Annotated in this window: 43 protein-coding genes (2 of these 43 only partly in view); 17 read left to right on the top strand and 26 right to left on the bottom strand. The window is 72.4% G+C overall.

The features are described from left to right. Window positions 1-2,280, bottom strand: the 5' portion of a protein-coding gene (locus tag BM290_RS06300; protein ID WP_093610905.1) for an ATP-binding protein. 819 nt of this gene lie to the left of the window's left edge; the window shows 2,280 of its 3,099 coding nt (coding positions 1-2,280); the start codon lies at window positions 2,278-2,280; the stop codon falls past the left edge of the window. A gap of 103 nt (window positions 2,281-2,383) precedes the next feature. Here BM290_RS06300 and BM290_RS48130 point away from each other — a divergent pair, with 103 nt between their 5' ends. Both BM290_RS48130 and BM290_RS06290 read left to right on the top strand, forming a co-directional pair. Then, window positions 2,384-3,025: an ElyC/SanA/YdcF family protein gene (locus BM290_RS48130; protein WP_177319596.1), complete on the top strand. Its 642-nt coding sequence runs from the start codon at window positions 2,384-2,386 to the stop codon at window positions 3,023-3,025. A gap of 187 nt (window positions 3,026-3,212) precedes the next feature. After that, on the top strand, window positions 3,213-3,665 hold the full coding sequence (locus BM290_RS06290) for a hypothetical protein (RefSeq protein WP_093610903.1): 453 nt from the start codon (window positions 3,213-3,215) through the stop codon (window positions 3,663-3,665). A gap of 109 nt (window positions 3,666-3,774) precedes the next feature. Here the strand turns inward: BM290_RS06290 and BM290_RS06285 are convergent, their stop codons facing one another. The 3 genes from BM290_RS06285 to BM290_RS06275 all read right to left on the bottom strand — a co-directional run bounded on the left by BM290_RS06285 (window position 3,775) and on the right by BM290_RS06275 (window position 5,841). Next, on the bottom strand, window positions 3,775-5,049 hold the full coding sequence (locus BM290_RS06285; RefSeq protein ID WP_093610901.1) for a S8 family serine peptidase: 1,275 nt from the start codon (window positions 5,047-5,049) through the stop codon (window positions 3,775-3,777). Window positions 5,050-5,191: 142 nt separating this feature from the next. After that, window positions 5,192-5,476, bottom strand: coding sequence for a WXG100 family type VII secretion target (locus tag BM290_RS06280; protein WP_093610899.1), 285 nt, complete (start codon window positions 5,474-5,476; stop codon window positions 5,192-5,194). 23 nt (window positions 5,477-5,499) lie between these two features. Continuing rightward, the gene (locus tag BM290_RS06275) at window positions 5,500-5,841 is read right to left on the bottom strand and encodes a WXG100 family type VII secretion target (RefSeq protein WP_093610897.1); all 342 of its coding nucleotides are present in this window, start codon (window positions 5,839-5,841) and stop codon (window positions 5,500-5,502) included. Window positions 5,842-6,060: 219 nt separating this feature from the next. Here BM290_RS06275 and BM290_RS06270 point away from each other — a divergent pair, with 219 nt between their 5' ends. Then, window positions 6,061-7,041 (top strand): hypothetical protein, encoded by a 981-nt coding sequence (locus BM290_RS06270; RefSeq protein WP_093610895.1) that lies wholly within the window; start codon window positions 6,061-6,063, stop codon window positions 7,039-7,041. A 4-nt stretch (window positions 7,042-7,045) separates the two neighbouring features. Continuing rightward, window positions 7,046-9,247 (top strand): WXG100 family type VII secretion target, encoded by a 2,202-nt coding sequence (locus BM290_RS06265; RefSeq protein WP_093610893.1) that lies wholly within the window; start codon window positions 7,046-7,048, stop codon window positions 9,245-9,247. Here BM290_RS06265 and BM290_RS06260 read toward each other — a convergent pair. Then, window positions 9,233-9,607, bottom strand: a complete 375-nt coding sequence (locus BM290_RS06260) for an RDD family protein (protein ID WP_093610891.1) — start codon at window positions 9,605-9,607, stop codon at window positions 9,233-9,235. The genes BM290_RS06265 and BM290_RS06260 overlap by 15 nt on opposite strands. A 190-nt stretch (window positions 9,608-9,797) precedes the next feature. Between BM290_RS06260 and glnA the strand changes: the two genes are divergently transcribed. Next, window positions 9,798-11,222, top strand: coding sequence for a type I glutamate--ammonia ligase (glnA, locus tag BM290_RS06255; protein WP_093610889.1), 1,425 nt, complete (start codon window positions 9,798-9,800; stop codon window positions 11,220-11,222). A 1,419-nt stretch (window positions 11,223-12,641) separates the two neighbouring features. Here glnA and eccB read toward each other — a convergent pair. Both eccB and eccD read right to left on the bottom strand, forming a co-directional pair. Beyond that, complete coding sequence (eccB, locus tag BM290_RS06250) at window positions 12,642-14,003, bottom strand: type VII secretion protein EccB (protein ID WP_093610887.1); 1,362 nt, start codon at window positions 14,001-14,003, stop codon at window positions 12,642-12,644. 7 nt (window positions 14,004-14,010) lie between these two features. Then, window positions 14,011-15,420: a type VII secretion integral membrane protein EccD gene (eccD, locus tag BM290_RS06245; protein ID WP_093610885.1), complete on the bottom strand. Its 1,410-nt coding sequence runs from the start codon at window positions 15,418-15,420 to the stop codon at window positions 14,011-14,013. 75 nt (window positions 15,421-15,495) lie between these two features. Here eccD and eccCa point away from each other — a divergent pair, with 75 nt between their 5' ends. From eccCa to BM290_RS06230, 3 genes are read left to right on the top strand one after another with little or no spacing between them, the layout of a single operon-like run. Next, window positions 15,496-19,446: a type VII secretion protein EccCa gene (gene eccCa, locus BM290_RS06240; RefSeq protein WP_093610883.1), complete on the top strand. Its 3,951-nt coding sequence runs from the start codon at window positions 15,496-15,498 to the stop codon at window positions 19,444-19,446. Window positions 19,447-19,506: 60 nt separating this feature from the next. Next, the gene (locus BM290_RS06235; RefSeq protein WP_093611250.1) at window positions 19,507-20,007 is read left to right on the top strand and encodes a SigE family RNA polymerase sigma factor; all 501 of its coding nucleotides are present in this window, start codon (window positions 19,507-19,509) and stop codon (window positions 20,005-20,007) included. After that, entirely contained in the window at window positions 20,007-20,648 is a 642-nt protein-coding gene (locus BM290_RS06230) for a hypothetical protein (protein ID WP_093610881.1), read from the top strand. The genes BM290_RS06235 and BM290_RS06230 overlap by 1 nt, the downstream gene beginning before the upstream one ends. Here the strand turns inward: BM290_RS06230 and BM290_RS06225 are convergent. From BM290_RS06225 to BM290_RS06200, 6 genes are all read right to left on the bottom strand, one after another. Next, the gene (locus tag BM290_RS06225; RefSeq protein WP_093610879.1) at window positions 20,638-21,459 is read right to left on the bottom strand and encodes a hypothetical protein; all 822 of its coding nucleotides are present in this window, start codon (window positions 21,457-21,459) and stop codon (window positions 20,638-20,640) included. The genes BM290_RS06230 and BM290_RS06225 overlap by 11 nt on opposite strands. A 29-nt stretch (window positions 21,460-21,488) precedes the next feature. Then, complete coding sequence (locus BM290_RS06220; protein ID WP_177319595.1) at window positions 21,489-22,082, bottom strand: L,D-transpeptidase family protein; 594 nt, start codon at window positions 22,080-22,082, stop codon at window positions 21,489-21,491. A gap of 190 nt (window positions 22,083-22,272) precedes the next feature. Then, entirely contained in the window at window positions 22,273-23,202 is a 930-nt protein-coding gene (locus BM290_RS06215; RefSeq protein ID WP_177319594.1) for a hypothetical protein, read from the bottom strand. Beyond that, window positions 23,199-24,407 (bottom strand): type VII secretion protein EccE, encoded by a 1,209-nt coding sequence (locus tag BM290_RS06210; protein WP_093610875.1) that lies wholly within the window; start codon window positions 24,405-24,407, stop codon window positions 23,199-23,201. The genes BM290_RS06215 and BM290_RS06210 overlap by 4 nt, the downstream gene beginning before the upstream one ends. Before the next feature lie 3 nt (window positions 24,408-24,410). Beyond that, the gene (locus BM290_RS06205; RefSeq protein WP_093610873.1) at window positions 24,411-26,084 is read right to left on the bottom strand and encodes a right-handed parallel beta-helix repeat-containing protein; all 1,674 of its coding nucleotides are present in this window, start codon (window positions 26,082-26,084) and stop codon (window positions 24,411-24,413) included. A gap of 256 nt (window positions 26,085-26,340) precedes the next feature. Next, entirely contained in the window at window positions 26,341-27,033 is a 693-nt protein-coding gene (locus BM290_RS06200; protein WP_093610871.1) for a DUF4191 domain-containing protein, read from the bottom strand. A 927-nt stretch (window positions 27,034-27,960) separates the two neighbouring features. Between BM290_RS06200 and BM290_RS49530 the strand changes: the two genes are divergently transcribed. Then, window positions 27,961-28,260, top strand: a complete 300-nt coding sequence (locus tag BM290_RS49530; protein ID WP_275413175.1) for a response regulator transcription factor — start codon at window positions 27,961-27,963, stop codon at window positions 28,258-28,260. A 385-nt stretch (window positions 28,261-28,645) separates the two neighbouring features. Beyond that, window positions 28,646-28,852, top strand: coding sequence for a hypothetical protein (locus tag BM290_RS06190; protein WP_143133629.1), 207 nt, complete (start codon window positions 28,646-28,648; stop codon window positions 28,850-28,852). A 297-nt stretch (window positions 28,853-29,149) separates the two neighbouring features. On the opposite strand, the gene lipA is transcribed toward BM290_RS06190, so the two are convergent. Beyond that, window positions 29,150-30,112 carry a lipoyl synthase gene (gene lipA, locus BM290_RS06185; RefSeq protein WP_373871037.1) on the bottom strand — a complete coding sequence of 321 codons (963 nt, stop codon included), beginning with the start codon at window positions 30,110-30,112 and terminating at the stop codon, window positions 29,150-29,152. Between the two features lie 312 nt (window positions 30,113-30,424). Here lipA and aspS point away from each other — a divergent pair, with 312 nt between their 5' ends. Both aspS and BM290_RS06175 read left to right on the top strand, forming a co-directional pair. Further along, window positions 30,425-31,678 (top strand): aspartate--tRNA(Asn) ligase, encoded by a 1,254-nt coding sequence (aspS, locus tag BM290_RS06180; protein ID WP_093610865.1) that lies wholly within the window; start codon window positions 30,425-30,427, stop codon window positions 31,676-31,678. A 29-nt stretch (window positions 31,679-31,707) separates the two neighbouring features. Next, entirely contained in the window at window positions 31,708-32,850 is a 1,143-nt protein-coding gene (locus BM290_RS06175; RefSeq protein ID WP_239143407.1) for an outer membrane protein assembly factor BamB family protein, read from the top strand. 258 nt (window positions 32,851-33,108) lie between these two features. On the opposite strand, the gene BM290_RS06170 is transcribed toward BM290_RS06175, so the two are convergent. From BM290_RS06170 to lpdA, 7 genes are all read right to left on the bottom strand, one after another. Continuing rightward, entirely contained in the window at window positions 33,109-33,273 is a 165-nt protein-coding gene (locus tag BM290_RS06170; RefSeq protein ID WP_093610861.1) for a peptide ABC transporter substrate-binding protein, read from the bottom strand. Continuing rightward, entirely contained in the window at window positions 33,273-33,902 is a 630-nt protein-coding gene (lipB, locus tag BM290_RS06165) for a lipoyl(octanoyl) transferase LipB (RefSeq protein ID WP_093610859.1), read from the bottom strand. Before lipB ends, BM290_RS06170 begins: the two co-directional genes overlap by 1 nt. 10 nt (window positions 33,903-33,912) lie before the next feature. Beyond that, window positions 33,913-35,829 (bottom strand): DUF6311 domain-containing protein, encoded by a 1,917-nt coding sequence (locus tag BM290_RS06160; protein WP_239143405.1) that lies wholly within the window; start codon window positions 35,827-35,829, stop codon window positions 33,913-33,915. A 26-nt stretch (window positions 35,830-35,855) separates the two neighbouring features. Further along, window positions 35,856-37,727: a DUF6311 domain-containing protein gene (locus BM290_RS06155; RefSeq protein ID WP_093610857.1), complete on the bottom strand. Its 1,872-nt coding sequence runs from the start codon at window positions 37,725-37,727 to the stop codon at window positions 35,856-35,858. Window positions 37,728-37,760: 33 nt separating this feature from the next. Then, window positions 37,761-38,678, bottom strand: coding sequence for a TIGR01777 family oxidoreductase (locus BM290_RS06150; protein ID WP_093610855.1), 918 nt, complete (start codon window positions 38,676-38,678; stop codon window positions 37,761-37,763). Between the two features lie 85 nt (window positions 38,679-38,763). Beyond that, a complete protein-coding gene (sucB, locus tag BM290_RS06145) occupies window positions 38,764-40,584 on the bottom strand; it encodes a 2-oxoglutarate dehydrogenase, E2 component, dihydrolipoamide succinyltransferase (protein WP_093610853.1) in 1,821 nt (606 codons plus the stop codon). Between the two features lie 36 nt (window positions 40,585-40,620). Continuing rightward, complete coding sequence (lpdA, locus tag BM290_RS06140) at window positions 40,621-42,012, bottom strand: dihydrolipoyl dehydrogenase (protein ID WP_093610851.1); 1,392 nt, start codon at window positions 42,010-42,012, stop codon at window positions 40,621-40,623. Window positions 42,013-42,176: 164 nt separating this feature from the next. Between lpdA and BM290_RS06135 the strand changes: the two genes are divergently transcribed. Beyond that, window positions 42,177-42,497: a hypothetical protein gene (locus BM290_RS06135; protein WP_093610849.1), complete on the top strand. Its 321-nt coding sequence runs from the start codon at window positions 42,177-42,179 to the stop codon at window positions 42,495-42,497. Between the two features lie 20 nt (window positions 42,498-42,517). Here BM290_RS06135 and BM290_RS06130 read toward each other — a convergent pair whose 3' ends face one another. After that, entirely contained in the window at window positions 42,518-44,053 is a 1,536-nt protein-coding gene (locus BM290_RS06130; RefSeq protein WP_093610847.1) for a leucyl aminopeptidase, read from the bottom strand. 119 nt (window positions 44,054-44,172) lie between these two features. Between BM290_RS06130 and gcvT the strand changes: the two genes are divergently transcribed. After that, window positions 44,173-45,264: a glycine cleavage system aminomethyltransferase GcvT gene (gene gcvT, locus BM290_RS06125; RefSeq protein ID WP_093610845.1), complete on the top strand. Its 1,092-nt coding sequence runs from the start codon at window positions 44,173-44,175 to the stop codon at window positions 45,262-45,264. Window positions 45,265-45,381: 117 nt separating this feature from the next. Here the strand turns inward: gcvT and BM290_RS06120 are convergent, their stop codons facing one another. Continuing rightward, complete coding sequence (locus BM290_RS06120) at window positions 45,382-46,128, bottom strand: adenosylcobinamide-GDP ribazoletransferase (RefSeq protein WP_093610843.1); 747 nt, start codon at window positions 46,126-46,128, stop codon at window positions 45,382-45,384. Next, window positions 46,121-47,998, bottom strand: a complete 1,878-nt coding sequence (locus tag BM290_RS06115) for a bifunctional adenosylcobinamide kinase/adenosylcobinamide-phosphate guanylyltransferase (RefSeq protein ID WP_093610841.1) — start codon at window positions 47,996-47,998, stop codon at window positions 46,121-46,123. Before BM290_RS06115 ends, BM290_RS06120 begins: the two co-directional genes overlap by 8 nt. 86 nt (window positions 47,999-48,084) lie before the next feature. On the opposite strand from BM290_RS06115, the gene BM290_RS06110 reads away from it, so the two are divergent. Both BM290_RS06110 and BM290_RS06105 read left to right on the top strand, forming a co-directional pair. Then, window positions 48,085-48,282, top strand: a complete 198-nt coding sequence (locus tag BM290_RS06110; RefSeq protein ID WP_093610839.1) for a hypothetical protein — start codon at window positions 48,085-48,087, stop codon at window positions 48,280-48,282. A 10-nt stretch (window positions 48,283-48,292) separates the two neighbouring features. Continuing rightward, complete coding sequence (locus tag BM290_RS06105; protein WP_093610837.1) at window positions 48,293-49,111, top strand: site-2 protease family protein; 819 nt, start codon at window positions 48,293-48,295, stop codon at window positions 49,109-49,111. A gap of 52 nt (window positions 49,112-49,163) precedes the next feature. On the opposite strand, the gene BM290_RS06100 is transcribed toward BM290_RS06105, so the two are convergent. Together BM290_RS06100 and BM290_RS06095 are read right to left on the bottom strand one after the other, a co-directional pair. Continuing rightward, window positions 49,164-50,162, bottom strand: coding sequence for an aldo/keto reductase family protein (locus BM290_RS06100; protein ID WP_093610835.1), 999 nt, complete (start codon window positions 50,160-50,162; stop codon window positions 49,164-49,166). A 9-nt stretch (window positions 50,163-50,171) separates the two neighbouring features. Beyond that, window positions 50,172-53,060 carry a WG repeat-containing protein gene (locus tag BM290_RS06095; protein WP_093610833.1) on the bottom strand — a complete coding sequence of 963 codons (2,889 nt, stop codon included), beginning with the start codon at window positions 53,058-53,060 and terminating at the stop codon, window positions 50,172-50,174. A 4,231-nt stretch (window positions 53,061-57,291) separates the two neighbouring features. Here BM290_RS06095 and BM290_RS06085 point away from each other — a divergent pair. Continuing rightward, a protein-coding gene (locus BM290_RS06085) for an ABC transporter permease (RefSeq protein ID WP_093610829.1) crosses the window boundary here: on the top strand, window positions 57,292-57,671 show its 5' portion. 481 nt of this gene lie beyond the right edge of the window; 380 of the gene's 861 nt are visible here — the first part of the coding sequence; it begins with the start codon at window positions 57,292-57,294; its stop codon lies off the right edge, out of view.

The raw sequence follows: 57,671 nt of genomic DNA, 5'->3' as shown, positions 1-57,671 counted from the left end.
GCGGAACCCGCTGAGCGCCTCGCGAAGATCCGCCTCGGCCGGCGCCGCGGGCTCCCCGAGGTTGAGCCGTACCTGGCCGATGAGCATCCGCGACATGGCCCGCAGCCACGGATCCGGATCGTCGGCGAGCGCCTCCGCCCCGCCGTACTTCGCGTCCTCCGGATCCTGCGAGTAGATCGACGCGAGCGGGCTCAGCAGGCGCAACGCCGGATGCCGGTCCTGCACCCCGACGGCCAGCCGCTCGGCCTCCCGGAACGCGACCTTCACGTCGTCGAACTCCATCGGCCCCTCGACACCGTTGAGCGCCGCGAAGACGTGCACCAGCGCCAGCTCCGCCTGGTCGGCCGGCCCGGACAGGGCGATCACCTCACCGCACAGCCGCGAGCCCTCGGTGCGGTGCCCGTTCAGCCACCAGTACCAGCCCAGGTTCGCCACCAGGGTCGCCGCGTTCGCCCGGTCACCGGCGGCGATCGCGTCGCGGACCGCCGCGTGCAGGTTGTCGTGCTCGGCGCTGAGACGACCCAGCCACTCCAACTGGTCGGCACGGCGCAGATGCGGCTCGGCCGCCCGGGCGAGATCGATCAGATGCGCGATGAGGGTACGCCGTACCGCCTCCGTCTCGCCCGCCTCCGCCAGCCGCTCCAGCCCGTACTCACGGATCGTCTCCAGCATCCGGTACCGCCCGTCCGGGCCCAGCACCAGCAGCGACTTGTCGACCAGGGCGGCCGGCGGATCCAGATCGGGGCCACAGACCCGCTCCACCGCCGTCAGGTCCGCCCCGCCCGGCAGCATCGCCAGCCGCCGCCACACCCGGCGCTCCGCCTCGGAGAGCAGGTCCCAGCTCCAGTCGACGACCGCCCGCAACGTCCGATGCCGGGGCAGCGCGGTACGGCTCCCGCCGGTCAGCAGCCGGAACCGGTCGGCCAGCCGGTCCGCGAGCACCGCCACCGGCAGGGTGCGCAAGCGGGCCGCGGCCAGCTCGATGGCCAGCGGCATGCCGTCCAGGGCGCGGCAGATCCGTACCACCGCCTCGGTGTTGTCGCCCGTCAACGTGAAACCGGACGTCCGGTCGAGGAGCAGCTGGACCGCCGGGGACGCGGCCGCCGCCACCGGATCGGCGCCGATCGGCGGCAGGGCCAGCGGCTCCACCGGGAACAGGCGCTCACCCGCGATGCCCAGCGGCTCCCGGCTCGTCGCCAGCAGCCGCAGCCCGGGCGCGGCCCGCAGCAGCACGTCGGCCACCTCGGCGGCCGCCTCGATCAGATGCTCACAGTTGTCCAGGATCAGCAGCATGTCCCGGCCGGCCAGCGCGTCCCGCAGCCGGGCCAGCGGCGAGGCCGGCTCCACCCGGCGCAGAGCCGGACCACCCAGGCGCAGCACCGAGAGGATCGTCTGCGGCAGCTCGGCCGGGTCCCGTACCGGCGCCAGCTCCACCCGCCACACCGCACCCGCGACCGACCCGCCCACCTCGACCGACAGCCGCGTCTTGCCGCTGCCGCCCGGACCGGTCAGGGTGACCAGCCGGTGCTCACCGAGCAGGTCACGCACCGCGCGCACGTCGGCCGCCCGGCCGACGAAACTGCTGACCTCGGCCGGCAGATTGCCCTCCGGCGCCTCCGCCTCGCGCAACAGCTCCAGATGCAACCCGGCCAGCTCCGCCGACGGGTCCACCCCCAGCTGGTCGGCGAGCCGCCGCCGGATCTGGTCGAAGACCTCCAGCGCCCGTCCCGGGTTGCCGGCCGCCCGCAACGCCCGGATCAGCAGCGCCGCCAGCGGCTCGTCCAGCGGATGCGCCGCCACCAGCGCCTCCAGCTCCGGAACCACGTCCCGCCGGGACGACTCCCCGGCAAGCCGGGCCCGCTCAGCGGCCAGCCGCAGACCCTCCAGCCGCACCGCCTCCGGCCGCGCCACCTCCGGAAACTCCAGCTCACCACGCCACAGCGCCAGAGCCCCCGCCGGATCCCGCGCCACCAGCCGGGCGAACCGGTGCGCGTCCACCGTCTCCGGATCGGCGACCAGCCGATATCCGGTCGGCGTGGCCGCCACCGCGAGGCCCGGCACCGCCCGGCGCAACCGGGAGACAAGCGCCTGCAACGCGTTCGCCGCGGCCGCGGGTGGCGCGTCCCCCCAGACGCCGTCGACCAGCCGGTCCGCGGTCACCTCCCGGTTCACATCCAGGGCGAGCAACACCACGAGGGTACGCAGCCGCGCCCCCGCCACCGGCCGGAGCACCCCGTCCCCGTCCCGAACCCCCACCGGCCCGAGCACCCCGATCTCCACCCGCCCGATTCTGCCGTCCACAGGGGTCCCGGAGGTAGCCCGCCACCCCCGCCCCGCGCGTGCGGCCGCGCCCCGTCACGGGCCGCCCTGGCAGACTGATCTTGTGGAGTTCGAGGTGCTGCCCGGGACACCGGGGCTGACACTCGACCGGGTCGCCCACGTCCTGGTGCCGGGCCACGGCCGCAACGAGGACGGCTCCGGGCTCACCCCGGGCGGCGCCGGCCGATGCCGCACCGCTCTCGCGCTGCACGCGTCGCTGCCCGGAGTCATCGTCTGCGCCGGTTACAAATCGCCCGCCGACCGCAAGGGCGCCGTCGTCCACACGGCCGGGGAGACGTTTCAGGGCGTTCCGGAGGCCGACCTCATGCACGCCTGGCTGCTGTCCGCCGGCGCCGACCCGGCAGTCCTCCGCGTCGAACGGCACTCCGTCGACACCGTCACCAACCTGCTCCGCGCCGAACACGAGGGCCACTTCGGCGACGACCGCCCGGTCGCCGTCGTCTCCCATCGCGGCCACCTGCGCCGCATCCTCACGGTCATCGCCCCGCGCACACTGCGCCGCCCCTACCTGGGCGTCGTCGTCCCCGGCGGCCCACCCCGGGAGAACCCGCTGGCCGCCCCGATCAGCCGTCTCGTCGCCGCCGCCCTGCCCGCCGACCCGGCCGCCGCCATCCTGTCCGCCACCCGCCGATCCGAACGCCTCTGGCAGCTGGCCGCAGTTCTCGGCAAACGCTCGTACCACTGACGTCTCGTCACCGCCGGCGGGACGACCGCACCGGCCTTCGGCCGCACGACGCGCTTCGGCCGTCCTCGTGCCCGCTGCCACCGGGCGCCGAGGTGGCGCTGAGGCTCGTCGAGGTGACCTCGCGGCTATTTCCCGCCGGGCCTCGGTCTCTGGCCGGCCGTCGCGGTCGCCTGGAACAATCGCGCGGATGGGCGCCTTCGACGACATCAGCCGGGCCAGTGAGGATCTGATCTTCGCGGCCCTCGACTACGCGGTGGAGAACGCCGGCATCTCCCCGGGTGGCTTCACGCCGTTCGTGTTCTCCGACGGCGCCGCCGGCCGAGGGCTCACCCGATATGTCTCCGGCGACGGCTCCAACCTGCAGGAGTGCCAGGACGCGGCCCGAGCCGCCCTGCAGACCGTCGACGCCGGGGTGACCTGCGTGGCCCTGGCCTGGGACGGCTACTACACCCACCAGGGCGAACGCAGCGAGGCCGTCTTCGTCGAGGGCTACGAGCTCGGGCAGGAGCACGGCCTGCTGCTGGCCCAGCGCTACACCCGCGACGGCGGCGCGGTCCGGCCGGTCGGCAACCCGGCCCTGATCGGCCGTCCCACCCCGCTCGTCCACCAGGGCACCGGCCGGCACACGCCGGAGGCCTGAGCCGCCTCGGATCCGCCGCGCGGCCGGGCCGCCGGCGATCCGGTCACGTCCGCTGCGCCCGGCCGCGCCGGTCCCGCGGGGCACCCGGAAACCGGCGCCTCACCGGCCGCTACGGACGGGACGCCGCGCTGGGGCGGGTGGCCGGTGGGGTGTCGAGGAGCATGATCGGCGGGCCGGGCTCCACGGGTTCCGGCGGGGCGTGCAGGCGCGGCGGGAGGCCGGGGCGCCACGTGCGGCGGCGGATCGCGGCGGCGACCAGCAGCAAGGCGGTGACCAGCGCGGCGGTGATCACGGCGGCGGTGACGGCGATCGACCGGCGGCGTGTCTCGGCGGTGTCGTCGGGGATCGCGGCCGGTTCGAGGGCGGGCAGGTCGCGGGCGTCCGTGTCGACCAGGCGGGCGGTCAGGGCGGCGTACGGGCTGACCACCCCCGCGCCGAAGGCCGGACCGGTGGGGGCGGGACTCGCGGTCGCGATCAGGCGGCGGGTCACCTCGGCGGGGGACAGGCCGGGGTCACGGGCCCGGAGCAGGGCGGCCGCCGCGCCGGCGAATCCGGCGGCGATCGCGGTGCCGCCGGCCTCGACCACACCCCGGCCGGTCTGCAGCGTGGGCACCGCGACTCCGGGGGCGACCAGATCGACGTACTTCCCGAACTGGGATCCGGGCGCGATCCGGCCGTTCTGGTCGATGGCGCCGACGCCGAGGACGCCGGGATAGGAGGCGGGGTACGGGTCCGGGTTGCCGTCGTCACGGGAGCCCCGGTCACCGGCCGCCGCCACGATGACGACGTCCTGCGCCAGGGCGGTCTCGACGGCCGACTCCAGGGCGGGATCGTCCTGGTAGAGGGGCGCGGCCACGACCACCACGTCGGCGTCGGCCTGAACCGCGGTGAGGATGCCCCGGGCCAGGGTGCCGGGGGTGGGCTCGGAGCCGGCCGGGTCGTCGGGCATCACTCGCACCGGCAGGATCGTCGCGCCCGGGGAGAGCCCCGCGGCGTCACCGTCACCGCCGTCCGGGCGGCCGCTGACGACCCCGGCCACCTGGGTGCCGGTCCCGGTGCAGTCCTGGTCGGCGCCGCCCGCGTTGTCGACGGTGTCGGCGCCGGCGAGGACCCGGTCGTCGAGCTGCGGCTGCCCCCGGTCGACACCGGTGGAGAGCACCGCGACCCGGGTGCCGCCGCCGTCCTCCAGCGCCCGGACCGCGTCGGCCTGCAACATGACCCGCGCCCACGACCCGCTGACCCGATCCCGCCCGGGCTGAGCACAGTTCTGCCCCGGCGCGGCGAGGAGAGGCGCGGGGAGGGCGGGGGTGGCGGTGAGAAGCAGCGCGGCGACTGCGGAGAACGTGGCGATGATCGAAAGCCGAAGGGGCGCCGCGGATTTCATGTCACGAATCCTCCGTCATCGGCGTGGGCATTGAAGTGCCGTTCTCTCGCGCCTTCTGAAATCGGCCCGGAATGACTGTGGAGATCGACGAGGATCGGCCGCCGGGCGAATTCCGGCGGCCGATCGGAAGGGTGTGGAATGGTCACATGTTGGCGGCGATCTGCGCGTCCACCTGCTGCATCCGCTCGGCCGAGGCGCCGAGCTTGACGCCGACGCTGGCCAGGGCCTGCTTGATCTCGGTGGCGCCCTGGTTCCACTTCTGCCGGGCCTCGTCGCAGGCGGTGCCGGCCGCGCCGGTCCAGTCCTGGGCGAAGAGCTGCGTGAACGCCGTGTACAGGTCGTTGAGCTGCTGGTCCATCTGGCCCTGGAAGCTGTTGATGGAGGCCGAGGTGTCGGCGATCTGTCCGAAGTTGTAGGTGATGTTCATGGTCTGGGATCTCCGATTCCGGGTCAGCCGCGAAGGGCACTGAGAACGGCGCTGTCGGCACCGCCGGCGGCGGCTCCGCGGATGGCCTGCGCGGCCTCGTCGTCGTTGACGCCGTACGTCTGCGAGGCGGCCGACATCTTGCCGCCGAGTTCGTCCAGCGCCTGCATGATCTTGTTGAGGCCATCGTTGAGCTGCGCCGAGACGTCCTGAAGGGCGTTGTTCGCGGTACCGGCGAAGGCGCCGCCGCTGAGTCCCTGGATCTGGCCGAGCAGCTGGGTCATGCCCCGCGAGATGTTCTGGCCGGTGTCGGAGCACCGCATCGCCATCGTGTTGAGCTGTTCCTGAGTGGCATGGACCTGACCCATGCCCGGCGTTCCTGCCACGATCTCTCTCCCCGGTTCTCGTGTCCGGCGTTCCGGTTCGGTCCGCCAGTGGGTTATGCCTCTCCGTACGCCACCGGTCCGGACCCGGTTCGAGCTTTTTCAAAAGAATCTCGTCGAACCTGATCGGAGGTTCGGGCGTACTCTCCAGCGTCGCCGGAATCAATTGATCAATTGCGGTGACATATCGACGGGGAGGGCGTGATGGCGGCAGACAATCCCTACGCGGAGCAGACCGCGAAGAACGCGAGCACGCCGTGGCTGGCCGGTGGCCCGGCGGTCGACGTGGACCTGGACGGACTCCGGGCGTACGCGTCCTCCCTGGCGAGCCAGCAGGCCGACATCGCGTCCCGCGCGGCGTATCTGCGGCCGCTCGGCGAGATCCCCGAGCAGGCGTTCACCGGCGAGGTGCTGGGCGAGGCGGACGCGGTCCGGGCCCGGCTCGTCGCCAACGCCGGTGAGCTGACCGTCTACCTGCAGAAGCTGGCCGAGTCGGTGGGCAACATCGGCAGCGCCGCCCGCACGGTCGCGGACAGCTACGGCGCCGGCGACGCGGTCAGCGCGGCCTCCCTCAACGACGTTCTCTTCGCGTACGGCGACCCGAACGCCCCGCGCCCGGACGGGCTGCCCGCGGGTGTCGGCGCCACCTACCGTGACCAGCAGTCGGCGCTGGCCACGCTGCCCCCGGCCGCGGACAGCCGCGACTGGACGGTCACCGCGGACACGCCGCTCTCCGCCTACCAGACGATGCAGACCGCGACCGGACCGAACGGGGAGCGCCGGGAGGTCATGACGTTCACGCCGCCGGGCGGGGCGACCACGGTCACCACCACGATCTTCGGCAGCAACGGGGAGACGGTGTCGTCGGTGACCACCCGCACGTCGACCCGGGTCGACGGCGGCGCCGAGATCACCGTGCGGGAGAGCTTCGGGGCGGACGGCAAGCCGGCCGGGACGACCGAGACCCGTACCGAGTTCGACGGGGACCGGGTCGTCGGGCAGAGCACCGAGGTGCGCGACGGCAACGGCGAAACCGTGCACCGGACGGTCGAGAGCACCGACCCGGCGACCCGCGAGCAGGTTCAGGTCGTGTCCGAACGCAACGAGAAGGGCGAGCTCGTGGAGAAGAACCGGATCGTGACCGGCATCGCCACCAGCGGCGCCCGGCACCGGGCGATCGGCTGAGACGATGGCCGGCCACTACGGATTCACCGCCGACCCGAACTACGGGTACAGCCCCTACAGCGGGCAGACGCACTACGGCAGCTACCCGCCGTCGGCGCTGCCGTTCACGGCGCCGCCCGGACCGGGCAACCCGGACACCGTCGAGCAGATCTCGGTACGGATCCGGAACATGCACCCGGAGGAGATGGCGGCGCTCGCCGACCAGTGGCAGAACGCGTGGGCGTTCCTCGCCGACGTCCGCGACTTCCTGATCAAGCAGAGCGACGTGCTCCGGGACGAGTCGTGGCAGTCGCCGGCCGCCCGGGACGCGTTCCTCCGGATGGGGCCGGGCGAGACGCTCGCCTACCTGGACGTGTGGATGGACGCCGCCCAGCAGAACGTCACCGCGCTTCGGCACCTGGTCAACGTCACCACCGAGGCGCGGTACGCGATGGCCCGGCTGGAGACCGATTACCAGCGGGAGCTGCAGGGCGCGACCGACGTCAGCTTCCTGGAGAACCTCGAGGCCTGGGTGACCGAGGGCCAGGGCTGGGACGCCGCGGCGCAGGAGTTCGTCTCCGAGGAGCAGGCGAAGATCCGCGACCGGTACCGGATCGAGGCGCAGCGGCTGGCCCAGCACTACGGCGACCAGTTCTTCGACTACATCGCGGTGCTGTCCAACGGCTCCGGCCCGCCGGTGCAGCCCCTGAACGCGGTGCTCAGCCAGCCCGCCGGGCCGCCCGGGCTCGGTGGTCCGGGGCAGTTCGTCCCGGCGCCTCCCGTGCAGCCGGTGGGGAACACGCCGCCGGGGACCGGGCTGCCCGGCCCGAACCCGCCGCAGGGGCTGCTGCCTCCGGGTGTGTCACCTCCGGCGCCTGGTGTCGTACCCCCGGGATCTCTGCCGCCCGGTGTGACGCCGCCCGGATCCCTGCCGCCCGGCGTCGCGTTGCCGCAGCCCGGTGGTGTCCTGCCGCCCGGTGTCGTTCCGCCGCCGGTGACGCTGCCGCCCGGAGCGCAGCCGCTGCCGGTGCCGGGAACGCTGCCTCCGGCGACTCTTCCGCCGGGCAACGGCGGCCCGTCGGTGATCGTGCCGGGTGGGGTGCGGCCCGGTCTTCCCCCGCAGATCGGGCGGCCCGGTGGCCGGCCGACCGTCATCCCGCCCGGCGGACTGCCGCCCGGGCGCACGATCCGGCGGCCGTCGGGTCCGGCCGCGTCCGCGATGCCTCCCGGTGGCGGCCGGGAGATCCGGCGCACCGGCCCGGCGGCCGTCCCGGCGCCCACCGGACGGCCCGGCGGGCAGCGCCCCACCCGGACCACCCCGGGCGCCACCCCGCCCCCGGCGAGCGGACGGCCGGGACGCCTCACGCCCGCTGTCACGCCGCCGCCGGTGGCCGGGCGGCCCGGTCGCACCACGCCCGGTGTCGCGCCGCCGCCGGTGGCCGGGCGGCCCGGTCGCCTCACGCCCGGTGTCACGCCCCCGCCGGTCAACGGACGGCCCGGTCGCCTCACGCCCGGTGTCACGCCGCCGCCGGTCAACGGACGGCCCGGCGATCGGCGTGCCGGGCCCGGCGCGACCACTCCGATACCGCAGACGCCGAACGGCCGGCCGGCACGGCCCGCCACCGGCAGCGCCCCGCCGCCTCCGTCCACCGGCCGCTCCGCAGCGCCGTCCACAGCGCCGTCCACAGCGCCTTCCCCAGGGCGACCGGTTCGTGCGCCGGGGACGAACACATTCGGTCCGCCGTCCACTCCGGCGGCTCCGCCCGTACTGAAGAATCCGGTGGAAGGTCGTGGGATGCGACCCGGAAGCGCCGCGGAGACCCGGACCCCCGCCACCGCGCAGCGGCCCGGCGGCACCGCGCCGCCGGTCCTGAACCGGCCCACCTCACCGGCCGCGCCCCCGCCCTGGCGCCCGCAGCGTGCGAACCGCGGGACGACCGCCTGGTCGGACATGTTCGGCGCCGAGGAAGCGCGCAAGCGGGCCGCCGAGGGGGTCATCGACGCGCCGGAACGCGCCCGCCCGGACGGCGGCCCGTGGGGTCTGCGCAGCCGTGCCGCCACCGGGACCGGAGACGTCGTCCCCGAGCTGGGCAAACGGCGCGGTGGCGGTGATCCGGCGGACAACGATCAACCATTCGGGGTACGGACACCCGGCGGCGGTGTGATCACCCGGCGCGACGACGACCACCCGGAGGAGGACATCGGTCGCGCGTTACGGGGCCGGTGAGCGGGGAGCCGACACCACCATCGAGCCGGCCGCGCGGTCGTGCAGGCCCCGGCCCTCGCTGTTCAGGATGATCGCCGGAACCAGGAGGCCGAGCAGCGCCGCGCGCAGCAGCCCACGGGCGAGACCGATCACGCCGCCGTCCGCATAGGAGACACAACGGACCCGGAACAGTCGCATGCCGGGCGTCTGCCCGAACAGACCGAGGAAAAAGGTGTTGGCCAGAACCAGGAGAAGCGGCGCCGGCCACGCCTTCTCGGCCGGAGTGGCGTAGAGACCCGCGATCAGCAGACAGAGGACCCAGTCGATCACGAGCGCGCCGAGCCGCGGGCCGAGCCCGGCAGCCTCGTTCAAAGCAGCCACGGCTGGCCAGGGTACGCGATATGGTCCGGTGAGCCGCTCGCGCTCTCGCCGTGCCTGCTCTTCGCACTACGTAACACGGCGGAAACAATAGGGATACGCCGGGGCAACTCCGGACCCATAACGTCGCGACCAGCCCTGCCAGGTGGCGGCTCATGCCGCCCGGTATCGGAAAACTGTGCCAGGAGGACGTGTGTTCGCCAATCCCGAGGAACTCCTGCGATACCTCAAAGACGAGGACGTCAAGTTCGTCGACGTACGTTTCTGTGACCTCCCGGGTGTGATGCAGCACTTCAACATCCCGGTCGAGTCGTTCGACGACAGTGTCGCCACCGACGGCCTCGCCTTCGACGGGTCCTCGATCCGCGGCTTCCAGGCCATCCACGAGTCCGACATGCTGCTGCTGCCGGACGTCGCGACCGCCTTCATCGACCCGTTCCGGATCCAGAAGACGCTCGCCCTGAACTTCTTCATCCACGACCCGTTCACCCGCGAGGCGTACTCGCGTGACCCGCGGAACGTGGCCAAGAAGGCCGAGGCCTACCTGGCGTCCAGCGGCATCGCCGACACCGCCTACTTCGGCGCCGAGGCCGAGTTCTACATCTTCGACTCGATCCGCCACGAGACCTCCGCCCACCAGGCCTTCTACTACATCGACTCGATCGAGGGCGCCTGGAACACCGGCCGCGAGGAAGAGGGCGGCAACCGCGGTTACAAGACCGCCTACAAGGGTGGGTACTTCCCGGTCTCCCCGGTCGACCACTACAGCGACCTGCGTGACGCCATGGTCCGCCGCCTCGTCGACACCGGCTTCACCGTCGAGCGGTCGCACCACGAGGTCGGCACCGCCGGCCAGGCCGAGATCAACTACAAGTTCTCGACCCTGCTGCACGCCGGCGACCAGATGCAGCTGTTCAAGTACATCATCAAGAACACCGCGTGGGAGCACCGCAAGACCGCGACGTTCATGCCGAAGCCGCTCTTCGGTGACAACGGCTCCGGCATGCACACCCACCAGAGCCTCTGGCTGAACGGCGAGCCGCTGTTCTACGACGAGACCGGCTACGCCGGCCTGTCCGACACCGCCCGCTGGTACATCGGTGGCCTGCTGCACCACGCGCCGTCGCTGCTCGCGTTCACCAACCCGACCGTCAACTCGTACCGGCGTCTCGTGCCCGGCTACGAGGCCCCGGTCAACCTGGTCTACTCGCAGCGCAACCGCTCCGCCTGCACCCGTATCCCGGTCACCGGCAGCAACCCGAAGGCCAAGCGCGTCGAGTTCCGCGTGCCGGACCCGTCGTCCAACCCGTACCTGTCGTTCTCGGCCCAGCTGATGGCCGGCCTCGACGGCATCAAGAACAAGATCGAGCCGCCGGCCCCGATCGACAAGGACCTGTACGACCTGCCGCCGGAGGAGTGGGGCAGCGTCAAGCAGGTGCCGGGTTCGCTCGACGCCGTGCTCAACTCGCTCGAGTCCGACCACGAGTTCCTCACCGCCGGTGGCGTCTTCACCGACGACCTGATCTCCACGTGGATCGACTACAAGCGCACCAACGAGATCGACCCGGTCCGGCTGCGCCCGACCCCGCACGAGTTCGAGATGTACTACAACGTGTGACCCCCTCCAAGGTCGTGACCAGCGGGTTCACTCGCCGCTCTGATCTTGGGAACATCGCGGGCACAACTTGAGGAACGGCGGTCATGCTCGGCTCCCAGCCGACGTGGCCGCCGTTTCGCGTCCGCCCCGCGCATCCTCGCCCGGCAACCGCGTGCGGTTCGGAACGTGGGGTCGAGTACGGTCCGGGCCGCTCGTGCAGGTACTCGTCGAGCGTCACTGCCGTCGGCACCCCGAAACACCGGCTCGACAAACCGGTCGATGCCGCCTCCGGTCGGCGTCAACCCGGGTGGGATCATCTGGAGTCTCTCGCCCCCCGCGGCAAGTCCTTGCCCACAAGGCGGCGCTGCCGTTCGAAGTCCTACCCGAGACTCTCGGTCGTGCGGCCAGCGAGGTAGGACACCTCCAACTTGGTGTCCACCTGGCGTGTCCATCGGTAGTAGGCCTCAGGTCGCTGCACAGGTATTCCGGTGACCAGGCGCCTCTGCCGCTCTGGAGGCAACGAGTGCCCGACGGGGGTCCCGGCCGGTAAGGTCATCCTGCTCTGTCCGGTGCGAGCCAGACCGGAGCGCTCCGGTCCGTGGAGTGGTGGTTTCGGTGCCCCTCCTGATGTCCCGGTCGGATTCCCTGGCGGCCCAGGTGAGAGCGCCCCGCCTGAGCGGTCACATCTCCATGGTCTCCCGGGGCGCTCGGTGTCCGATGAACACCTCCTTTCCTCGGGTGACCCGCGGATCAGCTCAGCGGTTCCAAGCGCCGGCGGCACGGCAGGCACGCTGAAACCGCCCGGAGGCGTCCATGCCGTGCCGCTCGCGGGCTCTTTCCGTGCCGGAGGCGTGCATGTTGTGCCGCTGGCGGGCTCTTCCTGTGCCGGTGGCGTGCATGCTGTGTCGCTGGCGGGCTCTTCCTGTGCCGGTGGCGTGCATGCTGTGTCGCTGGCGGGCTCTTTCCGTGCCGGGGGCGTGCATGCTGTGTCGCTCGTGGGCTCTTTCCGTGCCGGAGGCGTCCATGCCGTGCCGCTCGCCGAGCGGTCGCGGCCGGTGGCGCCATGCCGTGCCGCTCGCTGGCTCTTTCCGTGCCGGAGGCGTCCATGCCGTGCCGCTCGCCGAGCGGTCGTGGCCGGTGGCGCCATGCGGTGTCGCTCGGCGGCCTGTGCCGTGCGGGAAACGCCCCTGCGGTGTCGCTCACCGAACCGTCAGCACGGGTTGCCAGCCGGACCCCACCGGAAGTGCGGGCAGCGCTGAGGACCGGGTGGACATCCGCGGTGTCTCGGGAGGTGTGGGACGCCGGTGGAGGCCGGACGGTGGGGCGGGATCGCCGCCGGCGGGCGCGGAGCCGGTCGGGCGGGGCGGCCTGCGTCGCGCGGGGACGGGCGGGACGGCGCAGGTGCGGTGGGGGAGGTGTGCGGCGTACCGGATGAAGGGTCTAATCCGGAAGGGCGGCCGGGAGGGCCGCTGCCGCCGGGTCGAGGGTGACGCCCGGGGGGATGGAGTTGATCAAGGCGGTGGGGATGTCGGCGGCCAGGGCCGGGGTGTAGCCGAGGCGGGCCAGGGCGTCCTCGTTGGGGATGGGGTGGCGTAGGCCCACGTCGGTGACCAGGGTGAAGCTTCCCGAGCCGGGTACGCGGACGAGCGTGAACCGGCCGCCGCCGACCTGGATGCGGTCGGCGAGGGGGCGGCCGGCGCCGGTGGTTCCGGTGGTGGGGATGGCGGTGTCGTAGGCCGTGGCGGGGCCTCCGACGGTCAGCTCCGGCGGCTTGGCGGCGTCCCGGGTGATGGCGCACGCGGACTCGTCGCCGGCGATCGTGGCGAGGCGGGGGACCTGGTCGGGGCCGCGGACGCCGGTGTCGCCGTCGTTGCGGGCGCGGCTCTCGGGGATGTCGGCGAGCTGGGCGACGGCGATCTTGCGGGGTTCGCCGAAGTCCGGGGAGGCGCTGAGGACCACCTGTTGCACGGCGGTGATCGGGGACCGGCCGTCGTCGAGGATCAGGTTGAACTGGCGGCCGCTGCCGGTGTCGGTGACCAGGATGTCGCCGATGTCGAAGCCGGGAGCGGCGCCGGACGGGTCGCCCAGGCCACGGACGGTCAGCGGGGCGATGTCGGCGCCGGACGGCAGCGCGTTGAGCCAGGCGGTGCCGATGCGGACGGGGGACTGGTTGCCGAACAGGGCGACCACTGTGGCGCGTTCCGGGATGAGGTGTTTGCGGCCCTGCCAGATCAGGTGGGTGGCGGTGGTGTCGGTGACCAGCAGAGCGCGGTCGCCGAGGGCGGTGGCGGCCGGGCCGGTGGCGCCGACCAGCAGGATCGACGCCGGACGGTCGCCGGGCACGGCGCACATCGCCCACGGCAGGCCGGCCTGGCGGGCGGCGTCGGGCAGCGAGGCGGGGGCGCCGGCGATCCCGATGGTCACCCCGCGTGGAGTGCCGGCCAGGGATTTCGCGGCGATCCGGAAGACCGGTGGGTCGGGGCGGCCGGCCGCGAGTTTCGCCGACGTGAAGTTGAGCGCCGGGTTGAGGCGGTTGCGCAGGTAGACGAAGCTGGCGCCGGTCTCGCGTTCGACGACGACCGCGCCCTCCTGCTGCCACTGGTCGGCCCCGGTGCGGGTGAGCAGGCCGTAGATGCCGAACCCGGCGGCGACCAGGACCGCCACCATCAGACCGCCGAACAGGGCGCCGATGCCGCGGCGCAGCGGCGACTGGGCCGGATCGGTCTCGCGCATCACGAACGCCGAGATCACCCGCTGGTTCATGAACTGGTACGACTGCAGCTGGTCGCGGCGGGAGATCATCGGCGGCTTACCCGCCGAACGAGGCGAACAGGCCCCGGACGCCGTCGAAGACACCGGCCACCGCGCAGGCCAGCGGGATCAGCGCCATGATCGCGACGATGTCCAGGATGTCGCCGGCCCGGCCCAGGTAGGGCGACGGCGGCCGGCGGCTGTAGATCAGCGCCGACGGCAGCGCCACCGCGGTGACCAGCGCGGCCAGCGCCACCAGGACCACCCCGGAGACGGCGCCGGTGACGACCGGGCCGACACCGAGGCCGGCCAGGCCGAGCAGGCCCGCGGTCAGCAGCGGCACCCGCTGCTGCGGGGTGGGCAGGAGACGGGCCCGCAGCAGCAGGGCGGCGATCGCCGCGACCATCAGCAGCACGGCGGCGGTGTCCGGGCCGGACAGGGCCAGCCAGGTCATCACCACGATGCTGCACAGCGCCGCGGACAGGATGAACCCGGTCAGCACCTCGGACGCCCGCACCACGGCCGCGAACACGTCCGCCCGGCGGGGCATCTGCTGGTCTTTCAGGATGTCCTCGGCCCGGCTCGGCAGGTCGGGGAAAGGTAGCCGGCCGATCCAGCCGGCCAGCACCGGATAGGCCGGGAGCAGCCCGATCGCCGCGGTCAGCGCCACCGCGGCGGCGCCCTCGGCGGGCACCCCGGCGAACGCCAGCGTGGCGGCGAGCAGGCCGGTCAGGGCGGCCGCGATGCCGGCCACGAAGAGCCGGGTCAGCCCGGCCACCCCGGCATGACCGACCACGCTGATCACCAGCAACGCCGACGAGCCGAGGACCAGGCCGGGCGCGCCGACCGCGAGGAAGCCCCCGCCCGGCTCGGTGAGCAGCCAGGCGCCGCCGAAGAACGCGTAGGGCAAGCCGGCGGCGGCGACCACCCCGCCGGCGCTCGCGTCCTTGAACGCCCGGGACAGCAGGATGCCGAGGACCGCGCAGGCCGGCGAGACGATCAGGGCGATCACCCCGGGAACCACCCAGCCGGGGCCGGTCCCGGCCAGCCCGGCCAGGCCGAGCAGCAGCGCGCCGGCGGTCACAGCGAGGCCGCAGCGCCGGGTGGCGGCGGGACTCCACGTCCGCCCGGCGCGCCGGGAGCCGCCGGCGATCACCTCGACCACGTCGTCGTACGCCAGCTCCGGCCAGTCCTCCCGGGCCGGGTCGAGATGCAGCAGCTCGCCGTCGCGCACGCCCTGCGAGGCGAGGTTGCGGCCGGGCTCCAGAGTGGTGCCGGTGGCCCGGCGGAGCACCCAGCCGCCATACCGCTCGGACGGCTCGCCCAGGGCGCCCTCGGCGTGCCGCAGCAGGTGGGGCAGCAGCTCGGCGACGAGCATGTTGTCGGGCAGCGCGAGATCGAGACGGCGGGTCGGCGCCGCGATGGTCACCCGGGCCAGCGAGGGCCCGCTCGCTGCGGGTGCGCTCACAGTGGACAACGTAGCAGGATCCGGGGCCGATCACGGATAGGATGACGTCGCTACGTCACCTACGGGGAGCCCAGAGTGACAGTAACGATCATCAAGCGACCCCCGCGCCGGCCCGCGCCCGTGATGCCGTCCGGCGAGGTTCCGCTCGATCCGCCGCCGGAGATCCCGCCGCCGCAGGGCAAGGGCTGGAGCCGGATGCTGATGATCCTGCCGATGGGCGCGGGCGCCGCGGCGATGGGCCTGATGATGGGCGCGCAGCGCGGCGGGCCGATCACCTACGTGGCCGGGGCGATGTACGGGGTGTCCATCCTCGGCATGTTCGCGATGATGCTGACCAACACCACCGGCCCCGGCAAACGCGAGATGATCGAGGCCCGCCGGCAGTATCTGCGTCACCTCTCCCAGCTGCGGGCCCAGGTGCGCAGCACGATCAGCAGGCAGCGGGAGGCGCTCTACTACCGCAACCCCGACCCGGACACCCTCTGGACGTTCACCGACAGCGGCCGCCTGTGGGAGCGCCGTCCCGCCGACGCCGACTTCACCGTGGTCCGGATCGCGGTCGGCCCGCAGGAGGTGGCGACCCGTCTGGTGCCGCCGCAGACCCGGCCGGTCGACGAGCTGGAGCCACTGTGCACGATGGCGCTGCGGCGGTTCCTCAACACCTACTCGGTGGTGCCGGACCTGCCGGTGTCGGTGGCGCTGCGCGACTTCTCGCACATCTACGTCCGCGGCGCCGACCAGGCCACGCACGACTTCGTCCGGGCGATGCTGGCCCAGATGGTCACTTTCCACGCCCCCGACGACCTGCGCATCGGCGTCTGCGTGCCGGACCACGAGCGCGCCCGGTGGGAGTGGGTGAAGTGGCTGCCGCACACCCAGCATCCCGGCAAGACCGACGCGATCGGGCCGGTCCGCCTGGTCGCCCCGAGTGTCCCGGCGCTGGAGGCGATGCTCGACGACGTGCTGGTCAGCCGCCCCCGCTTCGATCCGTCCGGCGCGCCCGGCGGCGGCCCGCACGTGCTGGTGATCATCGACGGTGGCTCGACGGCCGGTTCCGACCATCTGATGACCGAGGGCGGCGTCGCCGGGGTCACCATCGTCGACCTGTCGGTTCCGCCGCCGCGGCTGCTCGACGACAGCTCGGTGGTGCTGGAGATCGCGGCCGGCGGCACGGTCACCGGCACCACGATGGACGGTCCCACCGAGGTCGGCACGGCCGACGTGCTGAGCCTGGCCGAGGCCGAGGTGCTGGCCCGGGAGCTGGCGCCGCTGCGGCTCTCCGCCGTGTCGACGGCCGACGCGCCGGCCATCTCCCAGGACACCGGGCTGGCCGAGCTGCTGGAGCAGGACGATCCGTACGGCATCGACCTGAACGAGCTGTGGGCGAGCCGGCCCAACCGCGACCGTCTGCGGGTGCCGATCGGGGTCGGCGCCGACGGCCGTCCGGTCGAGCTGGATCTGAAGGAGTCGGCGCAGGACGGGATGGGCCCGCACGGGCTGCTCGTCGGCGCGACCGGCTCGGGCAAGTCGGAGCTGCTGCGCACGCTGGTGCTGGCGCTGGCCATGACGCACAGCCCGGAGATCCTCAACCTGCTGCTCGTCGACTTCAAGGGCGGCGCCACGTTTGCCTCGCTGGACCGGCTGCCGCACACCGCCGCGATGATCACCAACCTGGAGGACGAGCTGCCGCTGGTGGACCGGATGCTCGGCGCCATCCAGGGCGAGCTGACCCGGCGGCAGGAGCTGCTGCGCAAGGCCGGCAACTACGCGTCGCAGCGTGACTACGAGCGGGCCCGGTCGGCGGGGGTGCCGCTGGCCCCGCTGCCCAGTCTGCTCTTCATCGTCGACGAGTTCTCCGAGCTGCTCAGCGCCCGGCCGGACTTCATCGACATGTTCGTCCAGATCGGACGGGTCGGGCGGTCGCTCGGCATCCATCTGCTGCTGGCGTCGCAGAAACTCGAGGAGGGGCGGCTGCGTGGGCTGGAGTCGCACCTGTCGTACCGGATCGGGCTGCGGACCTTCTCGTCGATGGAGAGCCGGGCCGTGCTCGGGGTGCCGGATGCCTACGAGCTGCCCCGGTCGCCGGGGCACGGCTATCTGCGGACCGGCACCGAGGGCCTGATCCGGCTCAAGGCGGCGTACGTCTCCGGCGTGGTCCGGCAGAACGGCGACCTGCCCGCCGCCGGTGGCCGGGGCGCCAATCCCATCCGCGACTTCTCCACGTTCTACGTCGCCCCGCTGATCGAGGAGCGGCCGGACGCCGGCGACGAGAGAAAGGAGGAGACCACCGTCGGCGACACCCTGATCGAGGTGCTGGTCCGGCAGATGGAGGGCAAGGGCGCGCCCGCCCACGAGGTGTGGCTGCCGCCGCTGGACAAGGCGCCCACGCTCGGGCAGATGCTGCCACCGGTGGTCACCGTGCCGGATCGGGGGCTGACCGTCGACGCCGCGGACCGGCACGGGTCGCTGCACGCGCTCGGCGGGATCATCGACAAGCCGTACGACCAGCGCCGCGACCCGATGTGGCTGGACCTCGCCGGCGCGGCCGGCAACGTGATGATCGTCGGGGCCGCCCAGTCCGGCAAGTCGAACCTGCTGCGCGCCCTCGTGGTCAGTCTCGCCCTCACCCACACCCCACGAGAGGCACAGTTCTACGGGCTCGACTTCGGTGGTGGCCCGCTCAGCGCGCTGGCCGACCTGCCGCACGTCGGCGGGGTGGCGACCCGGCGTGACGTGGACAAGGTGCGGCGTACGATCGCCGAGCTGCACGGGCTGATGCGGGCCCGGGAGGAGCTGTTCGCCACGCAGAACGTGGAGGGCGCGGCGGCGTACCGGCGGGCCCGTGCGCAGGGCCGGTTCGCCGACGACGCGTTCGGTGACGTGTTCCTGGTCGTCGACGGCTGGTCGACGCTGCGCACCGAGTTCGAGGACCTCGAGACGACCGTGCACGAGCTGGCCAACCGCGGCCTCGGCTTCGGCATCCACGTGCTCGCCGCCACCAACCGGTGGATGGACGTGCGCCCGCAGGTCCGTGACGTCTTCGGCACCCGGATCGAGCTGCGTCTCGGTGAGCCCGCCGACTCGGTGATCAACCGGCGGGAGGCGGTCAACGTGCCGGAGGACGCGCCCGGCCGTGGCCTCACCCCGGACGGTTTCCACTTCCTGGCGGCGCTGCCCCGCATCGACCGGGAGCAGCGCGTCGACGATCTCGCCGAGGCGGTCGCCGAGCTGGTCAGCGGCGTCGCCGAGCAGTGGACGGCGGCTCCCGCTCCGGCGGTCCGGCTGCTCCCGGCCGAGTTGCCGTTCGAGGCGCTGCCGCCGGCCCGCGGCGCGCTGGTGCCGATCGGGATCGCCGAGGCCGACCTGCAGCCGGTCGTGCTGGATTTCGACGCCGAGCCGCACGTGCTGCTCTTCGGTGACGTGGAGAGCGGCAAGAGCTCGTTCCTGCGCAGTCTGGCCCGCTCGATCGCGGCCGCGCACAGCCCGTCCGAGGCCCGGCTGCTCCTCGTCGACCTGCGCCGCAGCCTGCTCGGCTGCGTCCCGCCGGAGAAGACCATCGGCTACGGCACGTCGCACCAGGTCACCGCGGATCTGATCAACCAGGTGGCGGTGGCGATGCGGGAGCGGCTGCCCGGCCCCGACGTCACGCCGGAGATGCTCAGCAACCGCAGCTGGTGGAAGGGCCCCGAGCTGTACGTGCTGGTCGACGACTTCGATCTGATCGCCTCGGCCACCCCGAACCCGCTCACCCCGCTGCTGGAGTTCCTGCCGCAGGCCCGCGACATCGGCCTGCACGTGGTGATCACCCGGCGGATCGGCGGGGCCGGGCGCGCCCTGTTCGACCCGGTGATCGGCCGGATCCGGGAGCTGGCGTCACCCGGGATCATGATGTCCGGCCAGCGGGAGGAGGGCCCGCTCTTCGGCAACCTGAAACCGCAGCCGCTACCGCCCGGCCGGGCCTGGATGGTCACCCGCAAGCACGGCGCGCGGCTGGTTCAGCTGGCCTGGTCCCCGCCCGCGCGGTGACCTGGATCACAATCAGGGCGTGCGAACCTTCCCGGGACCCAGCCCGTCTTGGACGACATGATGAACACGGACGAGTCCTTCGCCGCGTTCGTGACCGCGCGATCGGGCCGGCTGATCGCTCACGCCGAGCTGCTCTGCGGCAGCCGGGAGCAGGCCCGCGACATCGTGCAGACGGTGCTGATGCGCGCCTATCCCCGCTGGCGGCGCATCGAGCACGAGGATCCGTACGGCTACCTGTGCCGGGCCGTGACCAACGCGGTCACCGACTGGTGGCGGCTCGCCCACCGGCGCCGGGAGCAGCCGGTCGACGTGCTGCCGGAGACCTCGGCCGGTGACGGCACCGCCCGCGCCGACGACCGGCACACGCTGATCGGCGCGCTGGCCCGGCTCACCCCGCGGGAACGCGCCATCGTGGTGCTGCGCTACCTCGACGACCGCAAGGAGTCCGAGGTCGCCGACATGCTCGGGATCAGCGCCGGGACGGTCAAGTCGCTGTGCCATCGGGCGCTCGGCAAGATGCGGATCTCGCTGGGCGAAGTCGAAGTCGAGAGGAGCGCCTGATGCCCACCCAGGACGAACTGCGTGCGGCCCTGAACGACCTGGCCGTCGGTGTCGACCCGCTGCCGGCCGCCGATCTGCTGCGCCGGGCCCGGCGGCGGCGGGCCCGGATCCGGCTGGCGGCGATGTCGGGCGCGGCGGTGGCGGTGGCCGGGATCTTCCTCCTGGTGGCGCCGGGCCGCCCGCAGCCGCCGGTCGTGCCGCCGACGGTCTCGCTGCCCTCGGCCGGCCCGTCGGCCTCGGCGTCGCCGACGAGGCTCGCCCGCGAGCAGCGGTTCGTCTTCGGTCCGGAGACCGAGACGGACACCGGGATCTTCACGACGGTGATCACCGACACGGTGACCCCGCCGGGCCCGGAGAAGCAGACCCCGGCCGAGTCCTATCTCGACCGGATTCCCGGCGAGACGTCACTGCCGGCGATCAACGGCGACGACCGGGCGGTACGGGAGATCGTCATCGCCGGAACCCCGGTGCGGGTCTTCTCCGAACCGGCTGGAGGGGGCACCCGCCGCGAGTTCCAGTGGATCTCGGACGGGGCCCTCCACCTGTTGCGATCCGAGCCGGCCATGACGTATCAGGGCGTCGTCTACGGCCCCACCGAGGCCGATCTGCACTGGCTCGTCGAGCGGTCGATCAGCCGTTGAGCGCGTCCGTGTAGGCCCGCTCGTACTCGTTGTCGTACCAGGCGACACAGATCGAGTGCGAGTCCTCGGCCTGCGCGGTCCACTGATCGATCGCGGCCAGAGCAGCCGCGGTCCGGGCGTTGGCCGCCGCGAACTTGACCTTGGTGGCGGCGTCGGCGGTCGACGGCAGCACGTCCGGCAGGTCACTGGGCCACGGGTAGGCGTGCGCCTCGTTGTAGTCGTCGATCAGCTCGTTGATCTGCGCGGTGTCGGTGACGGTGTAGCCGTACGAGCCCATACAGGACACGTACGCCTCCTTCGCCGCGACGACCAGCGGGTCGGCCTGCGCGACACCGACGGCCGAGGCGTCCGCGCTGAGATCGCTGTTCAGCGCCTCCAGTGCGGACGCCGACATCACGGCCGGCTCGTCGCAGCCGCCGCCGGCGCTGTCCGTGCCCATCAGGGCCAGGTGCCATGCGGCCTGCTTGGCGGCGGTCAGCTTGGCGACGGCCGCCTCGTTCGGGTCGGCGGGCAGGTCGACGGTCGCGGCCCGGATCGCGGCCTCGAGCTCGGCGCCCTCCTTGCCCTCGCTGATGGCTGCCTGCCGGGCCTCCTCGATCAGGACGTCGTTCGGCAGGGCGACGATGTACGAGAACCCGGCCGCCGTCATGCAGGCCGAGATGGCCCGCTGCTCGGCCATGGCCTGCGCCCGCATCTCCGGCAGGGTGTTGTCGCCCTGGGCCGGGCTGCCGAAGAACCCGACGGCCCCGAGGCCCAGCGCGGCGGCGGCGACGACCGCGGCGCCGATCTTCTCGAATGATGGTTTCCGCACGATCTCTCTCCTCTCGAAATGGGGGTGGGTCAGAAAACCATCAGCATTCGTTTTTGCTGGTACAGGGCGCCGCTCCACATCTTCTTCAGCTGCGCCCGGTCCTTCTGGCTGATCTTGATGCAGCCGTTGGAGGCGTAATTTCCGGACCAGGCCGTCGCGCCCTGGGAATGGATGTACAGCAGGGTCCGGGTGATCCGGCGCTCACCCGATTTCGGGGTGCACGTCTTGTTGCCCAGCGACCAGACGGCGCCGCGCACCACCTCGCTGCCGTTGCGCTTGTTCGGGATGTACTGCAGCGTGCTCTTGCGGTCCTCGTCGTCCGGGTCGTAGACACCGGACGGGATGTGGCCCTTGTTCGACACGCACTCGCTCTTGGTGCCGTTGCCGCTGCCGGCCCGCATGGACAGCCGGTAGCTGCCGTTCTTCAGGCTCACGTAGGCGGTCAGCTTGCTGCGCAGCGGGTTGCTGCGGTTCACCTCGAAGACCATGTACGGCGCGGACTTGTAGGTGCCCAGCTTCTTCTGGGTGTAGGCCTGTGCCGAGGCCGGGACCATCAGCCCGGCCACCACCAGACCGATGACGAAAACGCTCCTGCTCAGCCAGGAGGCCTTCTGCGATGACAATGAACTCTCCTTGCTCATGGCGACGTGTACCGATGAGCGGGGGAGTTTCCGGGCACGCCGAACGTACATTCGGAATGCGCGAAAATGCGCCCACGGAAAAGCCCGTGGCGCGCCGAAAAATGTGGATCCCCCGTTGTGGCATATTGCCGGGCGTCACCGTAGCAGAGGATCTGTCCGGGGGTGACCCCGTCTATCGGCGGGGTGGTCCCACGTACTGTCGCTCGATCCCCGTCTGATGCAGGAAGACGTAACGGTCGTCGCCGTCGCCGATCAGCGCCATCATGTCGTCGTTCATGGACTGGAGCAGCTGCCCGCTCTGCGGCCGCAGTCGCAGCGCCGCCGCGGCCAGCGTGGCCTCGTCGCCGCCGAGCCGTTGCAGCACCACCGGACCGGCCTCCTGCACGACCGCCACACCCGGCCGGTCCAGTTGCCGCAGGACCGTCAGCTGCGTGTGCCAGGGGCCCAGCGGCGGGCTCGTCACCGGCCCGGACACGCCCAGGTCGAAAACGGTCAACAGTGGAGTCTGCGCGGTCCCGCCGTACGGCCCACCGGCCTCCGCCGCGATCACCAGCCGCTGCTGCTGCCCGGTGGCCCGCTCGCCGAAGCCCGCCCACGCCCGAGGCTCGCTCGTCACCACGACCACCCGCGCGCCCGCCGAGAAGGCCCGGAAGATCAGCAGCTGAGCCGCCCACACCCCGCCGACCAGGGCCACCCGCACCGGGTCCGGCGCGAACAGCCGCAGCGGCACCGGCGCCTGCTGCTGATCGCGCCCGAGCAGCAGCCCCGCCGGCGCCGGCGGGGTGACCGTCATCCGGCGCAGCCCGGCCCGCGGCACCGTGTGCCAGCCGATCCGTAGCCGGCTGGTCTGCCCGGACGGCCCGGTCCGATCCCGTGGCCGGTCACCGTCCGGGCCCCGCGGCGGGCCGTCCGGGTCGTCCGGCGGACGGGTCAGCGGGGTCGGCGTGGCCAGCGGCGCGGCCGTGACCGCGGGCGCGACGGGCGCCCGCGCGATCGGCACGGCGGCCCGTGCGACGGCGGGCGGCGCCGGAGCCGGCTGCGGGGGCGGCGCGGGCTGCTCCTGGACGGCACGGTCCTCCGGGTACGGCATCGGGTAGCTCATCCGGCGCCACCCCCGGTCGGCGCTGTCGCGTACGCCGCCGGCCCCTGCTCCCCGTCGAGCGGCTGCAACTCGCCGCCGACCCGCCGGACGCCCTCGACCAGCACCCGGTCCAGGGCCCGCAGGTCCGCGTCGGGCCGGGTCGCCAGCCGGATGAACGCCCGCACCGGCACCTCCTCGGCGCCGGAGGCCCGCAGCACCAGCGCCACACTGGTCTGCGCGGCCGGGGCGGTCGACGCCCACGCGAACAGTGACCCGATCTCGGTCGCCGACACCGGCCAGGCGCGCAGCCAGTACGTCCGGTGGACCAGCCGCGCCGACCGCCAGAAATTCCACGTCTCGTCCGGGCCGGCCCCGTCGGCGAGGGCCTGCGGCTCCACGTCGCACGAGCGGGCCAGCAGCGCCAGCAGCCCGTCCGCGTCGAGGGGCCGCCCGGTCAGGCCGAGCCGCCGCAGACCGGTCACCACCTTGCGGGCCAGTCCGGCGACGAGCGTCTCGGCCGCCTCCGGATCGGCGGTGTGGTCGAGCAGCGCCTCGGCCAGCGCCTGTGCGTCGACCCGGAGGCTGACCGACGACTCGCGGTAGGCGGGGACCGGGCCGGCGCCGGTCGTCTCGGTCAGCTGCCGGTAGGAGGCGCCCGACGGGGCGGCGGCCGGCACGTCCGGGCTCGGCGCCGGCACCGTGTGGGTGACCAGCTCCAGCACCAGGCCGGGCTGGCCGGCGCCGGCGAGCAGGCCGAACAGCGCGTCCAGCGGCAGCGGCCCGGCGGCCGGGTCGAGCGCCACCACGCTGAACCATCCGGCCTCGTCACGGGCCACGCCGACCGTCCCGTCGGCGCCGGTCACGTCCCGCACGGCAAGGCCCGGCGCGATCGTGCGCAGCGCGGCCAGCACCGGGCCCGGCCGCGGATCGATCCGGGCGGCCCGGCGGCGCCGGTGATCACGGGCCACCCGCCGATGCTCCAGCCACCAGCGCTGCTGCCGGCGGGAGAAGAAGACGAACAGCAGCGCCGCCGACGCCGCGCCGGCGGCCAGGAGCACCACCGGGCCGGCGGCCAGGGACGCGGCGAGCGCCAGCAGCACGGCCTCGGCGACCAGGATCTGCGCGAGGCTCAGCGACCCGAGATGTCCCCGCCGGGGAACCGCCCGGACCGTGACCGGGGGCGGCGGTGGCGCTGCCCGATAGGTCGTTCCTTCACCACGGTGCACGTCTCACCCCCTGTCCCTGGAGCGTGTGGCCATCCGCAGATCGGCGAGCATCAGCGTCCGGAGATCGTCCCGGCTGGGCATCCGCCCCATCGCCCGCAATCGCCCCGACTGCGCCTTGCGCATGCCCTCCAGCAGCTTGCGGGCCTCCCGCGCGTTGCCGAAGTTACGGTCCCGTTCCAGCCGTCCGAAGTGCTCCCACAGCGCCTCGGGCAGCCCGTCGGCGAACACGTAGTCGTCGTGACGGGCGATCCGGCCGGCGATCATCACCAGCTCGTCCGGCCCGTAGTTCTCGAACTCCATCGTCTTGGCGAACCGGGAGGCCAGACCGGAGTTGGCGTCCAGGAAGTCGGACATCTCCCGGGTGTAGCCGGCGACGATCACCGCGACCTGGTCCCGGTGGTCCTCCATCAGCTTCACCAGCGTGTCGATCGCCTCCTGGCCGAAGTCGGCGGCCGCCCCACCGGCCCGGGCCAGCGTGTACGCCTCGTCGATGAACAGCACCCCGCCCATCGCCTCCTCGAACACCGACGTCGTCTTCTCCGCCGTGTGCCCGATGTACTGCCCGACCAGATCACGCCGGGACACCTCACGGAACTCCCCGTTCGGCAGCACCCCCAGCGCCCTCAGCAACTGTCCGTAGATCCGGGCCACCGTCGTCTTCCCGGTGCCCGGAGCGCCCGTGAAGATCAGGTGATGGCTGACCGCGCCGACCGAGAGGCCCGCGCCACGCCGCCACTCGTTCACCTGGATCTCGTCGATCAGCGCCCGGACCTCCTCCTTCACCCCCGCCAGCCCGATCATCGAATCGAGCTCGGTGAGCAGCCGGTCCACCTCGGCCGCGTCCTGCGCCGCGCCCGCCGCCAGCAGACCGGCCTGCGGCAGCCCGCCGCTGTCACTCAACGTCACCGTCGCGTCGGCTCGGGGATCGACCTGCACCGGCGGATCGGCGGTCTCCTCCACCCGGCACCGCTCGACCACCGCCGAACACCCGGCGCCGACCACGATCCCCGGCCCGGACGTCTGATGCACCCACGTCTCCACGATCCGCGGCGCGCTCGCATAGGCCACCACGATGCCCGCGTCGCCGGTGCCGGAGACGTCACAGCGCTCGATCAGCGGCCGCCCCGACTGGTAGATGTAGATCCCGCGATGGCCGCAGTCACTGACCCGGGTGCCGCGGATCACCGGGTCCGCTCCGAGCCGCACGATCACCCCGTCGTCCGAGACGCCGCGCACCTCACACGAGTCCACCGTGCCACCCGCGTCGGAGAAGACGAAACCGTGCTGGCCGGCGACCACCCGCACCTCCGCCGCGTCGACCGTCGCGCCGCCCTCCGCCTGCACCCCCGCGCCGTAACCCGAGGACAGCTCACAGCGCCGCAACCGCACCCGGCCGCCGGCGATCACCACCGCCGGATACTCGTCCGACGTCAGCGCCAGACCGTCGATCTCCACCTCGCCGGACGCCACCGCCAGCGCCGGCCCGTCCAGCCCGGACGCGTCCACCATCGCCGAACCCGGATCACCCGACGCCCGCACCGTCAGACGCCGGCCGGCCAGGTCGATCCGCTCCCGGTAGACACCCGGATCCAGCGTGACGACGGCCCCGTCAGGCGCCACCTCGAGGGCGTCGCGCAGGGTCGGATAGGTGCCCGGAACCGCCAGGGTGCTGACCACGAGCGGAGCTCCTTCGTGCCCAGGGTGCAGGTCGGCGTCACCGTCCGGCGTGGACCGCCGGACAGAGGCGTAGACCCGAGGCTATCGCCCCGGACCGATCATGGAGACCCTCGTCGATGGAAGCGGTCTCTTTAAGGGCATTCGGGGGTACGGCCACCCATGCACGCCTTGACAGGACGACGACAGCCCGCCCCGGTACTCGGGACGGGCTGCTGTGGTCGGGCGCTGCTCACCCCGTACCCCAAAGTGGTTTTGATCAGCGGGGGCGCTGCTGCCGGAACGCGCCCTTGCTCGGCCGCATGTTCTTGGGGATCGCGCCCTTCGGCATCTGGGGCCGCGACATCAGCGCGCCGAGCCGCTTGTCCAGGGCGTTGACGTCCTTGCCGGTCAGGTTGCGCGGCAGTCGCAGCATCGTCGAGCGCAGCTTGCGGATCGACAGCTGGCCCTCGGCGGAGCCGATCACGTAGTCGTAGATCGGCGCGTTGCCGATCACCTTGACCAGCCGCTTCTTCTCCTGGCTGAGCAGGCTCCGCACCCGCTGCGGGTCGCCCTCGGCGAGCAGGATCACCCCCGGCTTGCCGATCACCACGTGCACCATGTCGAACTGCGTCGTGGAACTGGCGGCCGGACGCACCCGCCAGTCGCCGCGCATGTTCTCCATCAGCGAGGCGGCGGCGCCGGGCTGGCCCTCCGCCACATTCATCATCGCGGTGTTGGACCGCAGGTTGAGCACGATCAGCACGGCCAGCAGCGTGAACAGGATCCCGACCGGAATCCACAGCCAGCCACCCGTCAGGAGCACGATGGTCACGGTGATCGCGACCGGGATGGCGACCGCGCCGATGACCAGCGGGACGAACCACTTGTCCTGCTTGGCCGTGAACGCGAACACCTGGCCGATCTGCTTGAAACGCTCGCCGACCGACACCTTCTCCTGGGGTTTTGCCATGCCCGGAAGTGTAGTGGGGCTCAGGTACCTCACGGCGTCCCGGGGACCCCGGCAGCCGTGGGCAAGGAGGGGACACCGGAAGAGATGAGGAGCCGTCCCCATGCCCGGGCGCCGCCTTCCGGCGAAGAGTTCCTCCCATGATCCCCTTCAGCGACCCCGGCACCCACCGCACAGCGCGGTCATGGTCGGGCGCGATCCCGCCCTCCGAGACCGTCTCCTTCTCCGCCGTGTCTGACCCGGCGGTGCGTGCCTCCGCGGCTGCCTCCGGCGTCTCCCTCCCCGCAGCGTCTGATCCGGCCGTGCGTGCCCTCCGCGTCCGTCACTGCCGCGGCTGCCTCCGGCGTCTCCGCGGGGTCGCTTGCGACCACCGGATCTGCGTCTGTTGCTGAGCCGCCCGCGACGAACGCATTTCCGGCGGATGAGGCCGGGCCGACCCCCTCCGCGTCGGTGGGGTCGCCTCCGACCGGAGCCTTCCCGCTCGCCTTGCGCTGCCCTCGCCTGCCGGTTCGGGCTCTGGGGTGGCTGTGCCTACCGGTTCCGGGGCGGGATCACCCCCGGTTACCGGTTCCGGGGCGGGATCACCCCCGGCTACCGGTTCCAGGGCGGGATCATCCTCGGCCACCGGTTCCGGCGCGGCGTCCGGCGGCGGGCTTGACGGGCTCCTGCCGGAGGGCGTTGGCCTGAGGACCGCGATCCGGGCGCTCGCTGACCGCTTTCCTCAGCGGTATCCGGCCGAGCGCGCCTATGCCGCCCAGGTGGCCGCCATCCTCGACGGCGGCGTCAGGCGGCGTCGGGCGGTGGCGAGAGGCGGTCGAGGCCTGGCGAGTCGACCGACAGCCCTACCAGCTGGCCGGTGCCCTGCTCGATCTCGCCGAAGCTTCGGGTGCTGACCGCCCGGCAGCGACAGCCGCCCTCACCGAGGCCGCCGTGATCGCGTCCGCGCTCGGTGCCCGGCCGCTGTGTGACGCCGTCGAAGTCCTGGCCCGCAGACTGGGCATCCGGAAATCGGCGCTGCCCACCGCGAACACCGAACTTCTGACCGCCCGCGAACGCGAGGTCCTCCGCCTGGTCGCCGAAGGCCACAGCAACGGCCGCATCGCCGAACGCCTGTTCATCTCACCGAAGACGGCCAGCGTCCACGTCTCCCGGATCATCGCCAAGCTGGAGGTCACCAACCGGGTGGAGGCCGCCGCCGTCGCCCATCGCCTCGGCTACCTCGACACCTGATGCCACAAGCCCGCCAGGCCACCGTATCGCCGCCGTCGCTTGCCCCGAACGGACGGCCGCCGACGGGCGCTGTGCCGTGCCAGGGGCGGCGGTCACCGGTGGCTCCTCGAACACCTCCCGCCGCCGACAGGCGCTGTGCCGTGCCAGGGGCGGCGGTCACCGCTGACTCCTCGAGGGGCACCTCCCGCCGGCGAGCCGGTGGCGGAGCCGGCCGATGGCGAGTGGCGGTGGGTGGCCGATGGCTGGTCGCCGGGGGCGGGACGGTGGCGGGAAAGGCTAATGGCGGGCGGCGGTGATCCGATATTGGGAGCCGTAGCACAGGAGGGCGTCCTGCCTGGCCTGAGCAGCTCGTCGCCGGAGGCACATGATGGATACCGCAGTCGAGGTGAGTTACGACTTCGTCGGCATGTTGATGGGGCCGGACTCCCTGGTGCCGTGGTGGGCCTGGCTGGCTCCCCTCGCCATGGTCTTTGTGAAGCTGCTGTCGCCCGTGCTGGTTCCGGAGGTCGCTGAAGCCCGATGGGGATCGGAGAAGAGCGGCAAGGACAGCAAGAAGGGAAAGAAGGACAAGAAGGCGGCCAAGAAGAAGTAGGGAACGTCGGGTGTCGCTCAACCTCTGCGTTCCGCTTCCATGACCGGGCATCGCCGCCGCTCAGCGTGGTCATGAGAGTTGGCGGAGCGTCCTGAGCGAGCACCCGGTGAAACGAAAATAGCCCCGCGCCGACCAGGTGCGGGGCTATCGACGTCTCAGCGGCCGTCTCGGCACATTTTCCGGTAGACATGCCCGTCGAGGCGTTCCGGCGGGACCCGACAGAGCAGCCCCACGGCGTTCCGCGATACCCCGGCCGGCGTGGTCGGGGCGAGACCTCCGGGGGAGGGCGGGTGCGGGTCAGCCCCGGGCTTCGAGGGCCTGCTTGTACAGGCGACCAGCACGGTACGACGACCGGACCAGCGGGCCGCTCATCACGCCGGCGAAACCGATCTGCTCGGCCTCCTCGCGGAGCTCGACGAACTCCTCCGGCTTCACCCAGCGCTCGACCGGGTGGTGGCGCGGGGTGGGACGCAGATACTGCGTGATGGTGATCAGCTCGCAGCCGGCGCCGTGCAGGTCGCGCAGGGCCGCCGACACCTCGTCGCGGGTCTCGCCCATGCCGAGGATCAGGTTGCTCTTGGTGACGAGGCCGGCCGCGCGGGCCTGGGTGATCACGTCGAGGGAGCGCTCGTAGCGGAAGCCGGGACGGATGCGCTTGAAGATGCGCGGCACCGTCTCCAGGTTGTGGGCGAGCACCTCGGGGGTGGCGCCGAAGACCTCGGCCAGCTGGGCCGGGTCGGCGTTGAAGTCGGGGATCAGCAGCTCGACGCCGCAGCCGGGCATCAGCTTGTGGATCTGGCGGACGGTCTCCGCATACAGCCAGGCGCCGCCGTCGGGCAGGTCGTCGCGGGCGACACCGGTCACCGTGGCGTAGCGCAGGCCCATCGTGGCGACGGACTCGCCGACGCGGCGGGGCTCGTCGGCGTCGAACTCGGCCGGCTTGCCGGTGTCGATCTGGCAGAAGTCGCAGCGGCGGGTGCACTGGTCACCGCCGATGAGGAAGGTGGCCTCGCGGTCTTCCCAGCACTCGTAGATGTTGGGGCAGCCGGCCTCCTGGCAGACCGTGTGCAGGCCCTCTTTCTGGACGCGGCCGCGCATCTCGGTGTACTCAGGGCCCATCTTGGCCTTGACCTTGATCCACGGAGGTTTCCGCTCGATGGGAGTCTCGGCGTTGCGCGCTTCGATGCGCAGCATGCGGCGGCCCTCGGGAGCAATAGTCACACCCCGAAGATACGCCCGCACAGGCCGACCACAGCGCAGGGGCGACGAGGCTCACGTGACCATTCGTGTGAGGGCCGTCACCCATAATTCAGAAGAACGCCGCATCGGCGACTGTTAGCGTTCCCGTCACGGCGATGATGGGACCGAGTAACGCTTCGATCCGCCGGCCGAGAGAGCCACCCGGCAGCTGGGAAGGGTGGCCCGAGCGCCGGAGCGTGAAGACACCCCGGAGCCGCAGCACGACAAAGAGGCGCCTGTTCCGCAGGCGCGAAGGTGCGGTGGTACCGCGAGGATCCCGCTCGCCCGCACCTCCCTGGGGCCGCGTTGCAGTCACCAGAGGAGGTCACCGCCATGCAACGCATCCTCTCCACCGAACTGGCCACGCAGGAGATCGGCCGTGAGGTCACCATCGCCGGGTGGATTCACCGCCGCCGGCTGCTCAAGTCCGTCGCCTTCCTGATCGTCCGGGACGCCGCCGGGTTCAGCCAGGTGGTCGTCACCGAGCCGGCGGTCCGCGAACAGCTGGAGCAGCTCACCGAGGAGAGCGTCGTCGAGGTGACCGCCGTGGTCACCGCCAACGAGCAGGCGCCGAACGGGGTGGAGCTGACGGGTCCGGCCATCCGCGAACTGAGCCGGGTGGCCGTACCCCTGCCGTTTGAAATGCATCGGCCCGCGCTGAACGCCGGGCTTGCCGCACAGCTGGACCACGCTGCTCTCGCCCTGCGGCATCCGAGCCGGGCGGCGAGCCTGCGGATCGCCGCCGCCGCGACGAAGGGTTTCCGGGAGGCGCTGGAGGCGCAGCGGTTCGTCGAGATCCACACCCCGAAGATCGTCGAGTCGGCGACCGAGTCCGGGGCGAACGTGTTCAAGCTCGACTATTTCGGCCGGCCCGGTTATCTGGCGCAGTCGCCGCAGTTCTACAAGCAGCTGATGGTCGGCGTGTTCGAGCGGGTCTACGAGGTGGGTCCGGTGTTCCGGGCCGAGCCGAGCGACACCGCGCGGCACCTGGCGCAGTACACGTCTCTCGACGCCGAGATGGGGTTCGTCACCGACCACCGGGACGTGATGGCCGCGCTGACCAGGACCCTCGCCGGGATGCTGGGCGAGATCGGCGGCGAGACCCGGATCGACGGCGAGATCCCGGCCGTGCACTTCAGCGAGGCGCTGCGGATCGCCGGCGCGCCCGCCGACGAGCCCGACCTGGCCCCGGCGCACGAGCGGGCGCTGGGGGAGTGGGCGCTGCGGGAGCACGGTTCGGAGTTCCTCTACGTCACCGGCTACCCGATGCGCAAGCGGCCGTTCTACACCCACCCGGACCCGGCCGACCCGACCTGGTCGAACGGCTTCGACCTGCTCTTCCGCGGCCTGGAGATCGTGACCGGCGGGCAGCGCCTGCACCGTTACGTGGACTATGTCGCCGCCCTGGAGAAACAGGGCGAGCCGCTCGGGCCGTACGCCGGATATCTCGACGCCTTCCGCTACGGCATGCCGCCGCACGGTGGCTGGGCGATCGGCCTGGAGCGGTTCGTGGCCCGGCTGACCGGGATCGCGAACGTGCGCGAGACGACAGCGTTCCCCAGGGACCTGAACCGGATCGCGCCCTGACGACCGTCCGGGGTTGAATGCCGGGTGTGATGATCGATCTCGACCGGACCGTCGCACCCTCCCGTCCCGCGCCGCCGTCGGCACGTGTGCTGCCGGCGGCGCTGGCCGTGGTGCTCGCGTCGGTGTTCCTGCTCGGGCCGTCGGCGCCGTTCGCCCGGGTGCGTGACCTGCCCCAGGTGGCCGCGACAGCCGGGCCGTCCGGATCGTGGCTGCTCACCGGCACGACGATGTACAGCACCCACGCCGACACGAGCGGCCGGCTGGACGTCGCCGCCTGGTCGCTCGCGTCGGGAGCGGCGCTCTGGCAGCGGAAGCTCGACTGGTTCGCCGGGATCCCGGCGCTCACCGAGGCCGGCCCGGTGCTCGTCGTGTCCGGCAACGACGACGCCCGGATCCTCGACGTCCGGACCGGCGAGGACCGGGTCGACCCGCGCGCCTACACGGTGGCCCGCCCGGCCGGCAGCCGCGTCGCCCTCTGGGACGGGGCGGCGGACACGCTGGCGCTCTACGACCCGGCGACCGGCCGGAACCTGTGGAAGCAGAACTTCCCGGACCAGCCGCACGCCGTGGCGGCGACCGCCGACCACCTGCTGGTCGTGACCGACATCGGAGCGACCGTGTTCACCACCGGCGGTGAACTCGTGGACGCCACCTCGCGGTCCGTCGCCGCCGGTGGCGCGCCGGTCGTCAAGGTGCTCGGCGACCGGGTGTTCCTGCTCGGCGACAACTCGGTCACCATGATCCGGCCGGCCGAGGTGCGGACGATGTGGACGATCCCGCTGCTCCTGCCCCGGACGGCAGTGCCCTGCGGCGCCCGCGTCTGCGTCTCCGGCGGGCCCGGCCTGTCCGCGCTCGACCCCGGCACCGGCTACCTGGCCTGGGACGACGTCAACTGGATCGGCGGTGAGGGCGGCGTCGTCCGGACCGCTGACGGCCGCGCGCTGCTGATCGACCCGGACACCGGCGAGGTCCGGCGTGATCTCGGCCACGGCCTGCCCGCCGGTGACCTGCTGATCCGCGTCGACGGCGACAGCCTCAGCGTGGTCGAGTGGGCAAACGGCCGGATCCGCGGCCGCCTCCCGGCTGCCACTCCGAGCGGCTGCCGCCGCACCGGCGAACACCTCGCGTGCCAACAGGCCGGCGGTCAGGTCCGGGTGTGGAGGCTCTTGTGATGGTACGGCTACCGAAGGCGCCGTGAGCCACCCCGCGAGGCGTTGCCCGCTCACGGCCTCCACCGCGCCCGCCGGGCGTATGCGGCGGAGACGGGGCCGCGGCTCAGACGGTTGTGCGGCCGGCTGCATCTGGCTGATCCACGGCCGGCCGCAGCTCGGCGAGCACCGCATGAGCCCGGCGGGCGCGCTGCGGTCCGGCGCCGGGACCGCGTCGCGGCGTAGGCCCGGGAGCCGGCGCCGACCGTACCGAATGATCGCCTAGAGGAAGACGGCGACGGTGACCACCGTGACGATCACGAAGGGGATCACCGTCATGCACATGAGGATGGCCCAGGCGATGGGGTGGGCGAAGTTGAGCACCACGCTGCCGTTCGGCCGGGGCACGAAGACCCGTTTGTCGCGCGGGTTGCGGTAGAGCGCCATCAGAACAGCGTGGTGAGGTGGCGCTCGACGACCGGCAGGACCTCGGCGACCGGGACCGGGCGGCCGACCTCGGCGCTGAGGGAGGTGACGCCGGCGTCGCGGATGCCGCACGGGATGAAGCGGTTGAAGTTGGACAGGTCGCAGTCACAGTTCAGCGCGAAGCCGTGCAGGGTGACGCCGCGCGACACCCGGATCCCGATCTGCGCGATCTTGCGGTCCAGCCCGCCGTCGGTGGCCCGGACCCAGGCGCCGCTGCGGCCCTCGACCCGCTCGGCGACCACACCGAACTCGGCGCACACGTCGATCAGAAGCTGCTCGGTCCGGCGGACGTAGGCGACCACGTCGACCGGGACCGGCAGCTTGACGATCGGGTAGCCGACGAGCTGGCCCGGCCCGTGCCAGGTGATCCGGCCGCCGCGGTCGACGTCGACGACGGGGGTGCCGTCGAACGGGCGGTCGGCCGGCTCGGTCCGCTTGCCGGCGGTGAAGACGCTCGGATGCTCCAGCAGCAGCACCGTGTCCGGCTGGGTGCCGGCGACCACGCCCGCGTGCAGGCGTTTCTGCTCCTCCCAGGCCTCCAGGTAGTCGACCAGGCCGGGACGGAGGACGGTCAGTACGGAAGACGTCACGACGGCAAGCCTAGACCTCTCCCCACTGGTCGACCGGATCCACACCGGGACGGATGCGCCACACCAGCACGTCGTCCACCTGCTCCGGCTCACCGAAGAGCTGGGTGGTGACCTGCAGCAGCGCGTCCCGGTTGAGGTCGCCCTTGGGGCCGGTGACGTGGTCGGGCAGGAAGATCGCCTCGACCTTCCAGTAGGCGAAGTCGACGCGCGCCTGCGCCCGGTCCAGGTTGGTCAGTTTCGGCATGTTGCCCCAGCGGGCGGCGCGGTACAGCAGCTTGGCGGTCGGGCGCTCCGGCGGGCCGAGACGGCCGGTGTCGTTGCGGCCGACCTCGGTGTAGTCCCGCGGGCCGAGCCAGTAGCCGGCCGGCATGCGGAACAGCTTGTCGCCGCCGCGCGCCATCGTGTACGCCTGCCAGCGCATCATGTCGACCGAGACCTCACTGGAGAGCGGCAGTGAGGTGATCACCCCGTTGTCGGAGACGTAGTCCTGCCAGTGGCCGCTGGAGATGAAGACCGGCTCGGCCGAGCGTTCCATGGTCCGCACCGGCAGCGGGGCGATCGGGACGAGCGCGGCCACGATCGCCACACCGGTCACGATCCGCCCGGCGTGGCTGCGGATCAGGCCGTCCCGGCGCACCACCTCGTCCGTGAGCATCGCGATGACCAGCGCGAACACCACCACGACGACGAGCGTGTAGCGGACCGGCAGCGCCGAGTCGAACAGCGGGACCTCGGTGAGCAGCGCGTACAGCAGGGGGATGTCGGCGTGTTCCTCGCCGAGGAACTTCAGCCGCGGGCCGAGGGAGAGCAGGAAGAAGAGGACCGCCACGACGCTCAGCGCGCGCAGGGTGACCCGGCGCTCCCGGGGCGACCGGCGCCACAGCAGCGCCAGCGCCACGAAGAACAGCAGGATCAGTGGCACGCCCAGGAACGAGGTCGCCTCGGTCGCGTTCGGCGCGAGGTCGGCGCCCCACCCGAACTTCCCGGCCACCGACTGCAGCGGGAACGCCGCGTACGCCACCAGGTCCTCGGAGAACTGCCGCATCCCGAAGCCGGTGCCGGAGAACTTCAGCGGACCGGCGAAGTGCATGTAGAGCGGCCAGGCCAGCAGCGTGCCGGCCACCACCGCGGTCACCGACAGCGAGAGCAGCACCGGCTTGATCGCGGCTCGCGCCTGCCGCAGACCGGGACGCGACAGCAGCCAGACGAACAGGAAGAGCCCGCTGGCCTGGGCGGCGAAGAACAGCGCCTCGGCGGCGACCGAGAAGCCCATGGTGCAGAGCAGGCCCAGGACGATGCCGTTACGCAGCCACCGGTCGCGCTCCGGCAGTTTCAGCACCCACCACGCGACGATCCCGACCATCCAGCCGGAGGTCCAGTTGAGGTGGCCGTTGGCGTGCGACACCAGGCCCGGGCTGAAGCCGAAGAGCAGGCCACCCACCGCCGCGGCCAGCCCGCTGCGGACCAGCCAGCGGCGCAGGAACAGATACCAGACGAACGCGGAGCCGGCCAGGTTCAGCGTCATGATCGCCGCGAACGAGACCTGCGCCCCCAGGAAGTGGGTGAGCGGCGCGAACACCACGGCGTAGAACGTGCTCGACGTGTTCATCGCCAGGTTCACGCCACGGGGCGCGTTCAGCAGGTCCGTGAAGAACGGGTTGCTCAGGTGCTGGAGCATGTAGACGCCGTACGACAGCATCCACTCGAACTGGCCCTGGTCGCTGACGTTCTCGGCGACCACGTTCCGGTACGGCGCGGCCCACAGGCCCTGGCACACATACACCGCGCCGGCCAGCGCGATCACGGCCATCAGGATGTGACCCGGCCAGGCGCGTTTTCTCGGGGTGCTGATCTCCTCCGGGATGATCTCGTCGTCGGGTGCTGCGGTCGTCAGGTCCGTTTCTGGGGCGGGCGCGGCGATCGTCACGTCGCGGAGATTATCCAGCCCGGAATTCATCGGTCGATCGGGTCCACGCCGGGACGGATGCGCCACACCAGGACGTCGTCCACCCTCTCCGGCTCGCCGAGCAGATCGGTGGCCGTCACCAGCACCGCGTTACGGAACAGCGTCATGTGATCGGAACCGGTGATCTGCTCGGGGAGGAACACGGCTTCGAGTTTCCAGTAGGCGAAGTCGGCGCGGGCCTGGGCGCGGTCGGCGTCGCTGAGTTCGGTCACGTACCCGTACAGCGCGGCGCGGGTGAACAACCAGTCGGTCGGCAGGTTCGGGGCGCCGATCCGGCCGATCTGCTTCTTGCCCTCCTCGCCGTTGGTCATCGGGCCGAGGAAGTAGCCGCCGGGGATCCGGAACTGCGGGCCGCCGCGGGCCATCGTGTACGCCTGCCAGCGCTGCCCGTCGGCCGTCACGTTCAGCGCGAACGGCAGGGCGGAGAGCACGCCGTTGTCCGACACATACCGCTGCCAGGTGCCGTTGGCGATGAAGTCCGGCTCGGGCGCGCGCTGCTGGTGGCGCACCGGCAGCGGCAGGATCGGCAGCAGCGCCACCACGATCCCCGCGGTCATCGCGGTCTGCAGCGACGGCGAGAGCCGCCGGTCCACCAGCTCCTGGGTGATCAGCGCCAGCACCACGCCGAAGACCACGGCCACCACCAGCGCCAGGCGCAACGGCAGCGCCGCGTCGAAGAGCGGCAGGTGGGAGAGCAACGAGTACGGCATCGGGACGGGCAGCTCGCCGTCCATCCAGTTGAGCCGTGGGCCGAGCGAGAGGACCAGGAAGACGAAGCCGACCAGCGTGATCGCCCGCAGGGTGGCCCGGCGCCCAGGCTCCGCACGCCGCCACACCAGCACCAGTGACACCAGGATCAGCACCACGAACGGCACGCCGAAGAAGGACGTCTCCTCGGTCCGGTTGGGGGCGAGGTCGGAGCCGAACCCGAAGATCGCGGCCAGCGAGCGGCTCGGGAACGACAGGTAGGCCGCACCGTCCTCGGCGAAGTAGCGCTGGTTGAACCCGGTGCCGGAGAACGTCTGCGGGCCGGCGAAGTGCATGTACAGCGGATAGGCCAGCAGCGCCCCGGCCACCACCGCGGTCACGCCCAGGGCCCGCAGCACCGTGGTGAAGGCGGCTTTCGCCTCGGCCCGGACCGCGCCGGCCAGCGCCCACGTGATGATGAAGATGCCGCTGGCCAGGGCGGTGTAGAAGAGCCCCTCGGCGGCGATCGTGAAGAACGCGGCGAGCATCACACCGAGGACCAGGCCGTTGCGCAGCCAGTGGCCCGGCTGCCGCAGGCGCAGCACCTGCCAGATCACGACCGGGGCGACCCAGCCGGCGGTCCAGTTGAGGTGGCCGTTGGCGTGCGAGATGAAGCCCGGCGCGAAGCCGCAGAACATGCCGCCCAGCCCCGCCGCGATCGGGCTGCGGACCAGCCAGCGGCGGAGGAACAGATACCACACGAAAGCGGACCCGGCGAGATTCAGAGTGAGAATCGTCACATAGCTGACCTGGGGTCCGGCCAGATAGGTCAACGGGGCGAACAGGATCGTGTAGACCGAGATCGACGTGTTCGCCGCCAGGTTCACCCCGAACGGCACGCTCAGCATGTCGGTGAAGAACGGATCCGACCCGTGCCCCAGCGTGTAGACGCCGTAACCCAGCAACCACTCGAAGAAGGCCTGGTCACCGATGTTGTCGGAGAGGCCGTTGACATACGGGTCGCGCCACAGCCCGTTCGTCACGTAGACGGCGGTGCCGAGAGCGAGCAGAGCGACGGTCAGATGGGCTCGCCAGGGCCGGGCGCGCGAGGGCGCCGGGGGCTCGACGGGCGGATCTGCGGACGCGGCGGGGGCAGGGGCGGCGACGGACATCAGCCGCAGGTTAGCAAGAAACCCTGAGGCGCTTTAGCCGGTCACCGCCGGTTGGGGCCGCAGAGCAGCCGCGAGGGCGTCCACCATATCGGGGTACGCCCACTCGAATCCGGCATTGCTCAACACTCCCGGCAGCACCCGCTGGGACCGCTGCGCCTCCCCGGCCAACTCGCCGATCACCAGGTCCAGCACCGGCCCCGGCACCGCCAGGAGAGCCGGCCGGCGCAGCACCCGGGCCATGTCACGGGTGAACTCTGCGTTGGTCACCGGCTTGGGCGACACCAGGTTCACCGGGCCGGCGACATCGTCCCGGCCCAGCAGGAACTCGGCCGCGGCCAGCCAGTCGGTCAGCGCGATCCAGGCCATCCACTGCCGGCCGCCACCGATCCGGGCGCCCGCGCCCAGCTTGAACGGCAGCAACAACGGCTTGATCAGCGAGCCGCTCGCGTCGATCGTCGGAGCCGTGCGCAGCAGCACCACCCGGGCGCCGGCGTCCTCGGCGGGACGGGCGGCCGCCTCCCACACCCGGCACAGGTCGGCCAGGAAGGTGTTGCCCGCCGGGGCCTCCTCGGTCACCGCCTGGTCGCCGGTGTCGCCATACCAGCCCACACCGGAGCTCTGCAGCAGCGTGCGCGGCCGATCGGCGTCGGGCAGCTTGCTGATCGCCCGGGCCAGGGTGTCGGTCGTGTCGATCCGGCTGGACCGCAGCACCCGCTTGTACGCCGCGGTCCACCGCCGGTCGCCGACGTTCGCCCCGGACAGGTTGATCACCGCGTCGGCGCCGGCCAGCACCGCGGTGTCCAGGCGCCCCTGCGCGGGGTCCCAGGTGGCCTCGTCCGGCCGCTCGGAGGGTCGCCGGACCAGCCGGACGATGTCGTGGCCGCTGTGCCGCAGCCGTTCGGCGAGCCGCGTGCCCAGAAATCCGGACGCCCCGGCCATGACGATGCGCATGATGTGATTCTTTCCCGAAGATCCCACGATCCCAAACAAAACCGGGGGGTACGCCGTGACGGCGCACCCCCCGATCCCCTGACCTTTAGAGGCCCAGGTCGGCCTCGAAGTGCCCGGCCTCCAGACGCTCCTTGAGAGTGCCCAGGAAGCGGGCCGCGTCAGCGCCGTCCACGATCCGGTGGTCGTAGGAGAGCGCCAGGTAGACCATCGACCGCGGCACGATGATCTCGCCCAGGTCCGGGTCGTTCACGATCACCGGGCGCTTGACGACCGCGCCGAGACCGAGGATGCCGACCTGCGGCTGGTTGATGATCGGCGTGTCGAAGAGCGCGCCCCGGCTGCCGGTGTTGGTCAGCGTGAAGGTGCCGCCACCGATCTCGTCCGGCCCGATCTTGTTGTTGCGGGTCCGGTCCGCGAGGTCCGCGATCCGCTTGGACAGACCGGCCAGGTTGAGGTCACCGGCGTCCTTGATGACCGGGACGACCAGGCCCTTCGGCGCGTCCACCGCGATGCCCAGGTGCTCGGCGCCGTGGTAGGTGACGGTGCCCGCCTCCATGTCCAGCGACGAGTTGACGACCGGGTGCTGCTGCAGCGCCTCGACCGTGGCCAGGGCGAAGAACGGCAGGAAGGTCAGTTTGACGCCGTGCTTGGCCTGGAAGTCCGCCTTCGCCTTGTTGCGCAGGTTGGCGATCTTGGTCACGTCGACCTCGACCACCGTGGTGAGCTGCGCGGAGATCTGCAGCGACTCCACCATGCGACGGGCGATCGTCTGGCGGATCCGGGGCAGCTTCTCGGTACGGCCGCGCAGCGGGCTCGGCTCCGCCTTCGGGGCCGCCTTCGGAGCGGGCGCGGCAGCACTCTCGGCCTGAGCTGCCGGCGCCTTCGTGGCGGCCGCGGCCTTCTCCGCCGCGTCGATGACGTCCTGCTTACGGATGCGGCCACCCACGCCGGTGCCGGTCAGGCTGGACAGGTCCACGCCCTTCTCGGCGGCCAGCTTGCGCACCAGCGGCGTCACGTAACCGGCGTCGCCGGCCCCGTTCGACTGGGCGGCCTGGGCGGTCGGCGCGGCGGGGGCGGGCTGCGCCGCGGGCGGCTGAGCGGCCGGCTGCTTGGTCTCCGCGGCGGGCGCGGGCGTCGCGTAGGACTCGCCGGAGAGGTTCGGCGCGGGCGCCGACTCGACCTTGGGCGCCGGGGCCTGCTGCGGCGCGGGGGCCGCGGCCGGCTTCTCCGGCTCGGGCGCGGGAGCGGGCGCGGGCGCGGCAGCCGGGGCGCTGCCCGGGGTGCCGACGATCGCCAGGACGGCGCCGACCTCGGCGGTCTCGTCCTCGCCGACCTTGATCTCCAGCAGCGTGCCGGCGACCGGGGACGGCAGCTCCGTGTCGACCTTGTCGGTGGAGACCTCGACCAGCGGCTCGTCCGCCTCGACGGTGTCGCCGACCGCCTTGAGCCAGCGGGTGATGGTGCCCTCGGTGACGCTCTCGCCGAGCGCCGGCAGCTTCACCTCGGTGCCCTCGCCGCCACCCGACGGGGCGGACGCGGTCTGCGGGGCCGGAGCCTCCTCCTCGACCGGCTTCTCGGTCGACGGGGTGACCGGGGCGGCGGGCTCCGGCTCGGCCTCGGCCTGCTGCTCCTGGGCCGGGGCGGGCGCGGCGGAACCGGCGTCCTCACCGTCGCCCGCGATGACGGCCAGCTCGCTGCCGACCTCCGCGGTCTCGTCCTCGCCGACCACGATCCGCGAGAGGATGCCCGCGGCGGGCGACGGGATCTCCGTGTCGACCTTGTCGGTGGAGACCTCGAGCAGCGGCTCGTCCGCCTCGACGCGCTCGCCCTCCTGCTTGAGCCAGCGCGTCACGGTTCCCTCGGTGACGCTCTCGCCAAGCCGCGGCATGGTTACCGATGTCGGCATCTTTTCCCAAACTCCTTAACGCGATGAACGATCAGATCAGCTGTGCGCGTGCAGCGGCTTGCCCGCGAGCGCGAGGAAGGCCTCGCCCAGCGCCTCGTTCTGCGTCGGGTGAGCGTGTACGAGCTGGGCGACCTCCTCGGGGAAGGCCTCCCAGTTGGTGATGAGCTGGGCCTCGCCGACGAGCTCGCCGACCCGGGCGCCGACCATGTGCACACCGACGACCGGGCCGTCCTCCACCCGGACCAGCTTGATGAAGCCCGCGGTCTTGAGGATCTGGCTCTTGCCGTTGCCACCGAGGTTGTAGTTGTACGTGGAGACCTTGTCCGCCCCGTACTGCTCCTTGGCCTTGGCCTCGGTGATGCCGACCGACGCGACCTCGGGGTCGGAGTAGGTGACCCGCGGGATGCCCGCCTCGTCGATGACCGCCGGGTTCTTGCCGGCGATCTCCTCCGCCACGAAGATGCCCTGCTGGAAGCCACGGTGGGCGAGCTGCAGGCCGGGGACGATGTCGCCGACGGCGTAGATGTTGCCGACGCCGGTGCGCAGGCGCTCGTCGACGATCACGAAGCCCCGGTCGAGGGTGATGCCCTGCTCCTCATACCCCAGGTTGGCGGTCGTCGGGCCACGGCCGACCGCGACCAGCAGCACCTCGGCCTCCAGGGTCTCGCCGCCGGCGATGGTGACCTTGACGCCGTTGTCGGTGTGCTCGACCTTCTCGAACGGCTTGCCGACCTTGAAGTTGATCTTCCGCTTGCGGAAGGCGCGCTCGACCTGCTTCGAGATCTCCTCGTCCTCCGCGGCGACCAGGCGGGGGAGGGCCTCGATGATGGTCACGTCGGCGCCGAACGACTTCCACACGCTGGCGAACTCGACGCCGATCACGCCGCCGCCCAGGACGATCGCCGACTGCGGCACCCGGTCCAGCTTGAGCGCGTGCTCGCTGGTCAGCACCCGCTTGCCGTCGACCTCCAGGCCGGGCAGCGAGCGCGAGTAGGAGCCGGTGGCGAGGATGACGTTGCGGCCGGTGTACCGCTTGCCGTCGACCTCGACGGTGTCCTTGCTGACGAGCTTGCCCGCGCCCTGGACGATCGTGATGTTCTTGTTGTGGCCGAGCAGGCCGGTGAGGCCCTTGTACAGCCGGCCGACCACGCCGTCCTTGTAGGCGTTCACCCCGGCCATGTCGATGCCGACCAGGTCGGCCTTGACGCCGAACTGCTCGCTCTCGCGCGTCTGGTCGGCGATCTCCGCGGCGTGCAGGAGGGCCTTCGTGGGGATGCACCCGCGGTGCAGGCAGGTGCCGCCGAGCTCGGCCTTGTCGATCAGCGCGACCTTGAGGTCGAACTGAGCGGCACGCAGGGCGGCCGCATAGCCACCACTGCCGGCGCCGAGAATGACGATGTCGAAGGTTCCGCCGTTGGGCTGGCTCACGTTGACTCCAGTGGTCGCATCGTCTCCGGTGTGGGTCACACAATGGAAACGGTCACAGTCCCGTCACCGACATCTTGTCACTTGGCGACCCGGTCAATGCAGTCAGGTGCCCCACGACACGTCGGTCCGTCGTACCCTTGCGGGATCGAACGCGAGGAGGAGCAGTGGCTTGGTTTCGGCGGCGTCCCCGGGCCAGCGGACCCGGTGGCCGGCAGGTCAACCAGGCCGATCTGGAGCATCTTACGCAATTCTTCCGCACCAAGCAGGGAGTCGAGGCATTCATCGAGCCACAGACGACGGTGACCGAGACCACCCTGTTGCTTGTGGCACACGACGGTGAATGGACCCGTCGCCGCATCGGCTCGCCGGATGTCGCCTGGAAATTCGCGCACCAGCTGAGCATGCCGATCTACGACGTGAAGCTGCTCGGCTATCCACAGCGGATGCGCGACTACAACGAACGGCAGCGGCGCCGCCCGGTCTGAGCCGGGCGACGCCCACCACGTCAGGACAGGTCGTCGATGACCTTGAGGAAGGTGCGGACCGGCACGCCCGTGCCGCCCTTCGTCCAGTAACCGTTCGCCTCACCGGTGTGGTATCCGGGGCCCGCGATGTCGATGTGCGCCCACTCCACGCCCTCGGCCACGAACTCGCGCAGGAACACGCCACCCTGCAGCATGTGCCCGGCCCGGTCCAGGTTCGCGTTGGTCTGGCAGATGTCGGCGATCTCCGACTCCATGCCCTTGCGCACGTCGTCCGGCAGCGGCATCCGCCAGGCCGGCTCGCCGACCGCCTTGCCGGCTGCTTCGACCAGCGCGGACGCCTCGTCCGACCCCATCAGGCCGGCGATCCGCTTGCCCAGCGCGATCACCTGCCCACCGGTCAGCGTCGACGTCTCGAACAGGTAGTCGGCGCCGTCCTCACAGGCCCGCACGATCGCGTCGGCCAGCACCATCCGGCCCTCGGCGTCGGTGTTGAACACCTCGACCCGCTTGCCGCCGTACATGGTGATGACGTCGCCCGGCCGGTACGCCGAACCGGACGGCATGTTCTCGGCGATCGCCAGGTAACCGGAGACGGCCACGCCCGGCTCCAGCGCGGCCACCGCGATCATCGTGGCGGCCACCGCGGCGGCGCCCGCCATGTCCGACTTCATCTCCCACATGCCGGCGGCCGGCTTGATGCTGACGCCACCGGTGTCGAAGGTGATGCCCTTGCCGACCAGCGCGACCCGCTTCGGGTTCTCCACCCCGGACGGCGTGTAGCTGAGCTTGACCAGCCGCGGCGGGGCCTCCGAGCCCTGCCCGACCGCCACGATGCCGCCGTACCCACCGGCCTTGAGCTGCTCGAAGTCGAGCACCTCGACCTCCAGGCCGGCCTCGGTCGCGGCCGCCGCCACCTGGTCGGCCAGGTCGGCCGGGCGCAGCGCGTTGGGCGGGGTGTTGACCCAGTCACGGCTCAGCCGCACCGACTTCGCCACCACCGCGGCGCGGCGCAGCTCGGCCGCCGCCGCCTCGTCGGCCGCGTCCGGCACGTGCAGGCGCAGCTCGGCGACCGGGTCACGGCGGCTCTTCTGCGGCTTGGTCTTGTAACCGGCGAAGCGGTAGCCGCCGAGCAGGGCGCCCTCGAGCACGGCGCGCAGCACCGGCGGGGCGTCCGCGTCGTCGGGCACCGGGAGGGCCAGCACCACGGTGGCGCTGCCGGCCAGGGCGCGGACCGCGGCGCCGGCGCCCCGGCGCAGGGTCTCCAGGTCGGGGGCGGGGCCGCCCGGCTCGGGGCCGAGGCCGACCGCGACCAGCAGCGGCGCGGCGATCGTGCCGAGGGTGGCCAGCTTGGTCACCTCGCCGGCGGCCCCGGTCGCGCCGAGCAGAGACAGCGTGGCGGTGAGCTTGCCGTCGAAGGCCGCGGCGATGCTCTCCGCGCCCGCGGCCGGCAACAGGGTGCCCTCCTCGTCTGGCTGGCTGTGCAGGCCGATGACGATGGCATCGACCGCCGATTCGGCCGGGTCGGTGTCGACCAGGCTGAGGCTGGGCTGGGTCACTCGGTCTCTCCGGACGTCTGGGCAGGAACAGCACCGGTAGGCGCGCTCCCGGCTATTGGGAAAACGGTGTTGTCCCCGCGACTCTAAACCTGCTCAAGGTCACCGGTAAGTTGAGTCTCATGTCTTCCGCGCCGCTCCGCTCCGCACTGCATGATCGCCACGTCGCCCTGGGGGCGAAGTTCGCCGCGTTCGGCGGCTGGGACATGCCTTTGGAGTACTCCGGGGGCGGCGTCCTGAAGGAGCACGCGGCGGTTCGTGAGGCGGCCGGTGTCTTCGACGTGTCGCACCTGGGCAAGGCGCGGGTCCGGGGCGCCGGGGCGGCCGCCTTCGTCAACGCGTGCCTCACCAACGACCTGGGCCGCATCGCCCCCGGCAGGGCGCAGTACACGCTGTGCTGCGACGAGTCCGGCGGCGTCGTCGACGACCTGATCGCCTACCTGCACGGCGACGACCACGTCTTCCTGATCCCCAACGCGGCGAACACGGCCGAGGTGGTCCGCCGGCTCGCCGAGGCCGCCCCGGCCGGGCTGACCGTCACCGGCGAGCACCGCGACCACGCCGTCCTCGCCGTCCAGGGCCCGCGCTCCGCGGAGATCCTCGGCAAGCTCGGCCTGCCCGTCGAGCACGGCTACATGTCGTTCGTCACCGCGTCGTTCCAGGGCGCCGAGCTGACCGTCTGCCGTACCGGGTACACCGGCGAGCACGGCTACGAGCTGGTCGTCGGGTGGGACGACGCGGCCGCCGTGTGGGACGCGGTGGTCGACGCCGGGGTGCGGCCGTGCGGGCTCGGCGCCCGCGACACGCTGCGCACCGAGATGGGCTACCCGCTGCACGGCCAGGAGCTGAGCCTCGACATCAGCCCGGTCCAGGCCCGCTCCGGCTGGGCCGTCGGCTGGGACAAGCCCGCCTTCTGGGGGCGGGCGGCCCTCCAGGCCGAGAAGAGCGAGGGCCCGCGGCGGGTTCTGCGAGGCCTCGAGCTCACCGGCCGCGGCATCCCCCGGGGGCACATGACGGTGTACGCGGGGGAGACTCCCGTGGGCGAGACCACCAGCGGCACCTTCTCGCCGACACGCAAGGTGGGGATCGCCCTGGCCCTCATCGACACCGCTCCCGCCCTCGCCGACGGCGACCTGGTCACGATCGACATCCGGGGCCGCCGCACCGAGGCCCGCCTGGTGAAGCCCCCCTTCGTGACCCCTTCCGTCCGCTGACCCCCGACCCGCCGGACAGGCCGGCCGGCCCGGTGCGTCCGGCTTTCCGGGAGAGCCCTGACGTCCGACTGTTCCTGATCTTCGCGGCCGCTCCGGGAGATGTCTCCGGGACAGCGCTCAGGACCGGCCGGGGGCCAGGGTGAGCAGGACCAGGGTGAGGGTCACCGCCAGCTCCACGGCGGCTCCCAGGACGTCGCCGGTGATGCCGCCGAACCGCCGTACCGCATGACGCAGAAGCAGCACCACCGCGAACAGTGCGGCGGCGACGGCGGCCGGCCCCTGCCACGGACGGCCCGGCACCGCGGCGACCCCGATCGCGCCGACGAACGCCGCGCCCGCCGCCACGGCCGCGAGCGGCACCGTGGACGCCACCATCGCGCCGAGCCCCTCCGGCCGTGCCGGGGGAACCCCGCGGCGGCAGGCGACGCTCACCGCGAGCCGCCCGGCCGCCCACGCCGTCACGAGCGCCCACGGACCGGCGGCGGTCAGCGCGGCGGCCTGCACGACGACGGTGGCACAGAGCGCCACCACCCCGAACGGCCCGATGTCCGGCTTTTTCATGATGTCGAGGGCGGCGGGACCCGAGCGGTACGACCCGAGCGCGTCCACCGTGTCCGCCAGCCCGTCCAGATGCAGCCCGCGGGTGAGCAGGGCGCCCGCCGCGACGGTCAGCCCGGCCGCCACCAGCTCCGGCGACCCGGCGGCCCGCAGACCGGCGTGCAGCCCGGCCAGCGCCAGCCCCAGCAACGCCCCCACGACCGGGGCCACCGACATCGCCACCGCCGCGGTGGACCGGTCCACCCGGCCCGCCCGCAGCGGCAGCACGGTCAGTGTGGTGACCGCCAGCCGTACCCCGTCAAGCACCCCACTCCGTGCGCGGGCTCAGCGTGTTGAACGCGGCGGTGTTGAAGGGCAGATCCGGCCGGTCGTCGTCCTCGTCGAAGTCGTCCTCGTCCTCGTCATCGTCGTCATCGGGGGAGCCGTCGTCGAGGCCGTCGTCGCCGACCTCGCCGAGCAGCGCCGGGTGCACCGGCTGCGCCGCCGCCAGCCCGACCGCGGTCCGCAGCACCGGCAGCACGGCCAGCGCGTTCGCGCCCTCGCCCAGATCCAGCCCGACCTGCAGCACCGGGGTCAGCCCGAGCACGTCGGCGCCCTGCTTGACCAGGGCGAGCGTGCCCGCCTCCGGCAGCAGGCACCAGTGCCGGGTCTGGCTGGCCAGGTCGCGGGCCACCAGCCCGGCGGCGATCCCGAGCGGACCGTCGACCAGCACCGGGGTCCGGCGGGCCGCGGCGCCCAGCAGCAGGCCGGTGGCGACGGCCACGTCCAGCCCGCCGACCTGTCGCAGGATGTCGACGGCCCCGCGTGGCTCCTGCCGGATGCGGTGCATCGCGTCCCGGACGGCCGCGCACCGGGCCATCCAGGCGCCGTCGTCGAACCGCGCGCCCGGCACCTGCACCCGGGGCAGGGTGGCGACCGGCTCGGCCCCGGTGGTGGCGGCCAGCACGGCGGTCGCGGCGGCCTCGACGCCGGCCGAGATGCCGGCCAGCACGATCACGTCGCGGCCCGCGTCGGCGGCGGCGTCGGCGAGCCGCCAGCCGTCCCGCAGCGCGGCCTCGACCTCCTGCTCCGAGGTGACCGGGCCGTCCTCCATCGCGCCGGTGGACGGGGTGCGCAGCACCGAGATGTCGGCGCCGGCCTGCCCGGCGAGCCGGCCGATCAGCCCGACGCCCAGCTCGGCCTCGGCGATCCGGCGCTCCACGTCGGCGGTGTCGGCGCCGGCCACCGCCCCACCGGTACGCCGTCCGCCGATCACCACGACCCGGGCCGCGGTCCACGCCCGCGGGGTGACCGAGCCCTGGGTGGCCGCCGCGAACTCGACGGCCTCGCCGAGCGCGCCCAGCCCGCCACCCGGCAGGTCCAGCCCGGCGAGGCGCTCCCGCGCGTCCGGACCGGCGTCGGCGCTGGGCAGCGGCAGGTCCATGCCGGGTTTGATCTCGGTGAGCCCGGACGCCACCAGCGGCAGCATCATCGTCGCCTCGCTCAGCGCGCCGGCCGGCTCCGGCCGGTGGCCGGGCTCGGGCTCGGCGACCGGCGTGACCACTGTGGCCGGCGGCGGCGGGGGCGCCGGCGTCGACGGGGTGGGCACAGCGATCGGCCGGGAGACGGTCCGTGGCGCCTCGACCGGGGCGGCCTGCCCCTTCAGCCAGGTCGTCTGCCCGGCCACCACCAGGGCGACCGCGTCGACGGCCTCGGCCAGCGCCTGGTTGGTCGTGCCGAGCGCGTCGGCGAACGCCCGCCCGACCGGGGTCACCGGCACCAGCGACAGCCCCACCTCGGGGCTCACCAGCACCACCCGCGCCGCGGTCTCGCGGACGGCCGCGGCCAGCGCCGCCACGTCGGCCTCGTCGTCGTTGGGCTGCCGCGCCGGGTTGAGCACCGACGCCACCCAGCCGCCGAGGTCGTCGACGAGCACCGTCTCGCCCGGCCCGGCCTGGCGCAGCAACTCGGTCAGCGCAGCCGGGTCGGCGCCGGTCTCCTCGGTCGTCCAGGACTGCGGGCGGCGCCGCTGATGCGCCTCGATCCGCGCCTGCCACTCGGGATCGTCCTCGCCGCCGACGGCGGTCGCCACATATCGCACCGAGGGGGCGCCGGAGATGAGTGACTCGGCGAACCCGGACTTGCCGGACCGGATACCACCGAGCACCAGAACCGTGTTCCACCGATCTTCGGACATGCCCCGTACCTTAGAGCCGGGTCGCACACGCTGACGCCGTAGGGTGGAAGCCCACCGACGAGGTACTGACGTGAGGGGGCGGCTGTATGCCGTGGAGTTGGCGGTATGAGGACGTCGACGGCAAGACGGTCGACGGCCCGGAGGAGACGTTCAGCAGCCAGGCCGACGCCGAGTCCTGGATCGGGCAGGAGTGGCGGCAGTTGCAGTCCGCCGGGGTCAGCACGGTCATCCTCGTCGAGGACGACCGGGTCGACTACCAGATGAGCCTGCTCCCGGCCGAGTGAGCGGGCTGCCGTGACGTACGAACCGGTTTATACCCGTACACCGCGCAACGCCTTCGTGCCGAGCCCGGTCTTCGTCGGCATCGTCGCCGTCTTCGTGGTCAGCGGCGTGATGACGTGGACCAAGTTCGGCAACGTCGGGTTCGACGTGTTCCTGTTCGTCATCTCGGGCTGGATCATCTCGCTCTGCCTGCATGAGTACGCACATGCCATCACCGGCTACTTCTCCGGCGACCTGACCGTCGCCGACCGGGGCTACCTGCGTCTCAACCCGCTGAAGTACACGCACCCGCTGCTCTCCATCGTGCTGCCGGTGATCGTGGTGATCCTCGGCGGCATCGGTCTGCCCGGCGGCGCCGTCTGGATCGACCATCGTTACATCCGCAGCAAGGTGAAGGACTCGCTGATCAGCGCGGCCGGCCCGCTCACCAACGTGCTGCTCGCGCTGGTGGTGGCGCTGCCGTTCCTGATCGGCCTGGCGCCCGAGGTGGTGACGTTCCGCGGCCAGTCCGCTCTCACCGACGACAGCCACCTCGCCTTCTGGGCGGCCCTGGCCCTGCTCGCGTTCCTGCAGGTGACCGCGAGCGTGCTCAACTTCCTGCCGGTCCCCGGGCTGGACGGGGGCAGCATCATCTCCCCGTGGTTCAGCCCCGCCTACCAGCGCGCGTGGAACCTGATGGCCCCGTGGGGCTTCCTGGTGCTGTTCCTGCTGCTCTGGCAGAGCCCGGCGGGCACCTGGTTCTTCCAGCTCGTCGACGGGCTGGCCGGCCTGCTCGGCATCGATTCGGCGCTGTACGGGACCGGCCTGCGCCTGATGCGGTTCTGGTCCTAGCACCCGGCTCGGAAGGGGGCGGGAGCCTCCTTCCGAACCGGGCGCCGGCGCGTCACGGACGCTTGGCCGGGCTGGAGGTGAGCGACGGGTCGCGGGTCACCACCGGATCCACGATCTCGTCGATCGACTTCAGCAGGCCGGCGTCCAGCTTCACCCCGGAGGCCTTCACGTTGTCGCGGACCTGCTCGGGCCGGGACGCGCCGATGATCGCCGCGGAGACGTTCGGGTTCTGCAGCACCCACGCCAGCGCCAGCTGAGCCAGGGTCAGCCCGGCCTCGTCGGCCAGCGGCTGCAGCCGGGCCACCGCGTCGAGCACGTCGTCCTCCATCCAGCGGGCGATGAAACCGGCGCCGGACTTCTCGTCGGTGGCCCGCGACCCGGCCGGCGGCTGCTCCCCGGCCCGGTACTTGCCGGTCAGCACCCCCTGCGCCAGCGGTGACCAGACGATCTGGCCCAGCCCCAGCTCCTGCGATGCCGGCACCACCTCCGCCTCGATCACCCGCCACAGGATCGAGTACTGCGGCTGGTTCGACACCAGGCGTACCCGCAGCTCGTCGGCGATCGGCTTCGCGGCCCGGATCTGCTCGGCCGTCCACTCGGACACGCCGATGTAGAGCGCCTTGCCCTGCCGTACCACGTCGGCGAACGCCTCCACGGTCTCCTCGAGCGGCGTGTGATGGTCGAAGCGGTGCGCCTGATACAGGTCGACGTAGTCGGTGCCCAGGCGGCGCAGCGAGCCGTCGATCGACTCCAGGATGTGCTTGCGGGACAGGCCGCTGTCGTTGGCGCCCGGCCCGGTCCGCCAGAACACCTTCGTGAAGATCTCCAGGCCGGCGCGCCGCTCGCCGTTCAGCGCCCGGCCCAGCACCTCCTCGGCACGGGTCCCCGCGTACACGTCGGCGGTGTCGAAGGTCGTGATGCCGGAGTCCAGGGCCGCGCGCACACACGCGAGCGCGGCCTCCTCCTCCACCTGCGAACCGTGGGTGATCCAGTTGCCGTAGGCGATCTCACTGACCAGCAGGCCGGAACGGCCGAGATGACGAAACTCCATCACCTCAGCCTAGAGAACCGGCCGGGTCTCCTCCGGCAGCGCATCCACCAGCGAGGCGACGTCACGGTGGCCCATGTCGATCATCGGAGCGCCGGTACGGTCCAGCGCCCCCCACAGCCCTGCCGCGTTCCGCACCAGGAACGCCACCGGATGGATCACCACCGAGGCGTGCACCGGCTCGACCACGGTCCGCCCGGCCCGGTCGACGACCCCGAACCGGTCCCCGGCGTCGACCACCGCCAGCCCGTCGTCGGTGAACCCGTCGACCGCCCCGCCGATGTGCAGAGCCGTCACGAACCGCTGGTACCGCGGGGTGACCGCGAACCGTCCGTTCCGGTCCACGGCGCCCCAGACGCCGCCCTGCCGCACCACGGCCAGCCCGCGCCGGAACGGCCGCGCGTCCTCGAACCCGCCGGCCGGCACGACGAGCCGGTTCTGCGTGTCGATCGCGAACCAGCCACCCTGGTCACGCGACACCCAGGCCAGCCCCTCCGCGAACCGGGTCACCCCCGTGTAGCCGTGCGCCGCCGCGATGACCTGCTCACCACGCGGATCGATCAGCTCCCACGACGCCGACTCCGGCCGCCGCACCCACGCCACACCCTCGGCGAACGGCTGTGCCTCCACGAACCGCGGCTCGACCGCCGCGGCGTACCCCCACAGGCCCGCCCCGTCGTCGAGCAGCGGAACCGGCGCCTCCGGCCGGCCCAGCACCTCGTCGCGGGTCCGCGGGTAGGGGCCCCACCCGGCCACCCCGGATCGGCGGGAGATCGCGTCCAGCGCCAGCTCGATCCGTTCCACCAGCTCCGGATCCTCGCCACGGCGCACGTCCAGCGCACGCTCGAAGAGGTTCACCGCCTCCAGGTAACGGCCCTGCTCGTACGCCGACCGCCCGGCCAGCTCACAGATCTCCGCCCGGGTCCGCGGCGGCAGCTCCGGCGAGTCGGCTCCCGCGTACAGCCGGTCCGCCTCCTCGAACTCGCCCCGCCACTGCAGCACGTGCGCCAGCCGGGCCTGCGCGATGGCCGTACCCCGCAGCTCCCCGGCCGCCTCGGCGTGCCGCAGCCCGTCCCGCCCGTCGGCGAGCGCGTCATCCAACTCCCCGACGATCCGGTGGACCACGGCCCGCAGGCTCAGCAGCCGCGCCCGCACGTTGTCCCGCTCGGCGAACTCCAGCCGGTCGGTCAGCCGGTCGGCCACATCCCACAGCCGGTCCGGCTCGTCCACCTGCTCGCGCAACGTCTGCGGGTCATAGGCCCACGGGTACGCCGCGAGGATCTGCTCGGGATCGGCCCGCCGCCGGTCCGCCGGAGCCCGCTGATCCCGCCGCTGCCGAACCGGTTCGACCCGTGCGGCCTCCGGCGGAGCCATCCGCGACGCGGTCGCCACCGACGTCTCCGGAGCGCTCTCGCTTTCCGTCGCCGACGTCACACCCTGCGGCGGTACGGCCGGAGCACTCCCCGCCGCATCCCCTGCGTCGTCGCCCGCCGCGTCCTCGTCCGCCGCCTCCGGCTCGGCTGTCTCCACGGCCGTCGCGTCGTCAACCGTATCCACGGCCGTCTCCGTCGGCGCGCTCAGCGCAACCGTCTCCGGTTCCGGGTTCTCCGGTTCCGGGTGGATCACAACGGTCTCGGGTTCGGCGTCGATCGCGACGGTCGCCGGTTCGGTGTCGAGCAGAACGGTCTCGGGCTCTGTGCCCAGGACGATCGTCTCCGGCTCCACGTCCGGCTCACCCGTGATGACCACAGTCTCGGGTTCCACGCCGAGCGCGATGGTCTCGGGCTCCACGTTCAGCGCTGCGGTTTCGGGCTCCAGGGTCAGCGCCGCGGTTTCGGGCTCCAGGCTCAGCGCCGCGGTTTCGGGCTCCAAGCTCAGCGCTGCGGTTTCGGGCTCCGGAACGATGACCGCAGTGTCCGGCTCCACGGAGTCGTCGATCTCCGCCGCGTCGTCCAGCGAGAGAGACCCCTCATCCGAGGTGTGGACCGAGACCTCGGTGGCCTCGTCCACGGACGCGGTGCCGTCAGCGCCCTGATCAGCGACTTCACCGCCGCCGTCGGGCGTCGTGGCCTTGATGCGGACGATCTGCATCGTCCGAGTGAGATCCAGTTCTTCCTCGGACCTGCTGTCCTGCCCGTCAGTGCCGGTCTCCACCGAGTCATCGGCGTCCGGGCGAACTCCCGCACCCTCCTCCACACGCTCCGGCTCCGCCACCCGGAACCGGCGCAACACCGCGGTCACATCGTCAGCCTCGTCGCCCTGACGAGCCACATCCACAGTCGAGTCGCCGGCACTGCCCGACTCCACCGCGCGGGACGGGAGTCCCGGTTCACTCAGGCTGATGGCAACGGTCTCGTCCGCGCGAACGGCCGCCCCATCCGTCGCACCCGCCCACTCCGCTGCGGAGATGACGGTCACGTCATCCTCGGCAGGTTCGCCATCCTCGGCAGGTTCGCCATCCTCGGCAGGTTCGCCATCCTCGGCAGGTTCGTCGGAGACGGCAACCGCCGTCGTCCCGTCGATCGAGCCCGATTCACCGGCGATCGCGATGACCTCGTCCGAGACGTCCTCAGCCTCGGCCGGCTCGTTCTCCGCCGCGGCCGTGTCGTCCTCGAACGCAGTGGTGGCGAGCACGGTCGCGGCCGGTTCGGTCGCCGCCGCCTCTTCCTCGACCTCGACGACAGCGGAGGCGTCCTCGTCCTGAGCCGGCTCGCCCTCGACGGTCACCTCGGCATCTGCCGGCACATCCGAGACAAGGGCGGTAGCTGCCGGTCCGTCCTCCCCGGAGCCGATCGTGGCGGTCCCGGTCCCGTCGGCGGCGTCCTGATCGGCCGTCACCGTCTCCGCACTGGACATCTGCTCGTCAGCGGGCTCCGCGTGGACGCTCTCCTCAGCGACCACGACCCTCGCAGATGAAGCCTCATCAAAGGACACAGACTCCGCGGTAGCGGGAGCCTCCTCGATCGAAAGCGCTTCGACCGGTTCAGAGTGGCTCGGCGCAGGCGTGAATCCGGGCGGCGTCGGAACAGCCTGAACCGGAGCCGTCACGACTAGAGCATCATGTTCTGAAACGACAACGACCGGAACGTAGTGTTCTGTAGCGGTGATAACCGCAACGTCCTGTTCCGTGGCGGTGACCGCAACGTCCTTTTCGGTGGCGGTGGCCGCAACGTCCTGTTCTGTCGCGGTGATAACCGGATCATCTTGTTCCGCGGCGGTGGTAACCGGAACACCCTGTTCCGTAGCCCTTTCCGCAGGAGCGGGTTCCTCCGTCGCAGCTGCGGTTTCAGCCGCGGTTTCAGCCGCGGATTCGTCGTCGCTTTCGGTGTCGACCGGCGCGAACCAGCCCAATGGCCGCGTCTCCGGCTCAACACTCTCCACGGGCGCTGCCGGTTCGGCTTCGGGCACCGGAGTGGTGGCCCCGAGCCCGCTCATCGACAGCAGCCACCCCAGGCCATGAGTCTCCGGCTCGTCCGATGCGGTCTCGCCCGCCCCGGAGCCACCGCCCACCAGCGAACCGCCGGTCCCCGCGGTCCCAGAGCCCTCCGGCTGCACCAGCCCAGAGGCACTCGGCTGAGCCGGGCCTTGCTGGATCGGCTCAGCCGGGCCGTGCTCGATCGGCTGCGCCAACCTGGACTCGATCGGCTGCGCCGGGCCGGATCCGGTCGGCTGTGTCAGACCTGGCTCGACCGGATACGCCGGACCGGCCTGCTCGGCAACGCCCTGGCCCCCCTGATATCCGGTGCCCCAGCCGCCGGTGGCGCTCCGTTCACCAGCAGATCGAGCCGGTGCGGTCGCGTCGGTCTGCCACGGTGCGGTCCCGTCGGTGTGTTGCCCGGTACCGGCAACGTGCCCCGAGCCCGGACGCTGCCCGGGCACGGCCGGAGAGCCCGGACCGGCCTGTGCCGGTCCGCGCGGATCAACCGCCCGGGTGAGGTCCTCGACCGCCCCCATCCCTTCGCTCCCGGCCCTGCGCCGAAGCCCGAACGGCCGCGTCGGGTCATCAGGATCCGAGACACGGTCATGACGGCCGGCAGCAGGCGCACCCTGCCCCAGGCGCCGGGGATCGAGCGGCCGGGTGGGGTCCTGCTCGTCGTGGTCGCGTTCGTGCCGGCGCTCGCCGAAGCCGCTTCCACCGTGCGGTTCCTGACCACGCGGGAACGACACCCCAGCCTCGCCGCCGGGCATATAGCCGGCCGCCGAAGCAGTCCCGGCCGTTCCCGAAGCAGTCCCGGCAGTTCCCGAAGCAGTCCCGGCCGTTCCCGAAGCAGTCCCGGCAGTTCCCGAAGCAGTCCCGGCAGTTCCCGAAGCAGTCCCGGCAGCTCCCGAAGCAGCTCCGGCCGTTCCTGAGGCAGTCCCGGCCGTTTCCGAAGCGGGCCTGACCGGCGAGCCCCAGCCGGTTCCCGAACCGGCTGATCCCGGCGCGGCCAGGGACTGCGTAGTCTCCGGCGACTGCTGGCCATGCCCGAACCGCCCACCAGAAACACCCGGCCCACCGCCGGCGCCCTGTGGCTCCACACCCACGTGCCCCGAAACGGGCGCATCACCAGCTCGAGTGTCATAGCCCGCAGACCCAGAAACGGCCGAACCGTGGCTCCCGGACGCGATACGCGGGTCGTGACCAGCGGGCGCAGAGACGGGCGCGATGCCAGAACGTGGGTCGTGTCCGGCAGGGCTGGTGCGCTGGTCGTGGCCGAGGGTTGTGGAGGCGGGTGCGGTTCCGGTGCGTGGGTCGTGGCCCGCAGGCGCGGAGACGGGATCAATGCCGGTGCGCGTGTCGTGTCCAACCGGCGCCGAGACGGGTGCAACGCCCGCACGCGGCTCGAAGCCCGCGGGCGCAGAAACGGGTGCGACTCCCGAACGTGGGTCGTAGCTGCCAGGACCAGTGCCGGTTCGCGGGTCGTGGCCCGCAGAGACGGGCGCACCCCCGGCACGCGGGTCGTGGCCCGCCGGGGCGGAGACGGGTGCGGTGCCGGTGCGTGGATCGTGGCCCGCGGGCGCCGACACGGGCGTGACGCCGGCGTGTGGGTTGTGGACGGCAGGGCCGGCGACGGGTGCGCCGATGCGTGGGTCGAAGGCCGTCGGCACCGTGTGGCCCGCGGGTGCGGAGACGGGCGCGACGCCCGTGCGGGGGTCGTAGCCGGCAGGGGCGGAGACCGGGTTGGTCCCGGTGTGCGGGTGGCCCGCCGGGCTCGACACGGGTGCGACGCCGGGCGCGGTGCGCGGAGCCGTCGTGCCGGCAGGGCGCATCGGCTGTGTGGCTTCGGGGCCCGGGTGTCCGGAGGGGAACCCGCCGGGCTGCGACGACCCTTGACCGTAGGGTGTGGCCGGTCCCGAGACGGGCGCGATGCCCCCGGGTTGCGGTGTCCCCTGACCGTAGGGTGTGGCCGGTCCCGAGACGGGCGCGATGCCGCCGGGCTGCGATGTCCCTTGACCGTAGGGTGTGGCCGGTCCCGAGACGGGCGCGATGCCGCCGGGCTGCGGTGACCCTTGACCGTAGGGTGTGGCCGGTCCCGAGACGGGCGCGATGCCGCCGGGCTGCGCTGTCCCTTGACCGTAGGGTGTGGCCGGTCCCGAGACGGGCGCGATGCCGCCGGCCGGACCGCGGTTCTGGGCGGGCATGCCACCCGGAACCGCCGGGTAGACGGCGGCGGGCGCGACCGGCTGCGGCGGTGTGACACGGGTCGGCTGCGGCGCCGGGCGGGCCGGCGCCGGGGAGTTCCGGTCCTGCGGCGCCGGGCGAAGGTCGAACGGGGCGTCCGATGCGCGGCCGTCCCGATGGGTGCGGCGGTCCTCGGCGTACGCGGGGAAGGCATCGGCGGGCGCCGGACGCGCGGCGCCGTAGGTCGGCCCGGCCGGAGACATCGGTCCGGACGCCGGCCGTCCCTCGCTGCCTTGCCTGGGTATCTGCTGCTCAGGGTTCGGCCGCCGGCCCTGGTGGCCGGGATCCTGATCGGGCCGGGGCCGGCCGGGCGCATATCCGGCCGACGCCGCGGGCGCACCGAAACGACCGGCCACGCCCGGCTCGTGCCGTCCGGGATGCCCTTCATGACGACCGGGCGCGCCTTCGTGCCGCCCCGGCCCACCACGGTCCACCGGCCCACCACGGTCCACCGGCCCGGAAGCCCTCACCCCGCCTTGCGGAGAGGCCCCACCGTGACCGATTTGTCCAGAAGGATTAGGCCCGCCATGACCGGAGGCATCCGGAGCGCTTTGACCGAATTGCCCGCCGCGACCAGTCTGCCCCGGCCCGCCGAAGCCAGACTGCCCCGGCCCGCCGAAGCCAGACTGCCCGGCAGGCCCAGGCCCGGCCCCCGGACGTCCGGAAGCCCCCGCTCCACCGAACTGCCCACCGGCCCCACCCGATCCAGCACCGCCCGATCCAGGCTCGGCGGATCCGGGCCCGCCAGAGCCAGGCCCGTTGAAGGGAACGCCCTGCTGTGCACGCCCACCCGGCCCGGAAGTGCCGGCCGGCCCACCGAACCCGCCACCGTGAGATGACGACGGCGACGACTGCCCGCCACGATTCCAGCCCCCGTCAGCGCCCGCAGGCTGCTGCGACCCACGCCCGACCGCCGCCCGCCCCGGCGAGACGGGCGCCGACGACGAGGCCGACCCGTAGACCGGCACCCCGCCCCGACGCTGGTCGGGCATGGGATGCGGCCGGTTCCAGGACGGCTCGTCACGGGGCGGCTGCGGCGTGGCGGCGGGCCCGCGGGATTCGGGGCGCGTTTCCTCGTACCGTGACTGATTTTGATCGCCGGCCCACGACGCACCCGGAACCGAGGCGCGGCCCGCCGGGCTGATCGGCGCGGAGCTGGCCGGCGCGGTGCCGCCGCGCGAGGCCTCGTAGACGGGCGTGTGCACGGCCTTGCGACGGCCGGGATCGCCGGGATACCGCTGCCCGGGCAGCGCCTCCCACTCCCAGGTGATCTCGTAGACCCAGGCCGGCTCGTCCTCCCAGCTGTCGCCCGGCCGGGAGCCCCATCCGTTCATCGGGCGTCCTGGCCCGTCGAATGGCAACGCTCCGTCACGGCGAACTCCACCTGTCAGAAATTGAGCCGCGCCCGGCCGGGGACCCGCGTAGAGTCGCCCGGCTCCGTCGCGGGGGTTTGGAAAGGAGATTAACGGCGTGGACCAGCGAGACGCCAGCGTGCCGACGATCTCTCGAATCAGTCCGTTCCGCGCCTCAGCTACTACTTTCGGTGCGCTGATCGGGTCAGGTTTCCGGCGGTACGCCACCTACCGGCAAGCCACCATAGCCGGAACGTTCACCAACATCGTGTTCGGCTTCCTTCGCTGTTATGTGCTGCTCGCGGTGGCTGAGGAGGCGGTCGGGCAGAGGCCTGCGGGGTACGACGCCGGCCAGCTGGCGCTGTATGTCTGGGTGGGTCAGGGTCTACTGAGTGTCATCGGCATCTGGGGGTGGACCGAGCTCGCCGACCGGATCCGCTCCGGTGACATCGCGGCCGACCTGTTACGTCCGATCGCCCCGGTCACCGGTTTCCTCGC

The sequence above is a fragment of the Actinoplanes philippinensis genome, assembly GCF_900113015.1.
In the GTDB taxonomy this organism is placed as follows: Bacteria; Actinomycetota; Actinomycetes; order Mycobacteriales; family Micromonosporaceae; genus Actinoplanes; species Actinoplanes philippinensis.
This window is presented reverse-complemented; position numbering and strand designations above follow the sequence as displayed.

Coding starts and splice junctions, on each gene's coding strand:
- BM290_RS06290 (WP_093610903.1), top strand. CDS start 3,213: ATGGGCGCCTTCGACGACATCAGCCGGGCCAGTGAGGATCTGATCTTC.
- BM290_RS06285 (WP_093610901.1), bottom strand. CDS start 5,049: ATGAAATCCGCGGCGCCCCTTCGGCTTTCGATCATCGCCACGTTCTCC.
- BM290_RS06280 (WP_093610899.1), bottom strand. CDS start 5,476: ATGAACATCACCTACAACTTCGGACAGATCGCCGACACCTCGGCCTCC.
- BM290_RS06275 (WP_093610897.1), bottom strand. CDS start 5,841: ATGGGTCAGGTCCATGCCACTCAGGAACAGCTCAACACGATGGCGATG.
- BM290_RS06270 (WP_093610895.1), top strand. CDS start 6,061: ATGGCGGCAGACAATCCCTACGCGGAGCAGACCGCGAAGAACGCGAGC.
- BM290_RS06265 (WP_093610893.1), top strand. CDS start 7,046: ATGGCCGGCCACTACGGATTCACCGCCGACCCGAACTACGGGTACAGC.
- eccB (WP_093610887.1), bottom strand. CDS start 14,003: ATGATCTCCCGCCGCGACCAGCTGCAGTCGTACCAGTTCATGAACCAG.
- BM290_RS06235 (WP_093611250.1), top strand. CDS start 19,507: ATGAACACGGACGAGTCCTTCGCCGCGTTCGTGACCGCGCGATCGGGC.
- BM290_RS06230 (WP_093610881.1), top strand. CDS start 20,007: ATGCCCACCCAGGACGAACTGCGTGCGGCCCTGAACGACCTGGCCGTC.
- BM290_RS06215 (WP_177319594.1), bottom strand. CDS start 23,202: ATGAGCTACCCGATGCCGTACCCGGAGGACCGTGCCGTCCAGGAGCAG.
- BM290_RS06200 (WP_093610871.1), bottom strand. CDS start 27,033: ATGGCAAAACCCCAGGAGAAGGTGTCGGTCGGCGAGCGTTTCAAGCAG.
- aspS (WP_093610865.1), top strand. CDS start 30,425: ATGCAACGCATCCTCTCCACCGAACTGGCCACGCAGGAGATCGGCCGT.
- BM290_RS06175 (WP_239143407.1), top strand. CDS start 31,708: ATGATCGATCTCGACCGGACCGTCGCACCCTCCCGTCCCGCGCCGCCG.
- BM290_RS06170 (WP_093610861.1), bottom strand. CDS start 33,273: ATGGCGCTCTACCGCAACCCGCGCGACAAACGGGTCTTCGTGCCCCGG.
- BM290_RS06155 (WP_093610857.1), bottom strand. CDS start 37,727: ATGTCCGTCGCCGCCCCTGCCCCCGCCGCGTCCGCAGATCCGCCCGTC.
- BM290_RS06150 (WP_093610855.1), bottom strand. CDS start 38,678: ATGCGCATCGTCATGGCCGGGGCGTCCGGATTTCTGGGCACGCGGCTC.
- sucB (WP_093610853.1), bottom strand. CDS start 40,584: ATGCCGACATCGGTAACCATGCCGCGGCTTGGCGAGAGCGTCACCGAG.
- gcvT (WP_093610845.1), top strand. CDS start 44,173: ATGTCTTCCGCGCCGCTCCGCTCCGCACTGCATGATCGCCACGTCGCC.
- BM290_RS06115 (WP_093610841.1), bottom strand. CDS start 47,998: ATGTCCGAAGATCGGTGGAACACGGTTCTGGTGCTCGGTGGTATCCGG.
- BM290_RS06110 (WP_093610839.1), top strand. CDS start 48,085: ATGCCGTGGAGTTGGCGGTATGAGGACGTCGACGGCAAGACGGTCGAC.
- BM290_RS06100 (WP_093610835.1), bottom strand. CDS start 50,162: ATGGAGTTTCGTCATCTCGGCCGTTCCGGCCTGCTGGTCAGTGAGATC.